Annotated in this window: 49 protein-coding genes and 2 tRNA genes (1 of these 51 running past the window's edge); 16 read left to right on the top strand and 35 right to left on the bottom strand. The window is 38.8% G+C overall.

Annotated elements, in window-relative coordinates:
* Window positions 1-225: 225 nt before the first annotated feature.
* From BM073_RS10000 to BM073_RS10010, 3 genes are all read right to left on the bottom strand, one after another.
* A complete protein-coding gene (locus BM073_RS10000) occupies window positions 226-3645 on the bottom strand; it encodes a HEAT repeat domain-containing protein (protein ID WP_091653771.1) in 3420 nt (1139 codons plus the stop codon).
* A 176-nt stretch (window positions 3646-3821) separates the two neighbouring features.
* Window positions 3822-3896: transfer RNA gene (locus BM073_RS10005), tRNA-Glu, on the bottom strand.
* 96 nt (window positions 3897-3992) lie between these two features.
* Window positions 3993-4064: transfer RNA gene (locus BM073_RS10010), tRNA-Glu, on the bottom strand.
* A 186-nt stretch (window positions 4065-4250) separates the two neighbouring features.
* Between BM073_RS10010 and gap the strand changes: the two genes are divergently transcribed.
* Window positions 4251-5267: a type I glyceraldehyde-3-phosphate dehydrogenase gene (gene gap / locus BM073_RS10015; RefSeq protein ID WP_091653773.1), complete on the top strand. Its 1017-nt coding sequence runs from the start codon at window positions 4251-4253 to the stop codon at window positions 5265-5267.
* Here the strand turns inward: gap and BM073_RS10020 are convergent.
* From BM073_RS10020 to BM073_RS10080, 13 genes are all read right to left on the bottom strand, one after another.
* Window positions 5264-6319, bottom strand: coding sequence for a VOC family protein (locus BM073_RS10020; RefSeq protein WP_091653775.1), 1056 nt, complete (start codon window positions 6317-6319; stop codon window positions 5264-5266). The genes gap and BM073_RS10020 overlap by 4 nt on opposite strands.
* Before the next feature lie 8 nt (window positions 6320-6327).
* Window positions 6328-7020 carry a TIGR04283 family arsenosugar biosynthesis glycosyltransferase gene (locus BM073_RS10025; protein WP_091653777.1) on the bottom strand — a complete coding sequence of 231 codons (693 nt, stop codon included), beginning with the start codon at window positions 7018-7020 and terminating at the stop codon, window positions 6328-6330.
* Window positions 7021-7037: 17 nt separating this feature from the next.
* Complete coding sequence (locus BM073_RS10030; RefSeq protein WP_139217476.1) at window positions 7038-7613, bottom strand: DUF6134 family protein; 576 nt, start codon at window positions 7611-7613, stop codon at window positions 7038-7040.
* A gap of 66 nt (window positions 7614-7679) precedes the next feature.
* Window positions 7680-8288 (bottom strand): TIGR04282 family arsenosugar biosynthesis glycosyltransferase, encoded by a 609-nt coding sequence (locus BM073_RS10035; protein ID WP_091653780.1) that lies wholly within the window; start codon window positions 8286-8288, stop codon window positions 7680-7682.
* Between the two features lie 257 nt (window positions 8289-8545).
* Entirely contained in the window at window positions 8546-9208 is a 663-nt protein-coding gene (locus BM073_RS10040) for a beta/alpha barrel domain-containing protein (protein ID WP_091653782.1), read from the bottom strand.
* A gap of 1 nt (window position 9209) precedes the next feature.
* Window positions 9210-10199: a sugar kinase gene (locus BM073_RS10045; protein WP_091653783.1), complete on the bottom strand. Its 990-nt coding sequence runs from the start codon at window positions 10197-10199 to the stop codon at window positions 9210-9212.
* Between the two features lie 144 nt (window positions 10200-10343).
* The gene (locus BM073_RS10050; protein ID WP_091653785.1) at window positions 10344-11060 is read right to left on the bottom strand and encodes a hypothetical protein; all 717 of its coding nucleotides are present in this window, start codon (window positions 11058-11060) and stop codon (window positions 10344-10346) included.
* Window positions 11061-11092: 32 nt separating this feature from the next.
* Complete coding sequence (locus tag BM073_RS10055) at window positions 11093-11380, bottom strand: DUF1330 domain-containing protein (protein ID WP_091653787.1); 288 nt, start codon at window positions 11378-11380, stop codon at window positions 11093-11095.
* A 12-nt stretch (window positions 11381-11392) separates the two neighbouring features.
* A complete protein-coding gene (locus tag BM073_RS10060) occupies window positions 11393-12778 on the bottom strand; it encodes a TolC family protein (RefSeq protein ID WP_091653789.1) in 1386 nt (461 codons plus the stop codon).
* Window positions 12775-14130 (bottom strand): HlyD family secretion protein, encoded by a 1356-nt coding sequence (locus tag BM073_RS10065; RefSeq protein ID WP_091653791.1) that lies wholly within the window; start codon window positions 14128-14130, stop codon window positions 12775-12777. The genes BM073_RS10060 and BM073_RS10065 overlap by 4 nt, the downstream gene beginning before the upstream one ends.
* 3 nt (window positions 14131-14133) lie before the next feature.
* Window positions 14134-15840 carry a peptidase domain-containing ABC transporter gene (locus BM073_RS10070; protein WP_091653792.1) on the bottom strand — a complete coding sequence of 569 codons (1707 nt, stop codon included), beginning with the start codon at window positions 15838-15840 and terminating at the stop codon, window positions 14134-14136.
* Window positions 15830-16510: a TetR/AcrR family transcriptional regulator gene (locus tag BM073_RS10075; protein WP_091653794.1), complete on the bottom strand. Its 681-nt coding sequence runs from the start codon at window positions 16508-16510 to the stop codon at window positions 15830-15832. Before BM073_RS10075 ends, BM073_RS10070 begins: the two co-directional genes overlap by 11 nt.
* An 87-nt stretch (window positions 16511-16597) precedes the next feature.
* Window positions 16598-16981 carry a DoxX family protein gene (locus BM073_RS10080; protein WP_091653795.1) on the bottom strand — a complete coding sequence of 128 codons (384 nt, stop codon included), beginning with the start codon at window positions 16979-16981 and terminating at the stop codon, window positions 16598-16600.
* A 242-nt stretch (window positions 16982-17223) separates the two neighbouring features.
* On the opposite strand from BM073_RS10080, the gene BM073_RS10085 reads away from it, so the two are divergent.
* Entirely contained in the window at window positions 17224-18741 is a 1518-nt protein-coding gene (locus tag BM073_RS10085; RefSeq protein ID WP_091653797.1) for a BCCT family transporter, read from the top strand.
* Here the strand turns inward: BM073_RS10085 and BM073_RS10090 are convergent.
* Entirely contained in the window at window positions 18738-19112 is a 375-nt protein-coding gene (locus BM073_RS10090) for a DUF983 domain-containing protein (RefSeq protein WP_091653799.1), read from the bottom strand. The two genes, BM073_RS10085 and BM073_RS10090, sit on opposite strands and share 4 nt — an antisense overlap.
* A 137-nt stretch (window positions 19113-19249) precedes the next feature.
* Here BM073_RS10090 and BM073_RS10095 point away from each other — a divergent pair, with 137 nt between their 5' ends.
* Together BM073_RS10095 and BM073_RS10100 are read left to right on the top strand one after the other, a co-directional pair.
* The gene (locus BM073_RS10095) at window positions 19250-19633 is read left to right on the top strand and encodes a hypothetical protein (RefSeq protein WP_139217477.1); all 384 of its coding nucleotides are present in this window, start codon (window positions 19250-19252) and stop codon (window positions 19631-19633) included.
* A gap of 43 nt (window positions 19634-19676) precedes the next feature.
* Complete coding sequence (locus BM073_RS10100) at window positions 19677-20564, top strand: HAEPLYID family protein (protein WP_091653802.1); 888 nt, start codon at window positions 19677-19679, stop codon at window positions 20562-20564.
* Window positions 20565-20715: 151 nt separating this feature from the next.
* Here the strand turns inward: BM073_RS10100 and BM073_RS10105 are convergent, their stop codons facing one another.
* Both BM073_RS10105 and BM073_RS10110 read right to left on the bottom strand, forming a co-directional pair.
* Complete coding sequence (locus tag BM073_RS10105) at window positions 20716-20919, bottom strand: hypothetical protein (protein WP_091653803.1); 204 nt, start codon at window positions 20917-20919, stop codon at window positions 20716-20718.
* Window positions 20920-21453 (bottom strand): DUF4920 domain-containing protein, encoded by a 534-nt coding sequence (locus BM073_RS10110; protein WP_091653805.1) that lies wholly within the window; start codon window positions 21451-21453, stop codon window positions 20920-20922. It lies immediately after the preceding gene.
* A 221-nt stretch (window positions 21454-21674) separates the two neighbouring features.
* Between BM073_RS10110 and serA the strand changes: the two genes are divergently transcribed.
* Entirely contained in the window at window positions 21675-23567 is a 1893-nt protein-coding gene (gene serA, locus BM073_RS10115; protein WP_091653807.1) for a phosphoglycerate dehydrogenase, read from the top strand.
* A gap of 90 nt (window positions 23568-23657) precedes the next feature.
* Here the strand turns inward: serA and BM073_RS10120 are convergent, their stop codons facing one another.
* Window positions 23658-24101: a DinB family protein gene (locus BM073_RS10120; protein WP_091653809.1), complete on the bottom strand. Its 444-nt coding sequence runs from the start codon at window positions 24099-24101 to the stop codon at window positions 23658-23660.
* 44 nt (window positions 24102-24145) lie between these two features.
* Window positions 24146-25507 (bottom strand): DEAD/DEAH box helicase, encoded by a 1362-nt coding sequence (locus BM073_RS10125; protein ID WP_091653810.1) that lies wholly within the window; start codon window positions 25505-25507, stop codon window positions 24146-24148.
* 233 nt (window positions 25508-25740) lie between these two features.
* On the opposite strand from BM073_RS10125, the gene BM073_RS10130 reads away from it, so the two are divergent.
* The 4 genes from BM073_RS10130 to BM073_RS10150 all read left to right on the top strand — a co-directional run bounded on the left by BM073_RS10130 (window position 25741) and on the right by BM073_RS10150 (window position 31561).
* Entirely contained in the window at window positions 25741-26766 is a 1026-nt protein-coding gene (locus BM073_RS10130; protein WP_245756396.1) for a carboxypeptidase-like regulatory domain-containing protein, read from the top strand.
* A gap of 141 nt (window positions 26767-26907) precedes the next feature.
* On the top strand, window positions 26908-28779 hold the full coding sequence (locus tag BM073_RS10135; protein ID WP_091653814.1) for a gamma-glutamyltransferase family protein: 1872 nt from the start codon (window positions 26908-26910) through the stop codon (window positions 28777-28779).
* Between the two features lie 774 nt (window positions 28780-29553).
* A complete protein-coding gene (locus tag BM073_RS10145; RefSeq protein WP_091653817.1) occupies window positions 29554-31011 on the top strand; it encodes an amidohydrolase in 1458 nt (485 codons plus the stop codon).
* 94 nt (window positions 31012-31105) lie between these two features.
* A complete protein-coding gene (locus BM073_RS10150) occupies window positions 31106-31561 on the top strand; it encodes a DUF4440 domain-containing protein (protein WP_091653819.1) in 456 nt (151 codons plus the stop codon).
* A gap of 155 nt (window positions 31562-31716) precedes the next feature.
* On the opposite strand, the gene BM073_RS10155 is transcribed toward BM073_RS10150, so the two are convergent.
* The 4 genes from BM073_RS10155 to BM073_RS10170 form a co-directional block, all read right to left on the bottom strand.
* Window positions 31717-33384: a DUF6909 family protein gene (locus tag BM073_RS10155; protein WP_091653820.1), complete on the bottom strand. Its 1668-nt coding sequence runs from the start codon at window positions 33382-33384 to the stop codon at window positions 31717-31719.
* An 89-nt stretch (window positions 33385-33473) separates the two neighbouring features.
* Window positions 33474-34052 (bottom strand): peptide-methionine (S)-S-oxide reductase MsrA, encoded by a 579-nt coding sequence (msrA, locus tag BM073_RS10160; RefSeq protein WP_091653822.1) that lies wholly within the window; start codon window positions 34050-34052, stop codon window positions 33474-33476.
* Between the two features lie 18 nt (window positions 34053-34070).
* Complete coding sequence (locus BM073_RS10165) at window positions 34071-34325, bottom strand: DUF3253 domain-containing protein (RefSeq protein WP_091653823.1); 255 nt, start codon at window positions 34323-34325, stop codon at window positions 34071-34073.
* Window positions 34326-34396: 71 nt separating this feature from the next.
* The gene (locus BM073_RS10170) at window positions 34397-34939 is read right to left on the bottom strand and encodes a class I SAM-dependent methyltransferase (protein WP_091653825.1); all 543 of its coding nucleotides are present in this window, start codon (window positions 34937-34939) and stop codon (window positions 34397-34399) included.
* Window positions 34940-35018: 79 nt separating this feature from the next.
* Between BM073_RS10170 and BM073_RS10175 the strand changes: the two genes are divergently transcribed.
* Window positions 35019-37037 carry an LTA synthase family protein gene (locus tag BM073_RS10175; protein WP_091653827.1) on the top strand — a complete coding sequence of 673 codons (2019 nt, stop codon included), beginning with the start codon at window positions 35019-35021 and terminating at the stop codon, window positions 37035-37037.
* Here the strand turns inward: BM073_RS10175 and BM073_RS10180 are convergent.
* Genes BM073_RS10180 through BM073_RS10200 form a run of 5 tightly spaced genes read right to left on the bottom strand, consistent with a single transcriptional unit; the run spans window position 37034 to window position 42835 of the window.
* Entirely contained in the window at window positions 37034-38215 is a 1182-nt protein-coding gene (locus BM073_RS10180; RefSeq protein ID WP_091653828.1) for a hypothetical protein, read from the bottom strand. The genes BM073_RS10175 and BM073_RS10180 overlap by 4 nt on opposite strands.
* A gap of 2 nt (window positions 38216-38217) precedes the next feature.
* A complete protein-coding gene (locus BM073_RS10185) occupies window positions 38218-39447 on the bottom strand; it encodes a YaiO family outer membrane beta-barrel protein (RefSeq protein ID WP_091653830.1) in 1230 nt (409 codons plus the stop codon).
* Window positions 39444-40910: a glycosyltransferase family 2 protein gene (locus BM073_RS10190; RefSeq protein WP_091653832.1), complete on the bottom strand. Its 1467-nt coding sequence runs from the start codon at window positions 40908-40910 to the stop codon at window positions 39444-39446. The genes BM073_RS10185 and BM073_RS10190 overlap by 4 nt, the downstream gene beginning before the upstream one ends.
* Window positions 40903-42471 carry a hypothetical protein gene (locus BM073_RS10195; RefSeq protein WP_091653834.1) on the bottom strand — a complete coding sequence of 523 codons (1569 nt, stop codon included), beginning with the start codon at window positions 42469-42471 and terminating at the stop codon, window positions 40903-40905. The genes BM073_RS10190 and BM073_RS10195 overlap by 8 nt, the downstream gene beginning before the upstream one ends.
* Window positions 42472-42475: 4 nt before the next feature.
* A complete protein-coding gene (locus BM073_RS10200) occupies window positions 42476-42835 on the bottom strand; it encodes a response regulator transcription factor (protein ID WP_091653836.1) in 360 nt (119 codons plus the stop codon).
* Window positions 42836-43063: 228 nt separating this feature from the next.
* On the opposite strand from BM073_RS10200, the gene BM073_RS10205 reads away from it, so the two are divergent.
* From BM073_RS10205 to BM073_RS10225, 5 genes are all read left to right on the top strand, one after another.
* Complete coding sequence (locus BM073_RS10205; RefSeq protein ID WP_245756397.1) at window positions 43064-44761, top strand: amidohydrolase family protein; 1698 nt, start codon at window positions 43064-43066, stop codon at window positions 44759-44761.
* Window positions 44762-44764: 3 nt separating this feature from the next.
* The gene (locus BM073_RS10210; RefSeq protein WP_091653838.1) at window positions 44765-46150 is read left to right on the top strand and encodes an amidohydrolase; all 1386 of its coding nucleotides are present in this window, start codon (window positions 44765-44767) and stop codon (window positions 46148-46150) included.
* 21 nt (window positions 46151-46171) lie between these two features.
* Window positions 46172-47473 carry an amidohydrolase family protein gene (locus tag BM073_RS10215; protein ID WP_091653839.1) on the top strand — a complete coding sequence of 434 codons (1302 nt, stop codon included), beginning with the start codon at window positions 46172-46174 and terminating at the stop codon, window positions 47471-47473.
* Between the two features lie 81 nt (window positions 47474-47554).
* Window positions 47555-48724, top strand: coding sequence for a C40 family peptidase (locus BM073_RS10220; protein WP_091653841.1), 1170 nt, complete (start codon window positions 47555-47557; stop codon window positions 48722-48724).
* Window position 48725: 1 nt separating this feature from the next.
* Window positions 48726-50822 (top strand): M28 family metallopeptidase, encoded by a 2097-nt coding sequence (locus tag BM073_RS10225; RefSeq protein WP_091653843.1) that lies wholly within the window; start codon window positions 48726-48728, stop codon window positions 50820-50822.
* A 175-nt stretch (window positions 50823-50997) separates the two neighbouring features.
* On the opposite strand, the gene BM073_RS10230 is transcribed toward BM073_RS10225, so the two are convergent.
* Together BM073_RS10230 and BM073_RS10235 are read right to left on the bottom strand one after the other, a co-directional pair.
* Window positions 50998-52563 (bottom strand): S8 family peptidase, encoded by a 1566-nt coding sequence (locus BM073_RS10230; RefSeq protein ID WP_091653845.1) that lies wholly within the window; start codon window positions 52561-52563, stop codon window positions 50998-51000.
* 201 nt (window positions 52564-52764) lie between these two features.
* Complete coding sequence (locus BM073_RS10235) at window positions 52765-53676, bottom strand: helix-turn-helix transcriptional regulator (protein ID WP_091653846.1); 912 nt, start codon at window positions 53674-53676, stop codon at window positions 52765-52767.
* 945 nt (window positions 53677-54621) lie between these two features.
* Between BM073_RS10235 and BM073_RS10245 the strand changes: the two genes are divergently transcribed.
* Window positions 54622-56193, top strand: coding sequence for a glycosyltransferase family protein (locus BM073_RS10245; protein ID WP_091653850.1), 1572 nt, complete (start codon window positions 54622-54624; stop codon window positions 56191-56193).
* Here the strand turns inward: BM073_RS10245 and BM073_RS10250 are convergent.
* The 3 genes in view from BM073_RS10250 to BM073_RS10260 are tightly spaced (each overlapping or abutting the next) and all read right to left on the bottom strand, a layout consistent with a single transcriptional unit that may run on beyond the window.
* Complete coding sequence (locus tag BM073_RS10250) at window positions 56190-57062, bottom strand: DUF5777 family beta-barrel protein (protein ID WP_091653852.1); 873 nt, start codon at window positions 57060-57062, stop codon at window positions 56190-56192. The two genes, BM073_RS10245 and BM073_RS10250, sit on opposite strands and share 4 nt — an antisense overlap.
* Window positions 57059-57601 (bottom strand): YceI family protein, encoded by a 543-nt coding sequence (locus BM073_RS10255; protein ID WP_091653854.1) that lies wholly within the window; start codon window positions 57599-57601, stop codon window positions 57059-57061. Before BM073_RS10255 ends, BM073_RS10250 begins: the two co-directional genes overlap by 4 nt.
* Window positions 57601-57671 carry the 3' portion of a QcrA and Rieske domain-containing protein gene (locus BM073_RS10260; protein ID WP_091653856.1) on the bottom strand. The gene runs 433 nt beyond the window's last position, so 71 of the gene's 504 nt are visible here — the last part of the coding sequence; its start codon lies off the right edge, out of view; the stop codon is at window positions 57601-57603. The genes BM073_RS10255 and BM073_RS10260 overlap by 1 nt, the downstream gene beginning before the upstream one ends.

Consider the following 57671-nt stretch of genomic DNA (forward strand, 5'->3'; position numbering starts at 1 on the left):
TCTGGCTCATATATGCCCGATGGAATTTATAAATGAATGTTGAACCAAACGGTCAACGTTATTTAGGGATATACACCTTAATTATTTCAGCTTTCATACTTCAGCTTTCACACTTTATACTTCAGCTTTCTGACTTTAGCTTTCTAACTTTCCAATTCAGCATTCAGACTTTCTACTTCAGACTTTCTTTTCAGCTTTCATACTTCAGCATTCAGACTTCTAGCCTTACTCTTCTTCCCTATTCAAAGTACTCAAGAAACTCACCAAATCCCTGATTTCTCTCTTGCTGAGAAGTTCTCCTTGATTTGGCATACTTGATGGTGCTAATTTTTTGCTTTGAATCTCTGCTTCCGAATAAGTTTTTTCAGGGTTGGATCCAACTTTAATAGTAACTCCAGCTTGACTTTCTCCCAAGTAAGTACCAGTTATGCTTTCCCCATTTTTTAATTCCAATGTTACAAAACCAAAACCAGGAGCTATTCTTTTACTAGGCTCTACTAGCGCAATCAATAATTCCTCTCGACTTAATTTATTGGCCACTCCATTTAATTTAGGACCAGCGTTTCCTCCCATGTCATCATAGGCATGGCAACGGATACATTGCGCAGTCTGGTTTTGAAAGAAAATTGATCTCCCCGCTCGTACATTTCCTTCTGCCAATGCTCCAGCATAGAGTTTCCATGACTCTCCTCCGGCCTTTTGCTCCAGCATTTTGGTAAACTGAGATTTCAATTCATTGGATGATGTAGCATCGATAGCTTCTTCTAATTCAATCCAAGTGCTACTTGGTAAATCACCTTTAGAGAAGGAAGCCAAAATGGAATTCCATTCCTTAAACGAAGCGCTGTTTTCCATGCTTCCTAGAGTTAATAAAGCTCTTTGCTTTTCCGGACTTGTTCTTTTCTCAATAATATCCATCAAGAGGCTAACCTTTTGATCAGCTGGAATTGCCGTTTGGGAAAGTAATCCTAAGCCTGCAACTCTTACCCCTTGATTACTATCTTTCATGGCCAAAGTAATAGCCTGAGCTAACTCAGTGGCCTTCATTCTTTCTAAGGCTGTGAGTGTTTCTATTTTCACTGATTCAGAAGGGTCAGTTTTTAATTTGGCTAAGAGGGCTTCTGATGCCTCTTGAATTTCTAACTTACCAATGGCTTTGGCAGCTTCCTTCCTAACTTCCGTCTGAGAACTTGATAAGCCAGCGATCAATACAGCCTTACTTTTTTCTCGGAATAAAGAACCTTCTCTTTTAACCTCTCCACGAAATCTTCCATCTACTCTATCCACAAGAGATGGTTTAACCCAAGTTCCAACTGCAGCTATAGCTTCCAATTTGAGTGGTTCTGGGACATTGCTCTTGGAAACATAGGCCAGTACATGATTTAATTGTTCTTCTCCGCCAATTCGCTGATTTGCACTGATGATTCTTCTGACCAAAGGCTCGTTTGTAAATGGAGTTTGATTCAAAAGTGCTGCTAAAGCTGGCATAGCTTCAGTTACTGAAAAATCATCATGAATCGCCCTCGCAGCTTCTGTTACGATTAACTCCTCCGAGTCCTGTAGGAAATTAGCCAAACCGGGGCTTTCCAATCTTCTTAAAGCCAAAACAGCTCCCATTCTAACAGCTGCCGAGGGATGATTGGATAAGGCAGTGATTTTAACTTCCTCACCTATTCTGGCTAAAGCTAAACTTGCAGCATGTCTGAGGTAGGCATCTTCATCATTATTTTGTTCCAAAAGTTGAATTAATGGTTCAGTAGCATTTTTTTCGGCGGCTCTTCCCAATGCCTCTGCCGCAAAAAACTGAGCTCTTGCATTGGAATCCTTTAAGTTGGCAATTAATTCCTTGCTTGCTTTTTTATAGCGAATATCTCCCAACCATTTAGCTGCCTGGGCTTTGATTTCAGGATCATTGTCTTTTAAATATGGAACAATCGCATCGGCATAATCCATGGATTGCATTCTAGCTAATTGACTCAAGCCTACTATCGCATGAATTCTGGCATATTGGTTTGATTGATCTTTCAAAACCGTCTCAAAAACTTTTGCACCCTTCTCTCCTCTTTTGGCCAATTCGAACTGAGACTTCCTTCGAACTCTCATATCTTGGTGATACAGCCTTGTTTGTAATTCAGATTCTTTTAATTTCTTGAAATCGGCCTTAAGCTCCTTTTCAGTATCTTTTTGTAGCTCCCAGTTTATAGCCTCTTCATCTTCCAATTTCCAAATTCGTCCATAGTTTTTGGTGCCCCATCCATCAACCCAATCAGCAAAATACAATGATCCTTCTGGACCAAAATCCATCCCTGTAGGTAAAACCCCGGACAATATTCTTTCCGTTGACTTCAGTTCAAAACTCGCTCCCTTAGGTTCCAAAGTGAACGCATGAATACCTGAGTTGGCAGCATTTCCTACGAATTCAACTACAAAGAAATGATCCTTCCATCTGGGACCTAAACCAGATCCTGGATTGAAAACCATACCTGTTGGCCCGGATACATAATTGGCAATGGGTGGAGTAATAAAGGCCGCCTGAGATTCCCAACGAGGAACAAAATAGCGCTCATCCATCCACACCTTATAAGCGTTGTTATCGGGATCACGATATTTTCCGAATTGCCAGTTGATTCTCCAGCCAGTATCGGAGCCGTTAGTCAGGTAGACCAATCTTTCTTTTTCTCCAGGATGATCTCCATCATTGTCAACGGAAATCAAATTATTATGCGCATCGAAAACAAACTCATGGGTATTTCTGACACCCATGGCAAAAATTTCAAAATCAGAGCCATCTGGATTAGCCCTAGCTATCACTCCTCTATTTGGATATTTCCATTCCTGGCCATCTGGTCCTTTTCCATTAAAACCAATATCTCCGATTCCCCAGTAAACACGGCCATCAGGACCCATTTCCAATCCTGACATCCCATGAGCTCCAAATCCAATATGAATCCCATAGCCATGTGAAATGGAGGTTTTATCGTCCATGATACCATCTCCATTTTTATCAACCAATCTCCACATGTCAGGCCCCACACCGACATAGAGCGCATCTTCGCCCATCATCACAGCTCCGGCTACATCAGTCACCTCATCGTTGAAATCCTCTAAGATCAATTGTGAAAAATCTGCAAGCCCATCTCCATCAGTATCTTTTAATTTATAGATATGCTCCTTTTCCACAGTCATGTCTCTCCAATCATGGGAACCGTCGCCATTTAAATCTTCTAGCCAAGTGTTGAACTCGCTTCTTTCAGGGGATAATTCGGCTCTTAGAAATGCTCTTTTGTCTTCAATATTCTGCAAGGCAATAGATCTGATTTCCCAATCCTGATGACCTCTAATATCAAATTCAGAATTTTTCTGTCGATTTGTTCTGGAATAAAATAATTCCCCCTGATCATTGATATGAATTGAAATTGGGTCATATACCAAAGAATCAACTCCCCAAATAGAGAGCTTGAGACCCTCTTTAAGAACTGGGTTGATTTGAGCTCTTGCCGCTTCAGCTTGGGGACTGAGTTGCTCCAGGGTAAAAGTTTTAATCCTTAAATCAACCGGCTCTTCTTTTTTACAGGAGGATAAGGTGACAGCTCCAATTAGAAGCAAAGCTGCCAAATTGGAATATAGGTTTTGGGTTTGATGCATATTGACAAATAATAGGTTTGACAAATGCAAAATAATCAAAATGATTAAGGGAGTATTTTCCGTTGATCAAAAATGCTGTAAAACAAAAATCCCGACCAGAAGTCGGGATTTTGTTCACTTTAACCACTAACAACCATAAAACAAAAATGCTTTTAAACTCAGTAAACGAGTTATTTTGGTAGTCCGTACGGGAATCGAACCCGTGTTTCATCCGTGAAAGGGATGCGTCCTAACCCCTAGACGAACGGACCATTTGGGGTTGAAAAATTATCAAGAAGTTTTACTGATTTTTATTGAAAATATTAAATTCTCAAATCAAGCTAGTCGCTTGATAATCAGTAATATAGTAGTCCGTACGGGAATCGAACCCGTGTTTCATCCGTGAAAGGGATGCGTCCTAACCCCTAGACGAACGGACCATTAAAAGATTCAGAAAACGTCCTTTCCTGAAATGTTGTGCAAATATAGAGGCTTGCTTTTAGAATAGCAAAGTGCCCACAAAAATTTCTTCTGTATTTCACCTAAAAACCTGAACCAAAGCAATTAAAATTTCATTTCAATCCCTGTAATCCTTTTTCTAATTTTACGATTCAATAAATAGACTCATGTCATATAAACCCAAGACGAGAATTGCCATCAATGGCTTTGGAAGAATAGGAAGGTATACTGCAAAACTTTTAATAGAAAATCCCGACTTTGAATTAATAGCGATCAATGACTTGGCAGATGATAAAGCCATCGCTCATTTGCTGAAATATGACTCCATACATGGAAAGTTGGATCGGGAGATATCGGTCAATCAATCCATCCTGAATGTTGGTGATCAAAAAATCAAATTACTCAGCCAATCATCTCCTGACAAACTTCCTTGGAAGGAATTGGATATTGATGTGGTTATAGAAAGCACAGGTAGATTTACCGACAGAGAAAATGCTGAAAAGCATCTTCATGCAGGTGCTAAGAAAGTCATTATTTCGGCACCTTCTCAGGATCCAAGTATTAAAATGGTGGTACTGGGTGTGAATGATACTATTCTGACTGGAGATGAAAAAATCATTTCCAATGCATCTTGTACCACAAATTGCCTTGCTCCTATGGTCCAAGTCTTGGAAGAGAACTTTGGAATAGTAAAAGGCTATGCATCCACTGTTCACTCCTATACCAATGATCAAAACCTCCATGATGCTCCTCATAGAGACCTCAGGAGAGCCCGTGCTGCTGCATATAGCATCATTCCTACCACTACCAATGCTGGAAAGGCATTGGATCGCGTCATGCCTGCTTTGGATGGAAAAATCGAAGCATCTGCCATGAGAGTTCCAGTTCCTGACGGTTCTCTGACGGATTTGATAATCACTTTGGAAAAAGAGGCATCCGTTGAAGAGATAAATACTGCATTTGAAAAAGCAGCCCAGGGTAAATTAAAAGGAATTATTCAGGTGGAGAAAGACCCCATCGTCTCCATGGATATTATTGGCAATCCATACTCCTGCATTTTGGATGCGGCGCTTACTTCTTCCAAAGGTAACTTGGTGAAGATAGTAGGCTGGTATGACAACGAAGCTGGTTATGCCAACAGGCTAGTTGAACTCGCCAAAAGAATTTCAGTGAATATTCACTAATCTTTTACCCTATTCAATCCTAAGGCCTTTACCATAATATTTGGTAAAGGCTTTTGATTTTCCTTGAGTTTGAAATAAAGTCCCAGTTTTTTAAAAATAGGTACACGGTAAGTTTCCACAAATTCAATCAAAGTACCGTCCGGGTCTTCCAAATACGAAAACCTTCCAGCTGCCTCTCCCATGTCAAAATTATTCTGGCTATCCACAGTAAAGGCCATATTCATATTCTGACTTTTGGATTTGAGTTCATCCATTTGGTTCACATCAAAGCAAACATGGATAAAGCCCAGGTCTCCCCAATCTCGATTTTCAAATACTGGAACTCCTTTATCTCCTTGATATTCTAGCAATTCAATCTGATTTTGACAGAGAAGTTTTCCAAATGCTCCAGTAGGACTTTGATTATTCTGAAGAAAAACCCGTCTGAATGAAGCGGAATCTAATTTTTGGGTTGGTAAATCTTCCCAAGAACCAGTTTGATCCAAGAGTTGATGAGGATGCTGTAAAAGGTTTTGGTACAAGGAAAGCGACTGATCAATAGAACTGGTGCCAATAGTTACGCCACAAACACCTCCAGTTAAGGCTTCTGACTGACTAAACCAGGATGAATTTTCTCTAAGCTCGAATGTGTTTCCGAAAGGATCTTTGATAAAAAAGTGTGATACCCCTAGCGGATCTTTACAAGGCTCAGTCAATATTTCAGATCCTATTTTCTTCAGATGATTAAAGCAGTCTTCAATTTGTCTACATCGAATTTTAACAGCCAATATTCCAAGATTTCGAAAATCAAGTTCAAAGTCTGCTTTTTGAGGTTTTTTGGATTCGTATTGCCAAATTTCGAATCCGCCTCCTCCCTGCATATTCATGGCTAAAATGGCATGTCTACTATGCACCTTCCCACTGGTATAGCGAGTCATCAGCTTAGCTTCTGCCCTATCCTCAAAGATAGGTACGTTCATGCCAAAAGCTTTTCTGTACCATTTCCAGGCCTCGGTTGCATTTTCTACGCCTATACCTACCTGCTGAATGCCATTGATTGAATAACCTGTCATAAGAGCTCCTATCGATGTTTTAATAATTGGAAATAAGCAGATTTAATTTTAGCCGGTGGATAATTCATCAGGAAGTATGCAAATGCAACCAAATTGGCTATTTGAACCCTTAGCCAGCTGTTTTCGTCGTATTTCCTAGCTGAAACCATTATTGATTTAGGAATGATATGAAAATCTGAAACTGCCTTGATTCTTTTGACTAAATCAAAATCCTCCATGATACAGTATTCTTCATCGAATCCTTCCAATTCTTCAAAAAAGCTTTTTTGGATGAATAAGGTCTGATCTCCACCACCAGCAAATAAACCATTGAATCGGGTAAACCAGCCATTGATTTTCAGCATCCAACTATCTGAATCAAACTTATAGCGATAACAACCCGCTTTTTTACCATTGGAAATGGCTAGAGAAATATCTTCAAAAAAGCTGTCTTTTGGTCTAGAATCCGCATGTACAAAATACAATACAGAACCCTTAGCTTCGGCAGCCCCTTTATTCATTTGAGTTGCTCTAGAGGCTTCTGAAGCCAGAATATAATTTACTCCCATTTGATGACATACCTCTTTACTTTGATCGGTACTTGCTGCATCTACTACCAGAATTTCTCTATCCGATTTGGGAGAATTTTGAATCAACAAAGGAAGCAGTTCCTTTAGGTTTTCTTCTTCGTTGTAAATTGGGATGATGATGGATAAAAACATACAAGAATTCTCTTCGCTCAATACACTCTCTGGATTACATAGTTTTTAATTGGGTTTTGGATAATTACTTTATCCAATTCATCACCCTTGTAATGAAATTGATTTCTGTTGCCATCAATTTCTATTTCGAACACATTAGGTTCAACTTCCTTTACCAAACTTACCAATCCATAAGTTTCAGATATCAATAATTGATTGTGCTTGGGTTTTTTGAAATAGAGTTTGCTGACAGAAAGGTCAATTGATTGCTTAACAGGATCTGTGTTTTCGAATTTATAAGTATTTGCATCTACTTCATAGAAATTCTTTTTCCAGATAATAGTAGATAAAAACTCACCCCTATTAGATTTAAGGTCTGCAATTGAATTCAACAATCTGTCTTCTCCATATTTTGCATTGATTAAAAAGTCCACGAATAACTTCCCGAAAAACCAAAAGCTCACATTACTCTTAAGGCTATAATTTGTGTTTAAATTTTCTTTGACTTGTTGAGCCTCCAAATCACCGATTTTGATTCCTGCCACTTTGATTTCAAACTGACGCTTTTCCTGGACAGTTTGACTGTAGGAATTGGTAATAAGAAATATTTGCAAGAATAAAAGGAAGAAAATAGACCTCATTATTAAATCTAGACGCTTGGTACACATGTTCCCGATCAATTACCCCTGAAAAACAAACTTCCCCTTGACACGATCCCAATCAGCTTCATTGTCCACATCAGATAGTGTAGGTAGCGTTGTAAAAGGGATAGAAAGTTCATTCAACCTTTTCATAGTTTCTGGAGCCACATCTTTGGTACTCCAAGGCATATCTTCAAAAAGTTCAGGAACAAATTTTGACATGCCTAATAAATAGTACCCACCATCTCTAGCTGGTCCAATTACGACCTCTTCATTTTTGAGATCTTTGAATGCTTTTTTCAAAATCGTAGCATCCAATTCGGCACAATCAGTACCTAAGATTAATATTTTTTCGTATCCAGCTTCAAATAACGCTTCAAAAGCATTTTTCATTCTTTCTCCGAGATCTTTTCCTTCTTGAACTCTCAGTTCGTAATGATCTCTGCTCTCTGAATCTGTTATAAAATCTGAAAAATATAGAAACTTTGGACAATCTAATTCAAGGCATACCTGATGGGTATATTCTGTAAGAAGACGGTATACTTTTAAAGCTTCTTCATCTCCAATGGTTGCTGCAAGTCGGGTTTTTACTCTTCCTTTTTGCGCATTTTTTTGAAATATGATAATTGCTGAATTGTAAAGACTCATTTCAATTTACTCGTTAGGGATAAAACACATTACCTTAAGTTTAGAAACCTTAAAAAGTTTTAAACTTAAGGGAGATTAAGGCTAAATAAAATTTTCTGAAGGTGATAAAGCCTAAGAAAATCCAAATTAGGAAATAAAATACGAAGTAATCCTAAGGGAAGGATTAATCTTCATTTCTGACCAGAGAATTGATGATTTGCAAGTCAAAGCTTAGAGACCTCTTACTCAAAAAAAATAAGATTAAAACCCTTGTCAATTTATGACTTGATCTGTTGGACCAAATTAACCGCCTGCTTAAAAGCTTTGCCTAGCTGCTCATAATTGCCGGATTGAACCCAGTCTTTTCGAATTAATTGAGAGCCCATTCCCACACAGAGTCCACCTGCATCAAACCAAGGCTTGATACTTTCCAATGTAGGCTCAATACCGCCGGTTGGGATAATATCAATTTTTGGTAAGACCGCATGCACAGAAGGGACAAATTCTGGAGTGAGCAAGTTTGCCGGATAGATTTTTACCAACTCTGCTCCCAGTTCTTGAGCTTGCCAAATCTCAGTAACTGTTCCACACCCAGGAACCCAAGGCACATCATTTCGGCTACAGTACTCCCCAAGTCGAGGATTCATAACCGGTGCGACAATAAATTCAGCACCCATTTCTAAAAACTCTTCAGCTTCGTAGGGATGATAAATTGTTCCAATCCCAAGGCTTAGTCCCGGTAATTGATCTGCTAATTTCCTAAGGCTGGGAAATATTTTTGTTGCTTCCGAACCCCTATTGACTAATTCAATGACCCTAATTCCTGAATCATATGCAACCTGCAAAATATTCAAGCAAACCTCCTCACTGGAATGGTAAAAAATAGGCATCAGTCCTGCCTGATTCATTTGTTTGATAAATGGGCTTTCAGTGTTTCTCATGTCATCTTTTGATTTTTCCTGATGTGCCGTCGGCAACCTCCTGAACTTCCTCTATGGAAGATAATAATAAGTCTCCATGCACCGCATGTTTCAGGACTCCTGCAGCCATTCCAAATTCTATTGCCCATTTGGGATCATTTTTTCTGAGGCCAAGAATTAATCCGGCAGCAAATGCATCTCCTGTACCTACTCGGTCTAATATGGGATTCACCTCATAATTTTTCGATTTCCAAACCTGCTCTTTACTGTGAAGTTCTGCATCTAAAGAATTATGGCTGGCTGAATGAGTTTTTCTATTGGTTTTGGCGATGAATTTCAACTGAGGGTATTTTTCAAAAGCATAGGCTTTAGCCTCACTAAAATCATTAAAGTCCTTATTTAGGCATTGATTAAAATCTCTGGTTCCTGCGATCAAAACTGAAGAAAGCTCAATTAATTTAGGCATCACTTCATGCGCCATTTTTCCATATTGCCAGAGATTACTTCTATAATTAATGTCGCCCGATACTTCAATATTTTTGCTTCTGGCTATTTTCAGAATTCTGTAAGTTAAATCCGCAGCTTCTTGTGAAATAGCAGGACTGATACCTGACCAATGAACCCAAGTAACTCCTTCTAATTCTTTCTCCCAGTTCTTATCGCTTCCATCATATTTCGAAAAACTTGAACCGAATCGATCATATATGATTTTTGAGCTTCTTTGTAAACTCCCATTTTCCAAATAATACAAGCCCAATCTTCCGGGCAAAAAGCTTATTAAACAGGTATCCAATCCACTTTTTCTTAATTCGGATACAGCCCTTTTACCCAATTCATCATCCGGAAAGGCTGTCACATGGGAAACATGTTCTCCCCAGTAAACTAAAGCTGCCCCGACATTTGCTTCGGAGCCTCCAAAATCAATTTGAAAAGAATTAGCCTGAGCAAATCTTCTATTATCTGCCGGAGATAACCGCAGCATCACTTCTCCCAGAGTGATTATTTTATTCATGAAAAAGAGAATTGGTTGGTATGTCTTCCAAATTAGAAAATAGCGACCGAAAGTCCCCCTTCTTGAATATAAAAAATAGCGGAATCCATTTCAGAGCATAAAAAAAGGCGACCGAGGCCGCCTTTTACATCATCGTGATGATATTTAATTCAATTTAATCAAAGCTGTTACAGTTGATTCACCCCGACCCGTAACGGGATTATAAAAACCGGTAACTTTTCCTTCACCAGTCGCATTTTTAAATTTCTTGGTTCCCCCTAATACTATTAATTTTGCTTCAAACTCAACTCTATCGGGTGCTATAGGAGTTGCTACATTAGTTTTACTTTCGAAGAAAAGAGCATGTCCTGCGTCATTTACTGTTACTGAGTGAACTTTTTCATCCAGATCAGTTACACCAAAAGCCGCCAAATCATCAGCAAAAAACTGTGAAACAGGAGCGCCTTCAGATGTTAGTTCGCCTGTTACAACTTGGTTGATAAATGAATACACGTTTCCCATGGATCTTGCCTTCCCTTCGCCATAACCGGGTAAGAAAAGGTTTGGAAAAGTTCCTGAAGGATTAATCTGATTTGTAAAAGAGTCTTTATACTCTACAAACCCTCCCTTTCTCAAATTCTCACCACCTTCTGAATTAGTAACTTCCAGAGCTTTCTCAGTTAGTAATGATTCTTTTAAAGGACCCTCTGTATCTGTCATACAGGACGTTACGATTAAGGACGATGCTGCTAGAATTAAAAAACTCTTAGCAAAGAAGTAATTCTTTTTCATTTGAATAATTTTTAAAGATGATTGAACTTTATGGTTATGTGAAACAAATATTTTCAATGGATTTAAGGCGATTAGATAACTTAAATCCATTTATTTGTATTACATACCAATAAAAATGCCAATTATTCAGATTCGATAAGAAAAAATTTGGCAGAGCCTGCTTTCGATCGAATTTCCTTTGCTTCTTGATATTCCTTTGAATTGTACCAAACTTTTGCACTTTTCCCATCCGGGAACTGCAACATCACCAATCTGTCGTGAGTCCAATCGCCTTCGAGCGCTTCCACCGGTTGTCCTCGAAGCACAAATTTTCCTCCGTATTTTTCAACTGTGGCAGGAGTTAATTTCTTGTACTCCTCATACTGAACCTGATCGGTAATATCAACTTCAACAATAATATAAGCTGGCATAATCTTTTTTAATTATTCAAACCCTATACCCGCAGCAAACCTTGCCTTGGCTACAGCAACTTTCCTTTTTGCAATTAATTGGTTCAAAGTCAGTCTCGAGTCAAAGACCGAAACCTCACGGGCGTTGACTAAAAACAAACTACTCTCTCCCATGTCAAACTTCCTGATTTCTGCATCCAATAACCTTTGTAGACTGAATACATTTTCTGAAAAGACCTGAACTTGTGTACTCAAAGCTGAAAAATTATTAATCTCTGCTTCTAGTTTGGTTCTAAGTTCCAATGCTTTGATGTCCCTGGAGTTTTGCTTGAAGTCAATTTTAGCTTTGGCTAAGCCTAAAGAACCACGCGCTTTTCTCCAAAGCAATGGAGTATAAACTGAAAGCCCAAATTTGTAATTGTTCTCAAAAAATGGTGCTTCCTGAAATCCATCAAAGGTTTCAACCAAGAAATTGTACTTAAGCTTAACCACTGGCAAAAGTGACTGCGCCTTGAGTTTTCTGTCTATTTCCAATCCCGCCAATTCGTAATCTACCAATTGAAGTTCTGGATGATTGGTAATCAGAGTTCTTAATTCCTCAGGGTTTAGGACTAATGACAAATCAACTTCGAGATTTTCAGGAATAGTCTGCTCATCCAAAACCATGGGAAATCCATCCTCACTCCAAAGAAATGCACTTAAAAATTGAGTAGCTGCGAAATACTCATTTCTGGCATTCTGTAATCTATATTGCCTATTAAGCAATTGAGAATAGGCCTCAACCGTATCGATAGCGGCTACGTCACCCTGCTTGTAGGAACTAACAATGCCTTCAAATCGGAATTGTGTAAGTCTCACAGCTTCCTCTAATGCTTCCTGATTAGCATAAGTTAATGCCCAGTTCCAATAAGCCTCGTATCCCCTTACATAGAGTTCATTGAGCATCCTTGCCCGTTCAACCTCCGTAGACTGCTGATAAATTTGAGCCTGTCTCAAACTTGCTCTTCTTTCATCCAAAATCAATCCTTGGCCCAAATTAACAGCAGCGCCTGCGGCAAATAGCCCTCCAGATGGAACAGTTCTCTCCTCATTTAGAAACTGTCCATTATTCTGCTCAAATGTACCGTTCAATTCAATTCCAGCCCAAGTAGGAATAATTACTCCTGCTTCCCGCTTATCATAATAATTGGTCTCTTTGTACTGTTTGCTGTCAAGATCTCCATAAACCAATGGATCAAAAGCTCCCCTAGCTGTTCTCAATTCCATATCCCCAAATTCCAGCTGGATTTCCGCCTGCCTAGCCATAGGATGATATGCCTGTAGCCAAGAAATGAAGGTTTCCGCTCTCAGGGTATCAGCTGATTGACCATAAGTCAAAGAGGATAGAAAAAGACCTAAAACGATGAAGAAATATCTCATTTCTTTTCCTTAGCTAATGCATCTTTTTGTTCCTGTGTGTAATAATCAGCTGGGAATCCATTCAACTGACGCCAGATTTCATACCATACCGGCACATCGTTAAGAAGAGCGATTCCGTCAGCTCCAGAACCGATTCTTAGCATCTCTGGCCAAGCTTCTTCTTCTGGATCTTCGATTACTAAAACACGATATTGATTATTATTTCCTGCAAATTGGTCTATTGCTACTACAACTCCACCGAATGTACCATTAGAAATCTGAGGCCAACCAGAGAATACAATTGCAGGCCATCCATCGAAAATGAATCGTACCTTATTTCCAACCTTAATCAATGGAAGATCAACAGGCTGCACATACATTTCAACTGCCAAAGCAGCCTCAGCCGGTACGATATTGAGAATTGGATCGCCTTCTTTGATGGTCTCACCTAAACCTACCTGGATAGCTCTCGCTAAGTATCCATCCTGTGGCGCCAGAATATATCTAAAGCCAGTCCTAGCTTCATAATTCGAATAGGTGTTTTCCAGTTTGGAAACTGTAGCCTCCGTATCAAACTGAGAGGACATGGCCGTATACATTTCAGACCTTGCCTTCGCTAATTTATCTTTGAATTCATTGTCAATGGCACCCAACTCAATTTGAGCGGAAAGAAGCTCATTTTGACTGGATAAATAATCGTTTTCAGCTGCAATTAATTTGGCATTTACATCCTGGAATTTCAACCTCCTTGATTCTAAGTCTGTCAAAGATGTCAATCCTTCTATATATAGAGTCTCATAACGGGCAAGTTGCTGCTTTCCAATGTCAAAGTTTACAGAAGCCTGATAGAATTTGATGCTATCCGATTCCACTTTCAATTCTGCCATTCTGAGTTTATTCTCAGCCTGTTGAATTTTCAAGATATTATTCCTTTCCAAAGCCTGAATCTGAGCCTTTAAAGCTTCCACTTTTTCCCCGTAGGATCTGGCTGCGAAAGTTTTAGCGTTAACCTGTTGCTGGGTTCTAGGCAATAACAAGGAATCAAAATACTCATCTTTGATTTCTGATATTCTTAAAATTGTATCTCCTTTAGCAACAAAAGCACCTTCACTCACATACCATTTTTCGATTCTACCAGCAATGACAGAATGAATGGTTTGTGGTCTTTGATCAGGCCTTAAAGCTGTCACATATCCTTTAGACCTTATATTTTGAGTCCAGGGAAGGAATAGCATCCCAAAGAAAACCAACATGATCACTGTCAAAATCCTGACTCTCTTCTGACTCTCTTTGACAGGCAAAGTCATCACCAAACTTTTGGCCCCACTGAAAGGAATAGATTCCTTGATTCTAATATTTGAAATATTCAGCATGACTTAATTAGAATTTGAAGTGAATGATAAATAGCCCTCATGATTTCCCTGGAAGACATTTTTACCTTGATCCATAACTATAATCTCATCTACCCGCTTTATAGCTTCTTCGTCCTTGGTCACCAAAATCAAGGTCCAATCCCCCTTAATCAAATAATCTAAGATTCGATTTTTCACATCCTCGTATAAGTGAAGAAGTGCGTTCTCCATGATGATGGCTTTTGGCTTGCCAATTAATGCTCTAGCTACCAAAATACTTTGAACTATACGCTTTGAAAGCCCTTTTCCTTCAGGTTGCAATTTGGTTTCCAAATCGTTCGGCAATTGGTACACGTACTCTTTCAAATCCACCAATTCTAATACAGATTCCAGTTGCTTATCATCATATTCTCTTCCAACGATGATATTTTCCCGAATAGTCCCGTGGAAAATCTGCTCCATTTCCAAAACATCCCCAACCATGGATCTGTATTTTTCCAATTGAATCATATCAATGGATAAATCATTGACCATGACTTTACCTTCGTATTCTTCATACAATCCAGAAAGTAAAGCCAAAAAGGCACTTTTTCCACTGCCACTCTTTCCAGTTACGGCAACTTTTTTTCCGGGTTCTATGGTCAAAGAAATTCCTTTAAGAATAGGATGGTCCGAATCCTGGGGATGAAAAACCACGTTTTCCATTCCAAACTTCAATCCTTTTGGATTAGATACGATCACTTTTTCTGTGCCTCTAGTATTCTCCAGTTCCAAATCCATTATATGGCCAAGCTTTTCTGTAGCCACCAATGTGTCATATACAGTTTCAAGAGAAAGAATCAACTTTTCTACAGAGTTAACTACCAATACAATGATTACCTCAGCAGCTACAAACTGACCGATACTGATTTGATCGTTAATTAAAAGTAAGCTTCCTGCAACCAATAAACTGGATACAATCAATACCTTAAAAGCAATCATGATCTTGTATTGGAAGATCAAAACGGCAAAGTGCTTGGATCTGAAATCCACATAAAACTGCAGGAGTTTATCAGCCCTTAAAATTGGCAAACGAGTATTCCCTACCAATTTGAAGGTATTCATGGTTCTTCCTATTTCTTCCAGCCAGTAAGCTGTTTCGTATTTATAGGAAGACTCTTTCATGGCAGTTTCCATGCCTCTTGGTCCTGTGATATAGAAAATCAATCCTAAAATCACGAACAGGGCAATACCAAAGAGAATGAAAGTTGGGTGGTAAACTGACAAAAGCAACAAACCGAATATTACCTGAAGCAAAGCAGTGGAGAAATCGATCAGAATTTTCGAAAGCCCTTTTTGCAAGTTAACTGTATCAAAAAATCTATTGACCAGTTCAGGACCATATTGTCCATGAAGAATTTCTGCCTTTACTCTTGGCATTCTATACGCTATACTCAATCCTGATTTGGTGAATATTCTCTGTTGCAATTTCTCCATAATTTGGAGCTGAGAAATCTGAAGAAATCCACCAAATGCTACCCCGGCAGCCACAATCAGAACCAATATAATCCAGGATGTTGATATTCTACCTCCAAGAATAAAATTCAAAATCGCCTGAATACCAAGAGGTAAGGTAAGTGTAATTAAACCATTTAATACGGCATAGAAATAAATCGAATATACCTGACTTTTTTCTTCTTTCAGTAATCTGAAAAAGCGCTTAATGGGTGTTATATCGCTATTAGTTGCCATTTTGAATCGTGTTTACGACCAGTTGATGAAAGAATTGAAAACGTGAAGCAGCTCCCAAACCATTTTCCGTCATTCCCGGGAGATGCTGGGAATTAAAAGATTGTAAAAGACTAGACTCCAAAACCGTGTAAACTAAGGTTTTTGGGTATTTATAGGAAGGGTTAATTTCCTGAATAATATTGGCTATTCTTTCACCAAACTTGTAAACCTGGGCAAAGATTCCAATTTCATTTTCTACGTCTACTTCTTTTGTTAAAAAACCCTTCAGAGACTCATTTACTACTATATCTCTTAGAATCGAGGGATTCAAATATTCATTTTTGGTAAAGACAGGACCTTCTGAAAGCAAACGAATAGCCATTGATAGTCTCTCTGCCGGATCCTTAAGGTTCGCCGTGCTATACACTAAATTATGCTCCATCCAACCCCAATACCAAGCTGTAAGGTAAAGCAGAAGTTTATGTTTATTGTCAAAATACCGATAAATCGCTGCTTCTGTACTTCCGATTTGTATGGATAGTTTTTTAAAAGTAAAATTTTCCATCCCCAATTCCTGTATCAGTTTGGAGCCTTCCTTAACAATGGATGTGCCCAAATCCGAGCTAAATGGCTCTTTTTGATACAAATTAGGATTGACTTCTACTTTGATTTTACTGAGAATAGCCTCCATAATTGGTCTGATTTAAACCCATGAAACGGACAGTTTTGAAAAAGGTTTAGTATCGCTTCGATTTTTGTTAGTAATAATAACAAAAAATTAGGATTGTTTCCAGTACCATAAAGGCCAAGCGATTAGAATAGGGTGAATGATCACCAGTCTTACCCACCCAATCCAATTGGAAACACAAAGCCCACCATCAATGCAAGATCCCTTTTGAATAAAATAAACATGGGATGGAATAAAGGCCAATAGCATTAAAACGATCCCAATAATAGCTAACCTCCTTACCTTTTTGATCAGAAGACCTATTCCAAGAATAATTTCAGCTAGGCCTGCCAAAACATTGATGAATTCAGCATTTGAAAAATAATCAGGAATTAATGGGAGGTAAAATTCAGGATTTAGGAAATGATTGATGCCCGCAAATATGTAAAAGCCCGATAGGACAAAAAGGGAATAACGCTTCAGGACTTGTATCATAGTAGTGCGATTGGGATTAAAAGTATATGGATATCCGCTTTCTTACAAGCAACAACAAAATACGGCTTATTGTCTGCTAAAAGGATCAGAATCCGGAAGCTTCGGTCTTCGGTCATCGGTCTTCCAACCAGCCAATCAAAGAAAATAAGGAAACTGGCATGAATGCGGATAATCAGTTAAATGTATATTCATAACTTACATTCCTGAAAATTGATTTGAAATCTTTTTAATTGATCATTTGAATGCAGTTTCCTCCCGAGCTTCCAGTAAGAAAATCGGTTTTTTGGCCACCCGTAATTCTGCTCATTTTTGCAGTAGTTCTCTCCATTTTATACCCCGGAGTTTTTGACCTTAAGATGAGGGAGATTCAAAACTGGATACTTATTAATTTTTCACTGGGATTTAGTTGGCTTTCTTTCTTAATGACTCTATTAATTGGATGGGTATTCTTTTCACCTTTGGGAAAATACCGAATAGGAGGCGAAAATGCTAAACCTCGATTACATACTGTTTCTTGGTTTGCAATTGTCCTTTGTACCACTATTGCAGTGGGAATTCTATTTTGGGGAAGTGCAGAACCACTTTCTCATTTTCTCTTCCCTCCTGAGTTCTTTCCAATCGAACATCAATCTGAGGCTGCCAAATCATTTGCTTTGGGTGCTCTCTTTTTTCACTGGGGCTTCACTCCTTATGCTACCTATGCTGTTCCTGCTTTGCTTTTTGGATTGATGTATCATCAAAAGAAGAATAAGTTTCGATTGGGGCTGATGCTTAAACCTACTTTGGGAACAAAAAAGTCAAAATTTTCAGAATCATTAGTAGATATGATCAGTCTCTTTGCTTTAGTGGCTGGGATGGCTGCGTCTCTGGGAGCAGGGATTTTGAGTCTTTCAGGCGGGATTCAAAATATTTTCCCTAATGTGAGTTTCTCTTTATCCTCCTCTTTAGTTACTGTGCTAATAGTCTTCACATTTGTAATTTCTGCTAAATCAGGCATAGAAAAAGGTATAAAAAACTTATCTCTCTTCAACTTGGGTTTTTTCCTGATTTTTATAAGCCTCTTTTTGATCTTAACTAATGGGGAATTTCTAAAGAATATTATGTTGGGCTTCCAGCAATATTTCTCAAATTTTCTGGATCTCAGCCTTCAAATCTCCGGGAAAAATAAGCAGTGGACTTATGATTGGTCTACCTTCAATTTTGCTATTTGGATGGCTTGGGCACCTATTACAGCATTATTCTTAGGGAAAATTGCTATTGGAAGAACAGTGCGGGAATTCCTCTTGGTTTCCTGGTTTTTCCCAGCACTATTTTGTTTGATTTGGATGGGGATATTTGGAGGAAGTACCCTCGATTTGGCTTTAATATCCCCTGATAAATTTCTAGATTCTTTTGTAGATAGGGGGCCTGAATCCATCATCTACTTAGTTTTTGAAGAAATAGGTTACTATCCCCTTTTTGCAGGAATATTTTTGATCGCCATGTTTATTTCCTATGTCACTGCTGCTGACTCCAGCACCGAAGGCTTGGCTAGTTTGAGCATGAGAGGCGGAGCAGAAGATGATTTTCATGTTCCCAGTTCGATAAAAATCTTTTGGGGAATTTTAATAGGTGCAACAGCCTGGATAATGATCAACTTTTCAGGAATTGACGGAGTCAGAATCCTTTCGGTGATCGGTGGCCTTCCGGCACTTTTCTTTTTAAGTTTGGTAAGTATAGGTTTAGCTTTGGTCAGTTTCTCCCCGAAAAAATATCTTTAATAGCCTTCCTTATATTTAAGTTTTCCGACTGCATATAAGTACAAAACTTTAGAATATCGGAGCATAGCCGGGAGCAAAACCAAGTTGATCACCACTATGGTTGTTAAATACATCCATAGCTTGGGAACGTCTACCAACACATTAATCGCCACAAAAACTGCTATCACCAATGCCACGGAAAAGGCATAACTGATGTACATTGCTCCGTCGTAAAATCTCGGTTCTGGCTGAAAACTAGCATTACATACTTCGCAGGAATGCTTGATATCAGTCAATTTATTGAAACTAAAGATTGAAACAGAAAAGATATTTCCTTTCCTGCAACGTGGACATTTGGCTTCTACAATTGCGCCAGCTAGACTTTTTGACATCTTCTTTTATGTTTACCACGAAGGTACTAATTATTCAAAAGTTGTCAGTGACTTCCAGCACATTCTTCTTTTTATGAAAATTAACAACCTAGGCTAAATAAGTTCGTTAATTTTGCAGCTGAAAAAAGAATATCAAATTGTCAGTTCGATCAACAAGTAAGTATGCAACTTGGATAAGGGTTTTTTCCTACATTCTCCTTATCAATTTTATTAACCTCTCCGCAAATTTTTATGAAGGAGGCGTTGAAGGTCGTGCTAAAATGTACTTAGATGATCCTATTGATAATATATCCGAAGTTATTTTCGAATACATATTAGATGGTGATGGAGATGTTATCCCTGATAATGGGACCAATCAAGAAGACAAATCACTGAAAAAATTAAAGGTTTATCAGTGTTTGATTCCAGAACTTACTCTGAAACCGGAATTATTTTTATTGGAGAAAAAAGATTGGTCTTTGGTTAAAAAGACACTTTCTCCTCTACTTTCCCTCACTCCTCCCCCTCCCGATAGATCCTGATTAATTAAGGCAGTTTTCAAACTCAAATTAAACAGGAACCATAATGAAAAAAATATTTACGGCGGCTTTTGCAGTCTGCCTGACATGGAATGCATACGGCCAAACAGAAACTGACAGTACCAAATTAGAAAGACAATACCTAGACTCAGTCTTTATCCGGGAGGTAGAACAGCCCGATATTTCATACAAAAAGCCAAAGGTTCTCCATGCTGAGCCACTTTACATTGACTTGATCCGTGACTTGGGTGCAAGAAAGGGGGAAAAGGAATGGAACATAGGCTTTGGAATGGATGACAGAAGAGATTTTGATGAATTCCATGCCTTAGTGGAGTACGAATGGGCCCCTATTGACCGCTTAGGTTTCGAGGTCGAACTCCCATTTTCCTTCTATTCCTTTAGAAATTTGGAAAACCCAAATAGTCAGCCCGAAAATAGACTGGAGTCGATCAAACTGGCAACGCAGTGGACTTTCTTAGTCAAGGAAAAACAAAATATCTCCATGGCCTTGGGTTACATCCATGAATTTGAAATGAGAGGATTCGATAGATGGGAAAATGAGGGCACTTTCAAAGGAAACATTTTCAATCCCTTTTTAATAGCGGCAAAAAGATGGGGCACTAATTATCATACCTTGGTTTATACGGGACCCCGCATCGAAAAAGAGTTTGGTGGCAGATCTCATGTTGAATATGAAATCAATTCCAATTTCCATTACATGATTTCTGGAACCAGAAACTTCATAGGGGTAGAAATCAACAAGGTTTTGAACGATGGGAATCTCCAGACCGTATTAAGGCCTCAAATGAGGGTGGGCTTGGCCGAGAACCTAATGGTTGGCATTGTCAGTGCCATTCCTATAGATAATCCCAATAGAGGATTGGGAAGTTTTGTGAGAATCATTTATGAACCCGGGTTCAGGTCCATGCATTAAAAATTAGCTTACTTCTCAAAGCTCTTTTTCATTCAAGCACAGAAAATTTGAATCGATCAAGACACTGATCGTAAAACTGAAAACGCCTCCTCACTTGATTGTGAAGGAGGCGTTTAATTTTTATAAATGGATTTGATCAGGGTTTTTACATTTACCTGATTTCGTCCAAATCATAATCTTTTCCTTTGCCCCATTGCAAAAGCTCTTCAATGGTATAATACTCCAAGGTTTCCAGATCTTTCACCTTAAAGTTATCTCCATGAAGCCTAGCCATAATCTCGAGTTTTCTAACCTCGCCTTGATTGACCAACACATACCTTCTTCCTACTCGAAGATTATCTAACGCTATTGCCATTTACGCTTTCTCCTGAATGATTGCCGAACTTGCCTCAAAGGTGATTTCTCTTTTCGGCTCTGTAATTTTTGCTATTTCTTCTTCTGATTTGCCTTGATCTTCAGCAAAATGTCTTAGGGTTTCTACATCAGTTTCAACCATATTGGCCACTCCTTTTATGATTATAGGATAGCCTTGACTGTTAGTAGGCAAAAAGAATCCATAATCCTTAAATGTAACTCTCATGCTTTCTCCATTAGGTAAATCCATGGAAAACCAGCAGCCTTTATTGGTACATACTTCTTTGATTTCGCCTTGAATAACTCCTTCGTAAGATCCAGTCTTTTCCACCTCTTCCATCATGGAGCTTAATTGAGCAAGCTGGAAGTTTCCGTCCATATTTTCTCCAAATTTCCCAGGTACCGACTCGACCTCGCCAATGACTTTTCCCATTTCATGCTGAGGAAGGTCAGCGTACGGATCTTTGGAATTAGAGCATGAAAGACTGATAAAACATAGTCCGATTAAAAGTGAGTAGATAGTTGACTTATGCATAGCTGAATATTTTACTGTAAAAATAGAATGAAAGAGCGCAGTATAAAAATTTAATACGCTTGTTTTGATTCAAAGAAATCAGCCTCTATTTTGTTTAAAACCACACAATCGATTGCGGAAAATCCTACTTTCAAAACTATTTGAAACAAAATCTCTAATAAAACTTCAATTTTTTTAACAATACGCTAATTTTACAGAGAATTCTCAATAAGACCCTGCACATGTCTCAAACCAAAAAATTCATCATCGATTTTGACAGTACCTTTACTCAGGTAGAAGCCTTGGATATTTTGGGCGAAATCTCCCTCAGTGGCGATCCAAAAGCGGAAGAAAAACTTCAGGCCATCAAAGATATTACAGATAAAGGGATGGAGGGCTCGGTGACTTTCCGCGAAAGTTTGGAGCTAAGATTGGATATTCTCAAAGCCAACAAAGCTCAGATTTCAGACTTGATTGATGCTTTGAAAAAGAAAGTATCCAAATCCTTCGAAAGGAATAAAGAGTTTTTACAGGAAAATGCAGATGATATATTCATAATTTCCAATGGATTCAAGGATTTCATAATTCCGATTGTAGCTGATTATGGTATCAAAAAGGAAAATGTATTTGCCAATGAATTCGTCTACGATGAGTCTGGAAAGATTGTAGACTTCAATAGAGATAATCCCCTATCCAAAAACAACGGCAAGGCAGAAACCATCAAAAAGATCAATTTGGAGGGTGATATCTATGTGATAGGTGATGGGTATACCGACTATGAAATCAAAGCTTCTGGTTTGGCGAATAAATTCTATGCTTTCACGGAAAATGTTCATCGCCCGAAAGTAGCTTCTCAAGCGGATCACGTAGCCCCTAGTTTGGATGAAATTTTATACATCAATAAGCTAAATACCAAGTTTTCTTATCCCAAAAGCAGAATCAAGGTACTGCTGCTTGAAAACGTTCATCCGATCGGAGTCGAGTTATTAAAAGAAGAAGGATACCAGGTTGAAGTCGTAAGCTCAGCAATGAGCGAAGAAGAGCTTTGTGAGAAAATTCAAAATGTATCTATTCTTGGAATCAGGTCTAAGACTAACGTGACCAAAAAGGTATTAGAAAATGCCAATCGCCTGATTGCTATTGGAGCCTTTTGTATAGGGACTAACCAAATTGACCTGGAAACCTGTCAGGAAAAGGGAATTGCAGTTTTCAATGCGCCTTTTAGTAATACCCGTTCTGTAGTAGAAATGGCTATCGCAGAAATCATTTTCTTGATGCGTGGATTTTTTGATAAATCAGTCAATATGCATCAGGGTAAGTGGGATAAGTCTGCTAGCGGAAGCTTTGAAATCAGGGGTAAAAAGTTAGGAATCGTAGGCTACGGAAATATTGGTGCCCAACTTTCAGTTTTGGCAGAAAACATGGGTATGAATGTCTTCTATTATGATGTAATAGAAAAACTAGCCCTTGGAAATGCAACAAAACTAGACTCATTAGACCAGCTACTGGAAACCTGTGATATTGTTTCTCTCCATGTGGACGGTCGAAAAGACAATAATTGCCTCTTGGACAAAAAGAGAATCCAAAAGATGAAAAAGGGTGCAATTTTGGTCAATTTGAGTAGAGGGCATGTAGTAGAAATTGAAGCATTGAAAGAGGCAATGGAAAGCGGCCATTTGGGAGGCTGTGCAGTTGACGTTTTCCCAGAGGAACCAAAGAACAATAGTGAACCCTTTGTTTCTGAATTGATTGGCCTACCAAATACTATTCTAACTCCACATATTGGAGGAAGCACCTTGGAAGCTCAGGAAAATATCGCTCGATTTGTTCCTGGTAAAATCATGGAGTATATCAATACGGGGAATACTTTCAACTCTGTAAACTTTCCAAATATCCAATTACCATTCCTGAAAGATGCTCATAGACTGATCCATATTCACCAAAATGAGCCGGGAGTATTGGCGAAAATCAATCAGATTTTGGCAAACTTTGAGATCAATATCGTTGGTCAATACTTGAAGACAAATGAAAAAATAGGCTACGTAATCACTGATATTGACAAGGCCTATTCTCCCGATGCGATTGAAGCACTTAAAACAATTCCGGGAACGATTCGCTTCAGGATGCTATACTAAAAATCTGAAAGTAGATTTTAATTTAATTAAAAACGCCTTGCTATTCAGCAGGGCGTTTTGATTTAATGACAAGCTTATTTTGGATTCAAATTATCCTTCCAAAATTCTCCTTAAATAGTTGATCTGACCCAAATGATAGTTAAAATGTCCATAAAGGTGCATCAAGAAAAAGTTGTATGTCATAGGGTACCCAAATTTTTCCTCGGGATAAGGTTGATTTAAGGTTTCTTCATTTAACCCTTCCAGACTTGCTACTAATTGCTTAGAAACCAATTCAATCTCAGCTCCCATTTTTTCTCTGGAAACACCTTTTCCTGCAAACTCAAAATCTCTGTCCCTCGTGTAATCGAATCCTCCTATTTCTTTACAAATGAAGGTTCGCAAATTTCCATTTAAATGGAGGATCAGATTTCCCGCGGTATTACTAATTCCTCCCTGAGTTTTCCAAAGATTTTCTTCCTTCTTAAAAGCCTCTAACTCTTTCCCTAATCTTTTTAAATCTCTTTCAAATAATTCAATTAATTCCTTGATCATATGAATAGCTGTTGACTGAAAATATTACTTAGCAAACCTAATTCTTAGCCTGCGTCATCAATCACGTTTCTCCTTGGCCCAAATTTTCCTGGCTTTTTAGATGTACTTTTCTTCTCTTGAGGGATTTCAGCTGATTTGGGTGCAGAGGAATCAAAATTCTCTCTCTTTTTATGAGGATTGGCCTTAAAACCTCCTTTATTCTTTGAGAATCCTGACTTCTTATTTTTTGATTTAAAAGTATCTCCAGACTTTTTCTTTGGCTCTCGACTATAATCTGGTCCTTTTTCAAATCCCTCTGGAAGCGGCACTTGAGTTACTTCCATGCCAATCAGGTTTTCGATCCTGACAAACTTGTATTGGTCCTTAGGATTTACAAAAGTGATGGCCTCTCCTTCCATATCCGCCCTAGCAGTTCTACCCACTCTGTGCACGTAATCTTCTGGATCACTTGGGGTATCATAATTGATCACCAACTCAATACCTACCACATCAATTCCTCTTGAAATAATATCCGTTCCGACTAAGATTTTTACAGCTCTGTTTTTAAAGGCAGACATGATCTTTTCCCTTTCAAGCTGCTCCAAATCAGAGTGAAAGGCTTCTACATCAAACTTTTTCTTTAAAGCTTTATAAAGAGCTTTCACCTTATCCTTTGTTGAGGCAAAGATGATTACTGCTTCATAGTTTTTTTGAGATAAAATATGGGATACCAAATCCTCTTTTTGGGTATCATATACAGAATACATGGACTGAGTAACTCCAGCAGCTGTTTTTCCAATAGCAATTGAAATCTCCTCTGGTTTATTCAAAATCTTCATGCTGAAGCTTCTGATTTTTGGAGGCATAGTTGCTGAAAACAGGATTGTTTGCCTGTTTTTAGGCAGATAATTCACGATTTTCAAAATATCATCTGAAAAACCCATATCCATCATCCTGTCAGCTTCATCCAAAATCAGGTGTTCCAAAGAGCTGAGATCAATTTTTCCTCCTGCCAATAGCGCGATGAGTCTTCCAGGGGTAGCAACCACAATTTCCGCTCCTGTTTCTAGAGCCTTTTTTTGCTGCTCCCAAACCAAGCCATCTCCACCACCATATACTGGGATAGAGCTTATTCCCAAGAAATAGGCAAAGCCTTGTATTTGCTGGTCTATTTGAATGGCTAGCTCCCGGGTAGGTGCTAAAATCAGGGTGTTTAAATTATTGGAGCCAGACTTACTTATTTTGTTCAGTACAGGCAGAATAAAAGCAGCTGTCTTACCAGTTCCTGTTTGAGCACAGGCGATTAAATCTTTACCTTCTATAATGACAGGAATTGCTTTTTCTTGTATAGGTGTGGGTTGATCAAAACCCATTGCATCCAATCCTTCTTGTAAAGAAGATTCGAAATTAAATGATGAGAAATCCAATTTGGGATTATTTAATGATTAAAAACTTCAGGCCGAGCCTTTTCAAATATAACTCTAATTCCCTAGGTATGCCAATTTGCAAAAGATTATAGCCTGTAGTCCTAAAATTCCAGCCATACTTTTTGAACTGTTGATCAGGACCTATGATTTACCTATATTTCATATTCCCACTATATGTAACTATTACAATGAAATTATTCCCAAAACTATTTATAACATCAATCTTATTTTTAGTGAGCATTTTTTGGGCAAGTGCTCAAAATTTTACGCTGTCCGGAAGAGTTTTGGATTCAGAATCCAATAATTATCTCGATGGAGTGAGTGTTACTCTTAGAGGAACTGCTTATGGCAGGGTAAGTGTAGCCGGTGGTAATTTTGAATTCAAAGATTTACCGGAAGATAAGTATACCCTATCTCTCAACCTTGAAGGATATAATCGCTTGGAGAGAGTAGTTAACCTTCAAAAAGATACAGATCTGGGTGATTTGTTTTTGGTGCGATTTGGAGCGGAAGGAAGCGGAGCCGCACTACAGAAAACGATCAGATCCGACAATATTCTGAGGCTTATCAATGAACGGCCTAATTTTATTGGTGGCAACATGGTGTATGGAATAGCACCTGAACCAAAAAAATTGGAAGGGAACAATTATTTAGATCCCAAATGGAATTCAGCCTCCATCCTACTCTACAGAGATCAGCAAATGCTGGAAGGGTTTCGGGTACGATATAATATTGTCTCGAATATGTTTGAATTGATGGAGCCGGAAAATAATCTCGTTTCCGTCATGCCGGGATTAAGAATTCAGAATATAGTTTGGGTGGACTCTACCCACAGAGTCCCAAGATACTTTGTCAATGGGATGGATTTCAGAGATGAAGGAAGTCCAATTTCAGGCTTTTTTGAAGTTTTGGTAGATGGAGAATTACCACTCATGCGAAGAACTATGGCAATTTTCAAAGAATCCAATTATAATACAGCCTTGATGGTAGGTCAGCGAAATGATCAGATCATCAAAAGAAACATTTACTATTATCTCGAGGGTAAAAATGTAATCGAAGTACCTAAGAACAGAAAGAAATTCTTCCTGATTTTCGGTGAGGATGCTGAGGAAATGGAAGAATTTGCCGGGGATAATAGCTTAAATATTAAAGACCCAAATGCTATCTTCAAACTATTCACCCAATACAATTCCCAATTTCCCGGATTCAGGCCCATCATGAGCCAGCTTCTGGACGATTTGGATGAAAAAAATCCTTAACCCAATGAGATCGAGCATGTCGGAGCTGACACACAGGGCCCCGATGTATCGAGGAAAATATGTGACTTGCATGCAGCAGGCAGGGATTCCATCCCGATTATCGGGACAGGTAATGGCCTTTAAAAAATAAATAGTAATCATATGAAAAAACTGATACTGATTGTCCTTGCTTTATTTCCATTAGCAGTTATAGGGCAAAGTCTTCCGGGTTTAGCTCCAGGCCAAACTCCAACCAATAAGCCTGTTTTACATGGTAAAAACTGGATGGCCATCACTGGTAAACCATTGGCAGCCACTGCAGGTGCTACTATCTTTCAGCAAGGTGGAAATGCAGTAGATGCTGCCTGTGCTATGCTTGCTGCTACAGCTACCATGTGGGATGTGCTTTCTTGGGGTGGAGAAACACAAGCTTTAATCTACCATCCGGGTTTGAAGAAAGTAATTGCTATCAATGCAATGGGAGTGGCTCCCACAGGCGCAATAGTAGATTTTTATAAGTCTAAAGGAATGGATTACCCACCTGCATATGGTCCATTAGCAGCAACTACTCCTGGCACTCCTGGAGGTTTGATGACCATGTTGGCTGAATATGGAAGCATGAGTTTGGAGCAGGTTTTAAAGCCTGCCATGCAACTCGCAAAAGGATATCCTATAGAGGCACAAACAGCCAATAGCATTGAAAGCGGAAAAGAGCGGATCAAGCAATGGCCTTATTCCAAAAAGATATTTTTACCTCACTTAGGAGAAGATAAAGAAGGACCTGAAGCGGGTGAAATATTTGTACAGGAAGATCTTTTCCAAACATTACAGAAATTGGTGAATGCCGAAAAAGAGGCTTTGGCAAATGGAAAATCAAGAAAAGAGGCCATCTATGCGGCTAATGATAGATTCTACAGGGGAGATATTGGAAAAGAAATTGTCAGAGGTACTCAAGAGCAAGGTGGCTTGTTCACAGAAGAAGATTTAGCTAATTGGAAAGTGAAAATTGAGGAGCCTTTGTCTGTGAATTACAAAGGTATAGAGGTCTATAAACTTCAGGAATGGACTCAGGGCCCAGCTTTGTTACAAAGTTTAAATATCCTCGAAAACTTTGACCTGAAATCAATGGGCTATAATTCATCCGAATATATCCATACGATTTACCAAGCGATGAATTTGGCTTTTGCTGATAGGGACTTTTATTACTCAGACCCAGCATTCGAGCCTAGAAGTCCAATAAAAGGCCTTCTTTCAAAAGAATATGCCAAAGAAAGAGCCAAGCTAATCAAAGATAAAAACGATCCAACCATCAAGGCTGGCGATCCTTACCCTTTTCAGGGAGGAAGTAATCCGTTTAAAAGCCTTTTGAATAATTCCGATAATTCAATGGCGATCAATAATCCAGGAATGCCAATTCAGGGTCCAAATGATCCTTTTTTACAGGAATTTCAAAGTGGCACCACTTCTATTCAAGCAGCAGATGCAGAAGGTTGGGTAGTTTCTGTAACTCCAAGTGGTGGATGGGTTCCGGCCGTGATTGCAGGGAATACAGGCGTTGGACTTTCTCAGCGTATGCAAAGCTTTGTATTAGACGAAAAATTAAATCCTTATAATTTACCTGAACCAGGAAAAAGACCAAGGGTAACTCTTACTCCAAGCCTAGCTTTAAAAGATGGAAAGCCATTTTTATCATTTGCTGTTCAAGGCGGAGACTCTCAAGACCAAAACCTGCTACAATACTTCCTAAACATTGTAGAATTTGACATGGATGTGCAGGAAGCTGCAGAGGCTGCGAATATCAATTCTTACCAAATGCAAAGCTCTTTTGGGGCTCATGAGATTAAACCAGGCGCCATGTCATTAAGAGATGATACACCTACCTGGATAAGAGCAGAATTAATGAAAAAAGGCTATATCATGGATTTCTGGCCAAGAACTTCAGGACCTATCAATGCCATTTGGTTTGACTGGAAACACGGCAGTTTCTGGGGAGGAAGCTCCAATTATGGAGATGACTATGGAATTGCTTGGTAGATTTTAAATATTACAATTAAGATATGCCTTCGGCGAAATATTTTAGAAGATACTCTTCAAGATAAAAAGATATGCCTGTGGCAAGGTAGATTAGAAATACAGTGGAAATAAATAGAAATACGCTTGTGGCGAAATATTCAGAAGATAATTTTTAAGATATTATCAAGATATGCCTTCGGCGAAATACGGATCAATTCCCCCTTTGGACCTTTATACAAATTTCGGAGAAGTGAGAAAAATTAAAAGGGGGCAAGGGGGATTTTAAAAGAAATACAATTGAAATAACTAGAAATATGCCTTCGGCAATAAAAGGAGTAATTGTGTAATTGGTTAATTGAGTAATAGAGCCCCAAGGCTCTTGGATATTATTGATGAATTTATTGGTTCAATAGTTTATGGTTCAATGTTCACTCTGCTCCGTTTTGCCTCCTTAATGAAAAGCCTGAAGGGCTTAAACCCCTCAATAGCCTCGGGTGCAACCCGAGGTAAGGTAGGTAAATTATCCTCTAACGCTGGCGCAGAATTTCCAATAAGAACCGGTATCACCGTGCCAGCAAGATATTCGATAAACATTGTGGGAATATCCAATCCCGTAGGGATTTTAGCTAGGTAGCAAAAATGAGCACAAACCCATCTCCATGCCGTAGGTATGGAACTATAGAAAATTCAGTAGAAATAATTAGAAATACTTCATTAAAAGATGCAAGGGCCTGTCCCTCCGAATGACGGGAAGGATTTTAGTAGAAACACAAAAAAAATTAAATAGATAAATAGATGAGATACAAATACCTAGCAATTACCACTGCTATATTCACTTTAAGTTTGAGCAATATTTCTTTTGCTCAAAAGAAGGTAAAAACCAACCCATTAAAGGAAGAAGTTAAAGCCTCTGTAGACAAAAGATTTGATGCACTGACCGACCTAAGCGATAGGATTTGGTCCTTTGAAGAAATCGCTTTTAGAGAAACTCAATCAGCTAAAGCCTTGGCTGATTATGCGGAGGAACTAGGGTTCAGAGTGACAAAAGGTGTTGCCGAAATACCTACTGCATTTGTGGCTGAATACGGTTCTGGATCTCCGGTGATCGGCATATTAGGTGAGTTTGATGCTTTACCCGGTTTATCTCAAAATAAGGTTCCTTATAAAAGCCCTTTGAATGAAGGAGCTCCCGGCCATGGTTGTGGGCACAATCTATTTGGAGTTGCTTCCTTAGGAGCAGCCGCTTCCATCAAGGACTTGATAGATCAGGGAAAAATTAAAGGAACAGTCCGATTTTATGGGACTCCTGCTGAAGAAAAGTTCTTTGGAAAATTATGGATGGTGAGAGCAGGACTTTTTAAAGATGTAGATGTAGTGATGGATTGGCATCCAGCTGCTGAAACAAAAGCTGCCGTTCAGAAAGGCCTGGCTCTAGTTGATTTTCAGGTGGAGTTTTTTGGTCAGGCGGCACACGCTTCTGCCGATCCTTGGAATGGAAGAAGTGCCAGTGATGCACTAGAGCTATATACTTCCGGAATTAATTATTATCGTGAGCATATCAAACCTACTGTTAGAATCCATTACCATATTCAAGATGCTGGCCAGGTTGTAAATGTTGTTCCTGATTATAGCAGAATTTGGGTAAGAGTAAGAGACAGCAGTAGAGAAGGATTAGTGCCTGTATGGAAGCGTGTGGAAGAAATGGCTGAAGGAGCTGCTATTCTGGCTAATGTAGATTATAAGGTCAATTTGATTTCAGGGGTGCATGAGGTTTTAGTTAATAGAACAGGCTCAGCAGCACTTCAGAAAAATCTTGAGAGCCTAGGCTCTATCAGCTATACCGAAGAGGAGCAAAACTTCGCGAAAAAGATCCAAGAGGCTACTGGAAAACCTCAAATTGGTTTGGTCTCCAAAATCGAACCCATGGAAGAAACAGCAGAACATAGCATGGGAGGAAGCACAGACGTGGGTGATGTCAGCTGGGTAGTTCCTACTATCCGTCTATCTGCCACGACCGCACCTAATGGTACTCCATGGCATTCATGGGCGGTTGTGGCTGCTGGAGGAATGTCCATTGGTCATAAGGGAATGGCTTATGCTGCAAAGGCACTATCGATGACAATGGTAGATTTATTCCAAAACCCTGAATTAGTAGAGTCCGTAAAAGCTGAATTTAAGGAGAAAAAAGGCGACTATGTCTACAAAGGCTTCGTTCCAGATGGCCCACCTCCTATTAATTCAAACTTGCAATAATATCTTTGTACTGTCTCAATTTGTGCTGAATTATTACGTAAAATATTAGTGCATTTTGAGACAGCTTCATTTTTCTACTAAACTCTCTTTGACTATGAAAAAATTAATTCTTTCTGTTCTTTTCATAAGTATGCTCTGCCTTTCTGCTTTTTCTCAAACTCAGAATGAAGAAAAACAGATTCAAGATTTAATTCAAAACTCTTTTGATGATCTTTTTTCCTCATTTCAATCTGAAAAATTAAAGGACTACTATACAGATGATTTTATACTGTTGGAACAGGGAGAAGTATGGGATATCCCAACCATTTTAAATTATTTCGACAGAGCCAAACAAAATCCTAACCCTCCTACCCGAGTCAACAGGTTTGAGTTCATTGAAACCAAAATTGAAGGAAATAGAGCTTGGATAGCTTATCATAATTTCGCAACAATTTCATTGAATGGGGAAATTGTCAGAGAAATAAGATGGCTGGAAAGTGCAACAGCTGTAAAAACCAAAGATGGTTGGAGACTGGATATGCTTCACTCCACAAGAGTTGAAAAAGATTAACAATTAAAATGAGGCTGTCTCAAAAGTGCAATTTGTCACATTGAGCGAAGTCGAAATGTAGGCCACAACGATAGGAATGGCCTTCGACTCCGCTCAGGCTGACATTAGAGCTATTGATGAGACAGCCTCTTTTATTGATTAATTATTTACGTCAATTAAGAAAACAGCTTTTCCAAAATCTTATAAGTAATCAAGTAAGTGGGCCTTACTCCTTCCATACCCAATGCACCAGAAGCTAAAGTGCTACCTGTTTCCAAAGGATTATCAGAAGCATAATAAGCATATAGTACCTTTACATTAGACTTGATACTTTTTCTGATTTTAGAAGCAGATTGAATAGCTTTCTGATAATGTGCTCCTTCCATTTCCAGACCAACAGCATTCCAGGAAGATTCCATAAAGTATTTCAGGATATCCTTGTTCTGCAAGGAAGTACCCAATACTGTTACCATACTTCCACTGTAAACACCAAGTCCAAATCCTTCAAAGTCTGACTTTTTCAACTCATTTTTGAAAGGATAATTATCGGCAGTTCCCTCGAAAACGTGTGCATCAGGAATCATCAGGTCACCTTTACCTCCATATAATATCCCTGCTTTACCCATGATGGAGGTTGAGACGATATTAAGTGGCAATTCCTTATCTCCCTTTTTATATGGCTTCAATAGCTCATCAAAACATTCGTAAGCTTGCTCACCAAAGGCATAATCCATTACCACAAATACAGGCCTCTTTTCCTTTTCTTTTGGCAAGGCTATTCCAGGAATTATTTCAGCCTTTTCAAGCAGAGCGGCATCAATAATCTGTGCCCCAATATTGGTTCCGGATTCATCCGGAATATCTACAAAACCATGCTTTGATGCATAATCATAAATAGCCTTGCCATGATTCCCTTTTGCATTCACAGAGATGTCCATGACCACCTTTTCTATGTCCTCATAGGTCTTTGAACCTAGTTTCTGCGGGGCATAAATGGTATTCAAAACTGAATGTAAATTGGCTGAAATGACATGGATTGGACGCTTAAGCAAGTCCAGTTCATCTAAGGTCATTTTGATTTTATTTGCCCAAAGCTCGCCATAAACGTGGTGACCAATTCGCTCTCTCAAAGTTGCTGAGAAAGATATCTCACGATCATGATTGTGCTTGGCTTCTTCTAAAGCCAATTTACCCATATGGTAAACGATAGAGAAAAGGCTATTCGAGTTTGAGCTTCTTTCAAATTTATCGATTGCGGCAACTGTTTCTTCGAAAGTTCTACCAATCAAATGACTCAAATAAGCTGCAGCTGCCTCTCTGTCAAAATCCTCTCCTGCTGATTCTTTTTTTACTACTTCTTCCAGCATGGTCCAGTTCAAGGAAATTTTCCCTTTTGGATCAGTGCTGTTATTATAAATCTTATTGGATTCTATATATAAAAATGTCAAGTGAGTTAGAATATCGTAGATATCAGAGCGACCTCTCGTCATCTCCACATACATCACTTGTTCATCCAGTCGGTAACAGTTTCTCTTTCTTTTGGGAGGCACTATTGGACTTAGATGAGATGTTTCTAAACCTTCTCTACTGATCAATCTAACAAGTCTACATTCTTCGATTCCCCTGGGAAGTCTCTCCATCACATAAAGGAGTCCGTCTAGTTCTACTTTTTCCGGATCTGTGATTGTTCCATAAATTTCTGGACTTAGCACCATTAGTGATTGTACCAAGCTTTCACCCGAAACTCCCATTGGCTTATAGCTGCCTCTGGTAAAAAGATGTCTCATGGTGATGTAAAGTCGCTCAATAGCTGCTCTGGATTCCTGTGCTCTGGTTCTCTTCATTCGTTTTATTTAGGTTAAATTCAGCAAAAATACGCTTTTCTGAGCTGAAATCTGAATAGTATTTAAAATCTGATCCTTTTAATGAGTGATTAGCTCTTTAAATGATCCGAAAAGAATTTTTTCAATTTGTCTACTTTAGGTTTTACAACGAACTGACAATAAGGCTGATAACCATTCTGGTTGTAGTAGTCCTGATGGTAATTTTCGGCCTTATAAAAATTTGTAAAAGCTGTTACTTCTGTCACAATAGGATTATCAAAAACTTGCTCTTGGTTGAGTTTAGCCTTCAAGTCTGACGCAATTCTTCCTTGCTCTTCATCGTGGAAGAATATGGCAGAACGATATTGAGGACCTACATCGGCTCCTTGTCTATTTAAAGTAGTTGGATCATGGGTTGCCCAAAAAACTTCTAAAATCAGCTCCAAACTGATTTTTTTAGGATCAAAATAAACCTGAATTACCTCTGCATGACCTGTCGTCGCGGAACAGATTTCTCTATAAGTTGGATTTTCCACGAATCCCCCTGAATACCCGGAAACCACTTGCTCTACTCCTTCCAGTCTTTGAAAGACTGCTTCAGTACACCAGAAACAACCTGCTCCTAGAGTAATCAAGGAAAGGCCATCTGGTATGGAAACTGTGGTTTTCGGAAGTTGAAGTTCGTTCATAATATCAAAGTTTACAGGTCAACAGCCTCCCTCCGAAATTGGTTTCGAAATTCTTAAAGGTCCTCTTGGTTTTTGATGCTTATCTAAACTTTTCCCTTTCTGACTTAGGTTTATTTCTCCTTCCAAATACATTTCCCAAGCCTTTTCTCTGACATCTGTGAGAAAATGCCTCCAAGATTCTGGATACATGGCACGTACCACTTCAGAAGGACAAAAACTTTTATCTGCCCGAATTCTACTCATTTCCAAAATGGCTACTTTTAAAATATCCATGAGAAAGATCGGTGAATTGGTAAAGTTGAATAACCCTACAACTTTAATATTGGATTAAAGGTAGGTCCATCTCATTGACAGACCATCACAAAAGCTGGAGGGAGATTTTTGATAGTAAAACTGGCTTGTACCTTTCCGAAATATTTCTGAAAGAGCTTCTTTAATAAATAGGAATAACAAATTTGAATAAAAGCACCGCCTTGGCTTAATGCATTTTTAGACTGGCTTAAAATTTCATCCGTCACTTCCTTAGAAAGAAAAGAAAATGGCAAGGATGAAAAGATAAAATCAACTTTTCTTCCATCTAAATACTTATCCAAGTTTCCGGCAGAATCGTTGATGATTCTGATATTTTCCTGCGGAAACTGCTTTTTCATAGCTTCGCAAAAAGAAGGGTTGATTTCGAAAACCAAAAGCTCCGCATCAGGACGCATGCGATTGAAGATACCCTGGGTAATACTTCCGTCTCCTCCTCCCATTTCTACAATTAATTTGGAATCGGTTAGATCTGCTTGGGAAATCATTTTATTGACCAAAGCTTTTGAGCTAAAAGTAAGCGCTCCAGTGGTGCTTAAATTAGAATATAACTCTATAAGAAGATTAGATTTACTCATAATAGTGATTTGAGACCTTGAAGATACCCGATTTTACCCTATATTTTCCCCGACATCCTGATTAATTATAGTTTTTATTATGTCCCAAAAGGCATCCATTAGATCCACATTACCTTATAGATTACGCCAAATCCTCAAGAATTTCTGGGGAATGGCACTGGTTTTCATTGTTTTAATGACAGTGCTGAGAGCCTTAGAACTGTATTTGGTGTTTCAAAATCACGTTTTAAACCTAACTCCAACCGATGTCATAGTCGGTAGTTTTTTATCGGATATAGCTTGGAGTCTTTATCTCTTGGGGATTTTTTTCACGCTTTATGTTTTGCTTTCATTGCTTTCAGGAAATCTGGCTAAAATTCTCCTGCAAATCGCCTTGACCATTGTCGTAATTGTTCAAGTAGCGCTAATATTTTACTTCATCAAGACATTGCTCCCCTTGGGCAAAGATCTTTTTGCCTACAACTGGAATGATTTAATTCTTACAGTACAGGCATCAGGACAGCTGAATTTTATTTCTGTGATTGGGGGAATCGTTATTTTTTTAGCCCTAATAGCACTTTTCCACTACGGAACTCGATTCTTTCATTTTTCACTTCAAACTTATGCCATATTCTCCGCTATCCTTGGAATTGGAGTCTTTTCCTTTATCACCTTTGATTTAGCTAAAGAAGCCTCATCCACTGAGGTAGAACAAAATATTAAACTGAATAAAAGTCAATTTCTGGCTGAGCAATCATTTGATTACTGGATGTATGGAGGAGAGTATTATTTTGACTTCTATTTAAGATCCGGAAAAGATGATTTGATTGTCAAAAAGGAATTTACCAGTGACTCCTATCCTTTTCTGCATAAAGCAGAATACCCTGACGTACTAAGCCCCTATTTTGATTCTCTGGAAAAAGCCCCTGATTTGGTCTTCATTTTTCTGGAAAGTTTTGGCAAAGCCTACTCGGGAAGAGATGCATATCTAGGCAGTTTTACTCCATTTTTAGATTCACTTGAGCAACATAGTTTGGTATGGTTAAATGCTCTCTCTTCTACAGGTAGAACATTTGGGCTACAACCCGGTGTATTTGGAGGCTTGCCTTTTGGAGCAAAAGGTTTTTTGGAATTGTATGATGAATTCCCCTATCATGAAACTCTTTTAAGCGTTTTAAGAGATAATGACTATGAGATAAGATACTTTATCGGTGCAGACAAAAACTTTGATCACGTTGGGGATTTTATCGACTATCAGAGGCCTGTTCAGTTTGTAGATGAAAAGTTATTTGATCCTAAATATTCCAGAGCTCCTTCTTCCGGGAATTTCTCTTGGGGATATGCTGACAAGGAACTTTTCAGAAATGGGTTGGAAAAATTACCCGAGACGGTGACCAAACCTCAAGTCAGAATATTTCAAACTCAAACTTCTCATGACCCCTATATCGTTCCGGAAAGGCCATTCTATAGAGAGAAGCTCAGAACCCATCTGAGAGATTATCTCAATCTGAATTCTTCGGAATTTGACTCTTATTTGGCTTATGAGGATATATACATGACAGTTTTGTATGCAGATGATGCCGTAAAAGAATTTATTAATGAATACAAAAAAAGACCTGAGTTTTCCAACACCATATTTATAATCACTGGAGATCACCGTCTACCAGAAATACCCATGTCTTCTCGACTAGATAGATTTCATGTTCCTTTAATTATTTATTCTCCACTATTGGAACGAACAGATTACTTCAAAGGGGTTACAAGTCACTATGAAATAACCCCAAGTGTTTTAGCCTTTTTGGAAGCTCAAGTTGGAATAGAATTGCCTGAACAAGTCACTTGGCAAGGTCAGGTTTTAGATACTGCAAGGAATTTTCAATCCCGTATTGCTATGCCATTGATGAGAAACAAAAATCAGTTGATGGAATATATCCACGGAGAGTTATTCCTTTCTGATGGTCAATTATTTAAGATCGCTGATCAGTTAAACATTGATCCGATTAATTCTCCGGATGATTTAACGCAAATGATTGGAGAGTTTGAGGATTTTAAAAACAAGAACAATTACATGATCCAGACCCGGAAACTCTTGCCACCGCCTAATTTGGCTAGCAATTAATTCTGTTTTTGGTGGGTTCGTTGTAAAATCTGCCTAGTCAAAGGGAGGTAGTAATTCCAGAAAAAACTCTGTCTATCTCTGTAATCAGAAGCTACATAAAGCCCTCTATAGAAAAATGGCAGCCCTTTAAATCTAGCAGCGCCTAAATCACCCTGCATATCTGAGAAATCACCGGACATATAATAGATCTCTCCTTTCCCATTAGGTTTAAATACAGCCGCAGGAAAAAATCTAGGAAGGCCCATTTCTCTCAATCGTTCAAGACCTTGATTGGTTGCCCCTATGTCGAAATAAGAAATTACCTGATAATCTCTTTCAATTAATACTACATCAAACCAATCAGGATATGGAACTACCTCGGGAAGACTGAATCCATGCTTATTTACTTTTTGAGTTCGAATCAATGGGGTTGTATTAGTGAAATCTTCATTTGCCACAAAGATTTCTATTTCTCCAAGTTCATTGACAAAAACCATCCCTGGGCCAGCAAAAGGCCATTGATTGTCATTTTGCTTTCTATAATTACCAATCAACCATTGAGGTAGATCTCCATTTTTATTGACATCCAGTTCATCAAAGTATCTCCCAATCCAACCCGTCCATTTCAAACCCATCAAACGTTCAAATTGGGATCGGATTGATCTCAGAGTTGGCGAAGCCATGGTATTATACTCGGCTACTATGGTTCTTTCATTTTCCTTTGCTAAAGTCAATAAATCTATATCTGCCTGACTAAGACCACCATAAATCTTATTACTTCTTTCATTACTTCTCCTTTGACTAGCAAAAAAATTACTTTCATACACCCCGTAAGTGTCTGCATAGTAAAACAACTCATGATCCTGAACCAGCTTTTCTAAATCAAGCTTGGTAGGCTGAATCAAGTCTTTTACTTCTCCTATATCCTCTTGAAATTCGGAAGGGAAAAAACCTAAATAGTCTTTCTTTTCATCGTAATAAAAGCCATCCTTTTTGATATACTTATCATATTCCAAGGCCCAGAACAGGCCTTTGTGCTCTCTGAAAGTCGAATTAGGGACTGTTTTGTCAATTACTAAGACAGAAAGATCTTTTTTTGATTCTATCCACCATACGCCAAAGCTTATTCCCGGAATCACAACCAAGATCAAAAAGAATGGCCAAAGGCGAAGAAAAAAGAGTTTTAATTCCTGTCCCATAATTAGAATCTATATTCAGTACCTATGGAAATGTTTATATTATTTCTAAATCGATCTGCGGCTAATTCATCCCTGCTATATCCGGTAAATCCAAAAATCATAAACCTAGGACTGACTAATTGCTGATAGCCAAGTCTTGCTCGGTAAGAGTTTAATAGCTGGGACTGATCTCTACTTTCTTCATCAGGAGAAACTCCGGTACTTAGCTGTAGTGAAAAGAAGTCTTCTGCGGTTTTGAAATAGTACCTGGCCTGAAAATTACCTGATGTACTGGTACCATTATTAGCAGATGGAACCACGTTGACCCTGAAATTCAACCACCAACTCCCCACATATTTCCCAAGTGAACCTGTCAAAATATGGGTGACTTCAGAAAAACCCAGATAACGGTATCCACCATCGATTTCCCAAGCTTTGGGCAAGTTGAAATAAATGGATGCACCCATTCTTAATTTAGGAAAGAAGGAGGCGCTTGATCCTCCAATGTTTAAATAAGCATAGGAACTTTTGCCAAGAGAAGGATATGCATCCAATTCATATAAGGTTCCAAATCCATCAAAGCGGGAACTTTGAGTAACTCTGGCAATTAGAGATCCAGTCAGCTTGGTCATGGTTCTTCCATAAACTGACCAAGTGTGCCAAGGGCTAATTTCACCTTGAAAAGTATCGTAATCGTAGGTCACACCTAAAGCTGAATTTCTTCTCAGTCTTTGCAAATTTTGAATATAACCTAACAGGCCTTCCTGCTTAAATCCCTGATCAAAAAGGTTTTGTGCAATTGTATAGGCCTCGTCATAATTTTCTTGGTAATACAATAATCTAGACTCTCGGTATCTAATTGGATCAGGAAGCTTTCCTTCGAAATTCTGTTTTGCTCTTTGCAAAATTTCATCTGCTTTTTGGTATTGCTCAGCCCAAGACAAATTATCCAAATAGGCTACATAAGCATCAGCATATTTTGGAGATGCAACGATCGCTCTTTCTAAATAAATACTAGCGGAATCATTTTTCCCTTCCCAGGCATAGCTTCTTCCGACAAGTATCAAAATATCCGCGTATTCGGGATATTTGTTCAAAGCCCTAAAAGCAATTGATCGCCCTTCCTGATATTTTCCGTCAAGGATTAAAGTTCTAGCTTCATAGAAAAGCTGGTCCGGATCAAAATTATCCTGGGCAAGGCTGAAACCATAAGATCCAATCAGAATTAGAAATATCAGTGTTAGATTTTTCATAGGCTTTTCTCAGCTTGGGCTTCTATTGTTTTTCTTTCCTCAGCAGTTTTAAATCCAGTCCGGATCATTTGTCCCCATCCACCTTTTCCGATGATAAAGTCAAGATGACCTTTCAGTCCCCACAAAAGCACCTTGGGATGAATGTATAATGGCTCTATCAAAATGATCCAAATCAACTTCTTTAGATCACTTTTATTCTTGTAATTATTGTATGAAATCTGTTCATAGAGGATACTAAATGAGGAAACCAAAAGAGATAATAGATATATCATGAACAACAATGCCACGAAATAAAGAGCTGAAAAGTCACCGATGATTAGAAGGATCAAAGTATATATCAACCCAAAAATCTCAATGATGGGTGCCATCTTTTCAAAAACAGACCAGAAAGGGTAAGATATGGTACCTAGAATACCAAACTTCGGATTCAAGCCGATCTTTCTATGAAGCTGGAGGGTCTCTATAGTTCCCCTCATCCAACGGTTTCTCTGCCTTCCCAATACATCAACATCTTCTGGAACTTCAGTCCAGCAAAGAGGATCTGGAATAAATGAAACTTTATAGGGAATCTTTTTTTCTTCCATATATCTTCTCATCCTCACCACCAGCTCCATATCTTCACCCACTGTTTTCGGAAAATATCCACCAACTTTCAATACCAAGTCACGTCTAAAAAACCCGAAAGCCCCTGATATCAACATCAGCCCATTGATTCTTGCCCAAGCCATTCTTCCCATTAAAAAGGCCCGGCAGTATTCTATGACCTGAAATTGACCCAAGGTGCTTTGTGGTACTCTATATTTGGTCACTGTTCCATCTTGTACATCACAATTATTCGCAATTCCGATTGCACCTCCTACTGCGATTACCTTGCGATTGGTTTCTTCCATAAATGGACGAACCATTCTAGTCAGAGAATCATTAGCCAGAATACAATCCACATCAATACAGGCCAATATTTCCATCTGAGAAATATTGATTCCTGCGTTAAGCGCATCTGCCTTGCCCCCGTTTTCCTTGTCTATTACAGTCAGCCTTCTGTATGATTTATTCTGAGATTTATAGACTCCCTTCACTTCTTGGGTAATAATCTCAGGATTGTAGGCGTAAGAAACTTTCTGCAACTCAAAAGCATCCAAAAGCTTGGTCAAGGTGTCATCTTTGGAGCCATCGTTGATGATAATTACCTCAAATTTTCCATAATGAAGGGAAAGAAGACTTTTAACATTTTGAACAATATTAGAGCCCTCATTGTAAGCTGGGGCAAGTATGCTTACCCCCGGAGCGATTGGAGAAGTGATGATGTCTTCGTAATCCGCAAATCTATTTTTTCGTCTGTAATCCCTCATCTCTAGAGCACTCAATATCATAATGATGAAATAAATCACGATCACAGAGAAACTGAGGATCAAGTAAAAGAGCCCTATAAGTTCAATCAGAAAATAGAACAGAAAATTATACATTGCTTAACAGAGGGTCTTGAATTTGGGCTTTAAGTGCTTTGTTTTCTGGTAAAGGCTGAGTTGCTACAAACTTTTCGAAGGTTTGAGTATTCAATTTATTCAAACTCGTAAGGCATGCTCTACGAAGTCTGAAATCAATATTTTGAAGAAGAATGTCCATCAGAATAACCTCTGAATAGGAATTCCCTAAATTCCCCGCAGCTTTCACCGCGATTTTCTTCAAATCTGGATTATTGGATAACATACAGTTATTGATAAACTCCACTTCCATATGGGCTCCTAATGCATCATAAGTTTTAATCAATTCAATTTTTTCCTCTTCCATAGAAGCCTCATTAATCATATGCAATTCAGCTATCAAATCTACCCTACCCAGCATTCTTACCATTTTGATGGCAAATTCTCTCACGGATGGATTTTTTGATTTAAAAAGGATTGGAATATTCAGAAATTTGGAGGACCCCACAAACTTGATGATGCGGAGGTAATTCATCTGTTGCCAATCAGAAAGAGGATAATCCTGATCTTTCAAAAAACTCAAATCGACTTTTTCAGAAAGGTTGAGGAGGGTTGCCCCCGCCAAAGAACGCACATGGAAATTTTTGGAATTGGTATAGCTTTTAACTTCATTAATCAACTCACTCAAATCCATTTCATTGACCTGGACTAAACCTGAAGCGATTTTATCCCAACGAGAATCTTTCAAATTGGCTTTAGTCAGTTCAACCAGGCCAAGCCGTTTATAAAGGGTCTTTAATTTATCTTTAAATTCACCCTTCATTTTTTTATTAAGACCTATTATCCTTTCTATCAGAACCTGCTTGAATAAGCGCTTTTTGAAAAGTGATCTTGGAAAAATTTCAGAAATCTCCTGATCACTCATTTGGCTGATTTCATCCAAATCTTTTTCAAAAAGAAGATTGGTTAGTGGGCCAATAATCTCATTTTCGTAATTCTTAATATTTTCTTCTCGCTGATTTCTTTGGCTTTTGAATATCAACATGAAAATGATCATGCTTGCCGCAGTAAATATGAAAAATAGGATAATCAGGGTTACAGCTAATAATTTAAAGTCCCCTAACAACCGGTTCTTATAAGCATCTAAAGGTTGATAATTATTGGATGAAGCCAATAACATGATGTCGTTTTCGGGTTGCTCTTTGTCTTCAGCCAATACAAAGTCTCCTGTAGCGTACATAGTTTCCAGATAACTCTGTAGCCCTTCTACGTTTGTTTTTTCCTCATATACAAAAAATAAAATACTGGCTGAATTCCCCTGTAATTGACCATAAAGCGAGTCTATCAAAGTGCCATTTTTGAATGATTTGGAGATAAAAGCAGTATCAGTTTCAACCCATAAAAAGGAGGAATCAGATGTGATTTTTGAGTTTTTATTGGCCTTTGGAATGAAAAATCTATAGGTAAAAGAAGGAATATCTTCCTGAAGCTTCAGTTCCTGAATTAAAGCTGCAGAATCCTGAAAAGGAAGTAATCCCTCTTGACCAAAGGAAAGAGAAAATGATGCTAAAAAAAAGATGAGTAGTAAAAGTTTTCTCTTCATAGATTTAGGTTAAAACTCTTCGGACTCGAATCGCTAATTCATTGGGGTTAAATGGCTTAGGTATAAAATCTACAACACCTAAATTAAATGCCTCAAGCACAACCTCTTCCTCTTCGCCCAAGGAGCTTAACACAATAATAGGAATCTCCGGTTTGGTCTTTTTTGCATGATGGATGATTTCTATTCCACTTCGAAATGGCATCATCACATCAGTAATAATCAAATCCGGATCTATCGTATCAATAGCATGAATACCTTCATTCCCATCCTTGACTAAAATGGTTTCATAACCATCTTTTTTTAGTCTGAACTGTACTAAACTCGATATTAATAAGTCATCCTCAATAATCAGGATTTTTTTCATAGTAGGGTAATCTATTATTTAAATATAACAGCTTATACGAAATAACACACAAGGAAAGACCATTCAAAGAAATTGGATTTTTTTGCTTTGCAGAATACAGGGTGAAATTCGCATTTTAAGCACCAAGGATTGCCACTGATCAAAAATAAATATCCTAAAAATAATTCTCGATGGATTCCCTATGAGCTTTTATTAGCTTGCTTATTAAAACTAATCAACCAAATCAATATGAGAAAAACACTTCTGAAGGCAAGTGTTATGAGTATAATGATGGGAGGATTCTTTGGTTTACAAACTACTTTTGGCCAAAGTGATCCAAGTGGTAAAAAACCAATCACCTCAACTTATGCCATTACCAATGCCACGGTCTTTGCTAATCCTTCCAGTGAAGGGAGCAAAGCGACAGTTTTGATCAAGGACGGAGTTATTAAAGGTGTCGGCAATAATTTGACCCTTCCCGCTGAAGCTAAAATCATTGCTGGCGATTCATTATTTATTTATCCAGGATTCATCGATGGAGCTAGTAATGCTGGCATTATAAAGCAAGAGCCTCCGAAAAGACCGGACAACTTTGTTTCTTCCAATCCACCTGATGAAATCGCAGGTATCACCCCTTGGAAATCAGCTATAGATCAATTTGATATCAGTTCAAGTCAAGTGGATGACTTGAGAAAAATGGGTTTCACTCTGACTCAAATTATTCCTGACGGCGGAATGCTTTCCGGCAAGACAGCACTAGTGGTTTTGGGAGAGAAAAATTCTACCAACTTGATTAAGGAAAATGTTGCATTAAATGCGAGCCTAAATGGAGCAAGAGGTATGTATCCTGGCACCACAGTAGGCGTGATGGCTAAGTTTAGAGATGTGTATAAAAACACCCAACTGACCAAAGAAAGACAAGCAACATTCGCTTCTAATACGGGTATTTCCCGTCCGGAATTGACTCCTACTTACATGGGAATGATGGACGTAATAGATGGAAAAATACCGGTGATCTTTAATGTTGAGAATGATCTGGAAGTAAGAAGAGCCCTAAGTCTCCAAAAAGAATTAGGCTTTCAGTTAATCCTATCAGGACTGAAGGAATATGACAATGTTATTGATCTGATCAAGTCCAGCGGCACCAGAGTTTTGATTCAATTGAGCGTTCCGGATGACAAAGCCATCAAAGCTCAAAAAGATGATACAGATGAAAGTGTAAAAGCCCAATATGCGCGAGTTAAGGAGGCCTATGACAAGGCAATTGCTCAAGCGGCTAAGTTGGAAAAAGCAGGGGTAGCCTTTGCTTTCACCACTTCTGGTGCTAAGACTAATGATTTGATGAAATCTCTAAGAACCATGATTGAAGCAGGTTTAAGTGAGAAAGCCGCATTAGCTGCTCTTACAACAAACCCAGCATCCATCTTGGGTGTATCACGATTTGCGGGTTCTATCGAAACAGGGAAAATGGCGAATCTAGTGATTAGCACCGGTCCAATTTTTCAGGAAGAAAGCCAAATCAAACACGTAGTGGTTGATGGAAATATCTTTGACTACGAAATCAAAGAGAAAAAGAAGAACGGAGCTAATGGCAACGGCAACGGCTCTGTTTCTATTGTAGGTACTTGGGATTACAATTCTCAAACTCCGGCTGGATCATCAGGTGGCAAATTTGTCATCAGTAAAGACGGAAGCTCTTATTCTGGAACAATCACTTATCAAGATCCTTCTGGTTCCGGTCAAGCTACTTCTCCATTAAAAGACATTTCATTGAGCGGCTCAACTCTTAGCTTTTCATTTGATGTGAATGCTGGAGGAATGAATCTTACTGTGAGTGTGTCTGGAGATGTTTCCGGTAATTCAATGGATGGATCTATGAATATTACAGATTTTGGTTCATTCCCAATTTCAGCTACTCTCAATCCAACCTTAATCGCTAACAAGTAAGCCATGAAAAAATTAAGCTATATTCTTGCTGCTTTGGTAGGGCTGAGTATGCAGTTCGCGATTGCTCAAACGCCCAAAGGCAGCATTCTAATTAAGAATGCTACGGTAATCACCGTGACAAAAGGAACTTTGGAAAATACAGACGTTTTGGTTCAGGATGGTATCATCCGAAGAATAGGCCAAAATATCAGTGCTCCAAGTGGAGTTCAGACCATTGATGCTAGTGGAAAATATGTGATGCCTGGCATCATCGATGCACACTCTCACGTGGCATTGGATGTGGTCAATGAGGCTACTGCACCTATCGTGGCGGAAGTCAGAATGAAAGATGTGGTCAATCCTTATGAAATTGGAATCTACAGAGCATTGGCTGGGGGTGTGACAGTTTCTCACGCCATGCACGGATCTGCCAACGTAGTAGGTGGACAAAATGCCACTTTAAAGCATAGATGGGGTTCTTCGAATCCTGCTGACATAATCATGCAAGATGCTCCTAGGACTATCAAATTTGCATTGGGAGAAAATCCCACCCGAGTTCATGGTAGAGGTAATGGCATACAGCCTAGAAGTAGAATGGGTGTAGAAGCTATCTTGAGAAATGGATTCAGTGAGGCCTTGCAATACAAAAAAAGATGGGCTGACTACAATGCAGCAAAATCTCAAAAAGGAAATACCATGGTTGCTCCTGAGTATGATGAGCGCCTTCAGACCTTGGTAGATATTTTGGATGGTAAAATTATCATCCACTGTCACTCTTACCGTGCGGATGAAATTTACATGCTCATCAACGTGGCAAGGGATTTTGGTATCAAAAAATTAGTATTCCAACATACCAACGAAGGCTTCAAGGTAGCTCCTGAAATTGCAGAATACACCATGGGTGCTTCAGTTTTTGCGGACTGGTGGGCTTACAAATTTGAGGTGTATTATTCTACAGCTTTCAATGCTGCAATTCTTCAGAAAAACGGAGCTATCACTTCAATCAATTCCGATTCTGCTGAATTGATCAGACACCTGTACCATGAGGCTGCAAAAACTCAAAGATACGGTGGCATGACAGATGATGAGGCCTTGGCTATGATCACTATCAACCCAGCCAAACAATTGGGAATAGATGATAAGGTAGGTTCATTGGAAGTAGGCAAGCAGGCTGATATTGTGATCTTTGAAGGTCACCCTCTCTCCTCTTATGCTATACCTCAAATGACCTTTGTAGATGGAGTGAAATACTTCGATATCAAAGAAGATAAGGATGATCAAAGACAGCAGGTTAGTGCAACTGAAATGGTTGAGCCAATCATGCTGACTGAGGAAAACCATAGATGTATGCAGGATACTGAGCATTTGTTCGAAACTGCCAATGCACTATTCTCCTTACACAATCATTAATCACCCCGAAAAGAAAGATTTATGCAAAGTATATATAAAACCTTTTTCGCCTTCCTGATTGCCTTGACGCCTTTTATGGCTCAGGCACAGATTGATGGGGAATTCGTTAAGCCTCGTTCAGGCAAATTCTTGTTGCAAAATGCAACGGTTCATACGATCACAAAGGGGGTTCTTTCCAATACCTCAGTATTGATAGAAAATGGAAAAATCGCCCAGATAGGTAGCTCTATTCAGGCTGCTGATGCAGAAATAATTGATTGCAGAGGAATGGTAATCTATCCTGGTATGATCGATAGCGGTACTACTCTGGGTTTGGTAGAAGTCAACTCAGTAGCTGAAACAGTAGACTATCAGGAAATAGGTAATTTCACTCCTAATATGCAAGCATTGACAGCAGTGAATCCAAACTCTGAGGCGGTACCTGTTACTCGGGTTTCTGGAGTGACTACCGTCATGTCAATTCCGCAAGGTGGCTTGTTTCCTGGTACTGCCGCTTTGATCAATTTGGTAGGTTATACTCCTGATCAAATGTATGCTGGTTTTAAGGCTGTGGTAATGAACTTCCCTAGTTCTGCAAGAAGAGGAAGATTTGATCGCAGATCAGACGAGGATATCAAAAAAGACAATGAGAAAGCTCAAAAAGAAGCAAATGAGTTGTGGGAAAAAGCTAAGAATTACCATGAACTGACTTCCAAGGGTGCTACTCTGGAGTACTATCCTGAAATTGCCCAATTGGCAAAAGTTGTTGCTGGTGAACTTCCTCTAATGATTGAAGTTAATGCCGCTGCAGATATTCAAAATGCCATCAAGTGGGTAGCTGATAAAAAAGCGAAGGTAATTTTCTCAGGTGTTGATGAAGGGTGGAGAGTTGCCGATGAAATTGCCAAAGCTGGGATCCCAGTTTTGACAGGGCCTGTTCAGGATCTACCTACCCGTCAGTCTGATCGATATGATGCAGCTTATGCCAATGCAGGCAAAATGGCTAAAGCAGGAGTAAAAGTTGCTTTGAGAACCAATGATTCTGAAAACGTAAGAAACCTGCCTTTCCACGCTGCTTTTGCCGCAGCTTATGGTTTGGGTAAGGAAGAAGCATGGAAAGCGGTGACTATCAATCCTGCTGAAATATTCGGCTTGGCTGATCAATTGGGTTCAGTGGAAGTTGGAAAAGTTGCCAACTTAATCGTATCCACTGAAGATCCATTTGAAACAAGAGCTCAGATCATGCACGTCTTTATCAACGGATATAGAATTCCTTTGAGCAATAGACATATCAGATTGTATCAAGAGTTTTTGGAAAGATCTCCTGCATTGAAGAAAAACTAATCAGGAACCTTTAATTTTAAACCACAAGTGAATCCTTTCCTCAAAGGATAGCTTGTGGTTTTCTTTTACTAATCAAACCCTATGAAGAAGGTAAATATTTTAGTCTCTTTTTTACTAATTATTGGCTTCCAGGCCTGTAATACCTCCAATCAAAAATACCAAGTTCTCAATCAAATTGAAGAAATGCGTAAAGAAGTCGCTCCTGATAAAAGAGTGGCAATCTGGGATCTTCAGTATGAAAATGGAACCCTTAGCGGTGAAACAGATCAGATTGAAGCCCTAAATCAAATTTTAGCATCCTTGGAATCAGAAGGGATAGAAGTGAGAGATGAAGTAATGCGTCTACCTTCGGCAGAACTTGGAGATAAGACCCGGGCCTTGGTTACTATCTCGGTTGCCAACATCCGAAGTCAGCCCAAGCACTCTGCAGAATTGGCTACTCAAGCACTTTTGGGCACACCTTTACGAGTTTTGAAAAAGGATGACTCTTGGTATTTGGTGCAAACTCCCGATGGTTATTTATCCTGGGTAGATCAGGCTGGAATCCAGTTAATGACTGAAGATGAATTGGCAAATTGGTTTATTCAATCCAAGGTAGTTTTCACCCCTTTATCCGGCCATATTTGGCAAGATCCGTCTCAATCAATGATGGTTTCTGATTTGGTAGCCGGGAATATTTTGGCAGTCGAAGAAGTGCAATCAGAATGGCTGGAAGTTCAACTCCCGGATGGACGAAAGGGTTGGGTTCAAGCTTCAGAAGTAATGCCATGGGAACAATGGATAGCGTCGAGAGAAGCCAGCCCAACCAACTTGGTTAGCACTGCCAAGTCTATGATGGGAATTCCCTATTTGTGGGGAGGAACTTCCATTAAAGGAGTGGATTGTAGTGGCTTTACCAAAACCATTTTTTACCTCAATGGAAAGGTAATCCCAAGAGATGCCTCACAGCAGGTAAACGAAGGTTTAGAAGTGGATACTGATAAGAATTGGGATAATTTGGAAGTAGGTGACCTTTTATTTTTTGGTGAAAAAGCTACTGAAGAAAAGAAAGAACGAGTAGTACATGTAGGAATGTGGATTGGAAACAATGAGTTTATTCATTCTAGAGGAAGAGTGAGAATCTCCAGTTTTGATCCAAATAGCCCAAATTATGATGAATACGAACTTAACCGATACTTAAGAACAAAAAGAATTATTAATCAACAATCAGACGGGGTAATCTCTGTTTCTGAATTATTGACCAGCAAGTAATATGAACTTAAATAAAACAACCTTACTCCTCTTTGGAGCTTTGAGCGTCAGCATCTCGCTTCAGGCTCAAGATGGCTTCTTTTCAAAAAGTCAAGCCAAGCAAAAATCTGTTGAAGCTGCATATCTGAAATCGGTCAACTATGATCGTTTCAAAGTTCATCTTCAGGAATTAACCAAAAACCCACATATCGCAGGTACTCCTGAAAACGAACTCGTGCAGCAATACATGGCTAAAATTATGGAGGATGCGGGCATGAGTGTGAAGCTTTACCCCTATGATGTATATCTTCCTAATGACCCGGGGGAATCTCATTTAGAGATAGTATCTCCTGTTCTGATGAAGCTTTCGCAGCAGGAAGCTGTTCTCGAAGAAGACCCTTTTTCTTCAGACCCAAGACTACATTTAGGCTTCAATGCCTTTTCTGGAAGCGGTGATGTGACTGCGGAGGTGGTTTATGTCAATTATGGCACCCGTGAAGATTTTCAGAAATTGAAAGAAATGGGGATTGAACTGACTGGAAAAGTCGCCATAGCTAGGTATGGAGGGAATTTTAGAGGATACAAAGCCAAGTTTGCAGAGCAAGCTGGAGCTATTGGTTTGGTGGTTTATACTGACCCTAAGGACAATGGATTTACCAAAGGCGATGTGTATCCTGATGGGCCGTATTACAATGAAACCACTATTCAAAGAGGCTCTATGCTAACATTGGATTGGACAGGAGATCCTTTGACTCCTTATGAACCCGCATTGCCTTTGGATGGACCAGTAAAAGTAGATCGCCTGGACCCTAAAGATGTCGCATTGCATAAAATTCCTGTCACTCCTATTGGATATGGTGCAGCAAAGGAAATTCTTTCTAGAATGACTGGTCAGGCAGTTCCTAAAGAATGGCAAGGTGGTTTGCCTTTTGACTATAAAATTGAGGGTGGTTCTGACTTAAAGGTCCGTGTGATGGTAGATCAGCCCACCAATTTTATTCGGGCAAATAATGTGATTGGAACTTTTGAAGGAGCCAGATATCCAGACGAATGGATTATTCTAGGCTCCCATTTTGATGCTTGGAGCTTCGGTGCCACAGATCCTAATTCAGGAACAGCCATGCTGCTTACATTAGCGGAAGCTCTGGGAGAGTTGGTGAAAAACGGCGAAAGACCTGCCCGCTCAATCATGATCGGCCATTGGGATGCAGAGGAACAAGGTGTAATTGGATCTACAGAATGGGTAGAACACTTTAGAGATGAATTAGGAGCAAAGGCGGTAACTTATATGAATTTCGATGGAGGAGTTTCAGGAAGAAACTTTGGAGCTTCAGCTGCCCCAACCCTCAAAAAACTAATTATCGATGCATCTAAAGAAGTGATGTATCCGGATTCTGCAAAAACGGTATTTCAAGTTTGGGCTGGTGATAAAAAGGAACCTGGAATTGGAAATTTAGGAGGAGGTTCCGACCATATCGCATTTTACATGCATGTGGGTGTACCTAGCTTAAGTGGCGGTGCAGGAGGTATAAGTGCCTATCATTCCAACTATGACAATTTTCACTACTACAGCAAGTTTGTAGATCCTTCCTTCAAAATGGGTGGAGCTGTTGCTCAACTATTTGGCTTAGTAGCATTGAGGATGGCTAATGGTGAAGTAATTCCTTACGATGTCCCTCGTTATGCCCAGGATTTAAAAGGACATTTTGCGCAGGCTGTGAAAAACGTTCAGGGAATAGCTCCAGATTTCAAGGAATTTGATCTAGTCAATGCTGCACTGAATAAGTTGGAAAGTAGCTCTACCGCATATCAGGCCAAATTAAACGCTGCGCTGAATAAAGGGAATTTGTCTGCATCAAAAATTAAAAGCATCAATCAGCAATTAATTGGCTTGGAAAAAAGCTGGATAGATCCACAGGGTATGTATTATGGGGATTGGTATAAGTCTCTATATGTTTGCAATGATCCTTTCTCAGGCTATGCTTCTTGGATTCTTCCGGGAATTCAATATGAAGTAGCAATTGAGCGAACAGAAAAATTAGAAGAATGGGATGAAAGATATGCTGCTGCCATTTTAAACTTAGCAGAAAAAATCGATCGAATCTCAGCAAGCCTGTAAAGACAAAATGGACTGAAGGCTTTTTAAGTTATTTCTTATGAAGCGATGTTTGTTTACCTGTAGTCTCAAAAAGAAAACCCGAACAGTGAATATTGTTCGGGTTTTGCTATAAGAGAGCTTTTTTAATTGAATTCTAATTTTTCCTATTCAAGTAAAATCACCCTATAAAATTGACTTAATAAACTCCCAAGGCTGCGGCTGCATTGATATTTCCAAAACCGTATTGAGAATTGCGATTTGGAAATAAATCAGAGCTTTCCCTCATTCTTTGCAAAACCTGATTTCGGTTCCAGTTTGGATTTTGAGACCAAATTAAAGCCGCTATTCCAGAGGTTGTTGCAGTTGCCACAGATGAACCTCCAACAGTTGCAGGATTATTACTGTAATTAGCTGTAGTAAGTGGTTTGGTATTAGTACCTGACCTTTCCATTACCACGGTAAACTCCACTTGAGCTCCTGAATGACAGGTATCACATCGCTGATAGCCTGTTCCTTCTTTAACTCCAGTTACTGCTATAGTTTCAGACATAGTAGCAGGAAAAATTACTCCATACCAATTGGTAAATGAGGTAGAAGTCCCCGCGGCTGCAAAAATCAATTTGCCTCGATTGAAGGCATATCTAACGGCATCAGCTACTTTGGAATTATAGAAGACGTCTCCTATAGACATTGAAATAATTTTCACATCGGATCTATTGCCTAATAACACCAATGCCTCAGCTACGCCATCCTTTTCATTCCCACTATTAATGATCACATCACTAGTGCCTCTTACCGTTACTAAATTTGCATTATAAGCTACTCCAACAGCATTACCGACGGTATTTCTTGGGGAAGCAATGACTCCAGCCATAGCAGTTCCATGACCACATTGATCGTCAGGTCCATCGTATCGTTTCCACCACCAGTAACCAGTCTGATGTGTTCCAAATCTTTGAATATATCTACCAGAGGATTGTCCCGAATTAAATAACGAATTAAACATCGGTTGATCTGGAGAAATTCCTGTATCAATCACACCCACTGTAATGCCTTCTCCTGTACTTTGGGCCCAAGCCGCAGAAATCCCCATTGCTTCATAATTCCAGGAGGATTTAGCTGAAGGAGTAATTACTGTAAAATCATTGGAGGAAAGATTTTGAGGATCATTTCCACAACCAGAATCACTCATATATCTGTTTTCAGGATTATTTGAGTTGAGCAAAGTATAATTGAACTCATAAGATTTAGGCTCTAGATAACGTACCTCCCCCATTTTTCTCAAATTAGAAATCACTTCCAAATCAATCAGCTTCACCTCCAAATATGGCAAGTCTGAATGAATCACAGCCTGTAGATTATTAATTCTAAATTTTGGGCTTCGATTTACTGTAAGAGTTTCATCTACCTGTTTAATGATTTTTTGAGCAGCAGCTTCCCAGTTTGGGTCAGAAACCTTTTCCAAACCAATTCTTGAATTTGCTTGAGTTTCAGAAGCCGGTTTATAACCAATAGTTAAAGTAGAGTCTGAATGCATCAAAGCTGACCAAATCAAAAGATCACTTTGTTCAGCCCAAATAAAATCACCTGTTTCTTGAAGTGATTTCAAAATCAACTGGTCAATTTGCGATTGAGGGATAAGATTTTCCTGCTCTTTTTCTTGCTCCAAATTGGAGACCAATGGCTCTTCATCTTGTGTACAAGATTGAATAATCAGCACTAGAAAAAATAGTACTGACAGAATTCGAGTAAACTTTTTCATGATAAAAATTGGGTTTATGTAAATTGATATTCAGGAATTTACAGTTTACCGAATTTATAAACAAGCATTTATAGTCTACGGAATGCTTAATTCAATCAATTTTTATAATCTTAAAAAATAAATGATTGTTAAATCAATCTAGATTTCAGATTAGACTCCGTCCACAAATTCTTTAACTTCAAATCAGAACCTGAATTTTAATTAAAAATTAGCCTTAGCTAGTTGTTCCTGAAGATAAACTTTCAGCTCCTCTCCTACTTCGACTTTGATCTCACCTGGCAGCCCAAGAATAAATCTTGCAATACCTGGGAGTTGAGGAACTTCTCCCTCAAAATAGTATTGATTTCTATTCCTGATACTCATAAAAGGCCTTGCATTAGGGTGCTCCTCCATCATGAGTTGATAAGCCTTCTTACTCATTTTTAGTCTGACTTTGAATTGCTTTTTACCGGTAAATCCAAATAAGGATTCCTCAGGCAATTCATGTTTAGCACTCAACTTCCATGAATCGTTTGTGATGAGCACTTCTCCTATTCGCTCAATTTTAAAAATTTTCATGGCTTTGCTTTCCACTTCCAGCGCATGGATAGATTCATAATTACTGGAAAAAGCCACTGGCTCGACTAATCTATCGCTCGTGGTATCGGAACTCAAGGAATAGTATTCTCTCAGCCAAATCTGCTTTCTGTCTTGAATTGCCTTTCCAATTTCATCTACCAAACGACCTAAATTGGCTTTGAACAGTTCTGCCGTTCCCTGTTTCAACTCGGACTTTAACTGAAGCTTTTGAAGCACAGAGTCTTTCAAGAGGTTTTTCTTCCCCTGCGACTCTATAAGGCTTTTAAGCCATTGGCTCTCTTCAGGGGAAAAACTTCCGTAATGTAGAGTTGCATCCTGCCCTGCTGGTTCTTTGAGTTTGTATTTGCTAAACTCTTTAATGACCTCAAAACCCAAAGCCTCCAATAATTTGAAATAGCGGTAAATGGTTCTCTCGTCCGTTTCCAGAAGTTCAGCCAATCTGTGCACAGGTTTTCCAATATTCCCCTGCAAGAGGTTGATTAACTTAAATACACGAAGAATTTTTTGCTGTTCTACTTTTCCTGCTTGAGCCATTGATTCCAAAATTAGGTTATCAAAATTAGAGTATTCCTTGGATAATTTTGGATTTATGACACAATTTGTCAAAGAATGAATTAGGGGTATTTAATGTGGGTAGAGAGAAAGTTCCATACCTCAGGCATGGAGGAATGTATATTATAACTTTTGCTACCGAGCTTAAATCCCTACGGGATAAATATCTCGCCGCAGGCATTTCTGTTAAATGTTATTCCGCTGCAGGCGTGTTATTATTTATTCAATTGTATTTCATAAATCTCCTTACAAAAAATCGTTTCCATCTTGCTGGCATTAGGTTTTTATGTCACAATTGAAATTGTGCGCCAGCGCTGGAAACATATTGTCCAAATTTAATCCGTGGGTTGAAACCCACGGCTATTCATGAGTTTAAGCCCTTCAGGCTTCTGATTTAGAGGACACATCTGAGCAGAGTGAACATTGAACCATGAACATTTGAACTAATAAAACCGATCAATAATAACCAAAAGCTTTGGGCTTCGATTACTCACTTAACCAATTACACAATTACTCCTTTTCTCGCCGAAGGCATATTTCCATTTATTTCTATTTCTTCCATACCTACGGCATGGAGAGGGTTCATTAAATCTTTATTCTACCGAGCTTAAATCCCTACGGGATAAATATCTCGCCGCAGGCATTTCTAGCTAGACGGAGGAGGGTCTTTCTTGCGAAGCATATCTGTTGAATATTATTTCGCCGCAGGCATATTTCTATTTATTTCTACTGTATTTCTATCCAATCCTACTGCAGCAATATCTAGCAGAATATCTTTTTCAGAATACCGAGAGTTAAGTAATATTTCGCCGTAGGCGTATTTCTATTTATTTCAATTGTATTTCCACTAATTTTTTCTTCTAATCCAAAATCAAAAAATAATAGCCTACCTTTCAAGTACATATTTTTCCTAATTTTGATTCTATCATGAAATCTTTTTTAGCCAATGTATATCCTTCCAAATGGCAAATCAGTTCTATTGGAAGTCTTATGCTTTTTCTATTCTGGCTATTTGGCTACGATGGAATCACTTTCAGTGATGATGTCTATTATATCCTTGCAGGAAAAGAGTTTTGGAATGGAACCATGGAAGTGGGCTCCTATCACTTTTCCAGTCGCTGGGGAGCTTATGTACCTGCCGGGTTTTTCAGCCTTTTATTTGACTGGGATATACATTGGATCTCTTTGGTATCTTTCTTAAGCTACTGGGCTACCTATTACTTGCTCCTGCAATTTTTTACCTCAAAAAATGAAAGACTCATCCTCACACTCTGGTTTTTAACCCATGTCTATTTCTTGCATTTTCTAACCAAAATCTACCCGGACAGCCTTTTGGTTCTTTGGTGCACTTTATTTGTAGCAGCTGCAAGCTTGCGCTTCGAAAAACCCTTTATCTCTGGTATTTCCATGGTGTTCGCTTTGTTCATGGGCTTCATCACGAAAGAAACCATCGTTTTTCTAGCTCCTTTTCCTATCCTTTTATTCTTTTTTGATTTTAATTCAAAGCCTTTTCCAAAGTCATTTTACATTACCTTGGTAGCATGCGGGATTACAGCTGGCCTGCTCTATCTGGGGTATTTCTGGGCTAAATTTGGAGATCCTTTCTACAGAGTTACCTCTATCAATGCAGGACATTATGTATCCGAATTCACCTATGCAGACAAGGGTATTTCAAGTATTATCAAAAGAATTACTTATTCGCCTTTTCTAACATTCATTGAACGGGCTTATTGGCCTTGGATAGTTTTTGCTATTCCTGGATTTTGGAAATTATGGAAAGAAAGATCTCATCCTGAGTTCACCCTTGCTTTCATTTGCCTGATCCTTGGATTTTGGTTTATGAGCTCTACGCTAGAGTTTTATAACCCTATTTACCTCAATCCTAGACATCTGATTATTCTGATACCCTTTCTTTCCTTTTTTATCGCAAAAGGTTGGGATACTTGGATCAACTCCTTCAAATGGAAGCAGTTGCTGGCTAATTTACTCCTATTGGGATTGACCTATTCCGCAATAACTACAGATTGGAAAATGGCATTTTTCCAATTGGCTTTGGGTATTTGTCTGTGGATTCAATATAAAAATTTCCGCCTGATTGGAATAGCTATTTTATTGCTGTTCCCTGCCATATATTCCTTTTACTATCAGCATCAAATTAAGCAATATCAGAGTCTTCTAAATCAACTATATTCAGAAGTAGAGGAAACAGCAGAATCACCTATTCTGATAAATAACTTTCTGGATTTCAGTAAAAAAATACTTTTAGAAGGAGATTCTGAAGAAATGGAAAAGTTGATTCCGATTGAAAAAGCTGACTCTATCATCGCTTTAAAGCCCGAAAAAATCAGACTTTTTCTCTATCAATATTACCAACATGCCTATCCAAAAGAGGAGGTGGATGTGAGTAATTTTGAAAATGCCATACCCATCAACTATTCCTTGGAATCAAGCAAAACAGAGGGACTTATTGAAACTAGAACTTATACAAGAAAGGATTAATACTTTCTTTTCTTTTGGCCGATCGCAAAAATTCGATTCACATTAAATCCTAATCGAAACTCCTCTCCTGGTACGCCATTGCCACCAGCCAATAAATATTGCTCGTTTAAAGCCTGAGAGGTCACGAAATACATTTGAAACACGTGTCCGCCTGCTTCCACATCCCAGCCTATACCAACATTACTTCTTAAATCTGAATTAAGATTTGGGATGTACTGCAGAGTCAAAGAAGATCTGTCTGTCACCTTGAATTTTCCGCTCAAGCCAAGGGCAAGATAAAAATTTTGATCACCTTCAATCTGGTAAACTGATCTTGGATCAACAAAATATGCCATCATTGGAGTTAGCTGCAAAGAGATTTTCTCTGAAAACTTTCTAGCCAACATTACCTGTCCAAAATAACTGCTACGCTCAGAGAAATTCGGCGCAGGCTCAGGAAGGAAATCATAACGGGAAGTATTGACACCTGCTCCACCAGCCAAACTTAAACTGAAAGGCATTTTGTCATTTTGAGTTTGCTCAAGGAGCAAATAACGTCCATACAAATTATAGACCTTGTCTCTACTGCTACGGGAAATACCTGCTGATAATTTATCGTTCAAGGCAAACTCAAAGCTAAATTGAATATTTGCTCCATTATCCAAACCAAAAAGGTTCTCAATTCCCCCGTTCAATGTGCCAAAGGTGTGCATAATCGCAAAGTGCATGGACTTTTTATCCAATGGCTCCACAGTCAATATATTGATGTGGCGAGGTGCATGAAAAATTAGATCAACCGGTTGATTTTCATTTTCCAGTTTTCTTTCCAGTTGAGCGAAAGAAGAAAAGGAAATCATCAAAAAGGCAAATACAGCTAGTTTTTTCATCATTTTACGGGTTTGAGAGTGGCATTGATACTGACTTCTTGCTTTTCAGCCAGTTCATAAAAAACTAATTTGGGAAGTGGAATCTCATAATCTCCCAGAAGGATATCGAATTTGGCCTTCAACTCTATATTCCCACTAGAGGTCTTTTGGAGATTTCCGGTAATTTCCACATTTCTTTCTATTCCATGGATTTTAAACTTACCAACCACAACCACTGGATATGTTGTACCAGCATTCAAAGCAGGAATAGATTTCATTTTTCCGGTAAACTCTGCAAAGGGAAATTTATCCGTTTCCAGATAGTTTTCCCTCATATGCCTATCTCTTAAGCCTATTCCGGTTTTTAAAGTATTTAAATCCAAATAAAAGTCCACCAAATTTTTCTCCAGATCAATCAGCCCTTTCAGCTTTTCAGATTCTCCGGTAAACTCATTTAATGGAGCTTTAGAAAGGAATATAGCCTCTCCACTTTCAGTTTTAAAACTCTGACTGAAAGCTAGAGAAGGTAAAAAAAATAAAAATGCAATTATCAGATTTCTCATTACTTAGTAATGGTTAATATATTGTTGTTGATACTTGTTGAAAACGATCTCAAAGCCTGATTGGCAGGTC

It is taken from the genome of Algoriphagus ornithinivorans, assembly GCF_900115305.1.
Classification (GTDB): domain Bacteria; phylum Bacteroidota; class Bacteroidia; order Cytophagales; family Cyclobacteriaceae; genus Algoriphagus; species Algoriphagus ornithinivorans.

Coding starts and splice junctions, on each gene's coding strand:
- BM073_RS10100 (WP_091653802.1), top strand. CDS start 19,677: ATGAAAAAAATATTTACGGCGGCTTTTGCAGTCTGCCTGACATGGAAT.
- BM073_RS10000 (WP_091653771.1), bottom strand. CDS start 3,645: ATGCATCAAACCCAAAACCTATATTCCAATTTGGCAGCTTTGCTTCTA.
- BM073_RS10165 (WP_091653823.1), bottom strand. CDS start 34,325: ATGGATATTTTAAAAGTAGCCATTTTGGAAATGAGTAGAATTCGGGCA.
- gap (WP_091653773.1), top strand. CDS start 4,251: ATGTCATATAAACCCAAGACGAGAATTGCCATCAATGGCTTTGGAAGA.
- BM073_RS10055 (WP_091653787.1), bottom strand. CDS start 11,380: ATGCCAGCTTATATTATTGTTGAAGTTGATATTACCGATCAGGTTCAG.
- BM073_RS10190 (WP_091653832.1), bottom strand. CDS start 40,910: ATGTATAATTTTCTGTTCTATTTTCTGATTGAACTTATAGGGCTCTTT.
- BM073_RS10050 (WP_091653785.1), bottom strand. CDS start 11,060: ATGGATTTAAGTTATCTAATCGCCTTAAATCCATTGAAAATATTTGTT.
- BM073_RS10250 (WP_091653852.1), bottom strand. CDS start 57,062: ATGATGAAAAAACTAGCTGTATTTGCCTTTTTGATGATTTCCTTTTCT.
- BM073_RS10245 (WP_091653850.1), top strand. CDS start 54,622: ATGAAATCTTTTTTAGCCAATGTATATCCTTCCAAATGGCAAATCAGT.
- BM073_RS10105 (WP_091653803.1), bottom strand. CDS start 20,919: ATGGCAATAGCGTTAGATAATCTTCGAGTAGGAAGAAGGTATGTGTTG.
- BM073_RS10185 (WP_091653830.1), bottom strand. CDS start 39,447: ATGAAAAATCTAACACTGATATTTCTAATTCTGATTGGATCTTATGGT.
- BM073_RS10065 (WP_091653791.1), bottom strand. CDS start 14,130: ATGCTGAATATTTCAAATATTAGAATCAAGGAATCTATTCCTTTCAGT.
- BM073_RS10155 (WP_091653820.1), bottom strand. CDS start 33,384: ATGAAGAGAACCAGAGCACAGGAATCCAGAGCAGCTATTGAGCGACTT.
- BM073_RS10215 (WP_091653839.1), top strand. CDS start 46,172: ATGCAAAGTATATATAAAACCTTTTTCGCCTTCCTGATTGCCTTGACG.
- BM073_RS10210 (WP_091653838.1), top strand. CDS start 44,765: ATGAAAAAATTAAGCTATATTCTTGCTGCTTTGGTAGGGCTGAGTATG.
- msrA (WP_091653822.1), bottom strand. CDS start 34,052: ATGAACGAACTTCAACTTCCGAAAACCACAGTTTCCATACCAGATGGC.
- BM073_RS10080 (WP_091653795.1), bottom strand. CDS start 16,981: ATGATACAAGTCCTGAAGCGTTATTCCCTTTTTGTCCTATCGGGCTTT.
- BM073_RS10090 (WP_091653799.1), bottom strand. CDS start 19,112: ATGTCAAAAAGTCTAGCTGGCGCAATTGTAGAAGCCAAATGTCCACGT.
- BM073_RS10085 (WP_091653797.1), top strand. CDS start 17,224: ATGCAGTTTCCTCCCGAGCTTCCAGTAAGAAAATCGGTTTTTTGGCCA.
- BM073_RS10150 (WP_091653819.1), top strand. CDS start 31,106: ATGAAAAAATTAATTCTTTCTGTTCTTTTCATAAGTATGCTCTGCCTT.
- BM073_RS10070 (WP_091653792.1), bottom strand. CDS start 15,840: ATGGCAACTAATAGCGATATAACACCCATTAAGCGCTTTTTCAGATTA.
- BM073_RS10225 (WP_091653843.1), top strand. CDS start 48,726: ATGAACTTAAATAAAACAACCTTACTCCTCTTTGGAGCTTTGAGCGTC.
- BM073_RS10170 (WP_091653825.1), bottom strand. CDS start 34,939: ATGAGTAAATCTAATCTTCTTATAGAGTTATATTCTAATTTAAGCACC.
- serA (WP_091653807.1), top strand. CDS start 21,675: ATGTCTCAAACCAAAAAATTCATCATCGATTTTGACAGTACCTTTACT.
- BM073_RS10220 (WP_091653841.1), top strand. CDS start 47,555: ATGAAGAAGGTAAATATTTTAGTCTCTTTTTTACTAATTATTGGCTTC.
- BM073_RS10060 (WP_091653789.1), bottom strand. CDS start 12,778: ATGAGATATTTCTTCATCGTTTTAGGTCTTTTTCTATCCTCTTTGACT.
- BM073_RS10075 (WP_091653794.1), bottom strand. CDS start 16,510: ATGGAGGCTATTCTCAGTAAAATCAAAGTAGAAGTCAATCCTAATTTG.
- BM073_RS10135 (WP_091653814.1), top strand. CDS start 26,908: ATGAAAAAACTGATACTGATTGTCCTTGCTTTATTTCCATTAGCAGTT.
- BM073_RS10045 (WP_091653783.1), bottom strand. CDS start 10,199: ATGAATAAAATAATCACTCTGGGAGAAGTGATGCTGCGGTTATCTCCG.
- BM073_RS10020 (WP_091653775.1), bottom strand. CDS start 6,319: ATGACAGGTTATTCAATCAATGGCATTCAGCAGGTAGGTATAGGCGTA.
- BM073_RS10205 (WP_245756397.1), top strand. CDS start 43,064: ATGAGAAAAACACTTCTGAAGGCAAGTGTTATGAGTATAATGATGGGA.
- BM073_RS10235 (WP_091653846.1), bottom strand. CDS start 53,676: ATGGCTCAAGCAGGAAAAGTAGAACAGCAAAAAATTCTTCGTGTATTT.
- BM073_RS10230 (WP_091653845.1), bottom strand. CDS start 52,563: ATGAAAAAGTTTACTCGAATTCTGTCAGTACTATTTTTTCTAGTGCTG.
- BM073_RS10195 (WP_091653834.1), bottom strand. CDS start 42,471: ATGAAGAGAAAACTTTTACTACTCATCTTTTTTTTAGCATCATTTTCT.
- BM073_RS10110 (WP_091653805.1), bottom strand. CDS start 21,453: ATGCATAAGTCAACTATCTACTCACTTTTAATCGGACTATGTTTTATC.
- BM073_RS10175 (WP_091653827.1), top strand. CDS start 35,019: ATGTCCCAAAAGGCATCCATTAGATCCACATTACCTTATAGATTACGC.
- BM073_RS10025 (WP_091653777.1), bottom strand. CDS start 7,020: ATGTTTTTATCCATCATCATCCCAATTTACAACGAAGAAGAAAACCTA.
- BM073_RS10120 (WP_091653809.1), bottom strand. CDS start 24,101: ATGATCAAGGAATTAATTGAATTATTTGAAAGAGATTTAAAAAGATTA.
- BM073_RS10200 (WP_091653836.1), bottom strand. CDS start 42,835: ATGAAAAAAATCCTGATTATTGAGGATGACTTATTAATATCGAGTTTA.
- BM073_RS10145 (WP_091653817.1), top strand. CDS start 29,554: ATGAGATACAAATACCTAGCAATTACCACTGCTATATTCACTTTAAGT.
- BM073_RS10255 (WP_091653854.1), bottom strand. CDS start 57,601: ATGAGAAATCTGATAATTGCATTTTTATTTTTTTTACCTTCTCTAGCT.
- BM073_RS10180 (WP_091653828.1), bottom strand. CDS start 38,215: ATGGGACAGGAATTAAAACTCTTTTTTCTTCGCCTTTGGCCATTCTTT.
- BM073_RS10035 (WP_091653780.1), bottom strand. CDS start 8,288: ATGAGTCTTTACAATTCAGCAATTATCATATTTCAAAAAAATGCGCAA.
- BM073_RS10040 (WP_091653782.1), bottom strand. CDS start 9,208: ATGAGAAACACTGAAAGCCCATTTATCAAACAAATGAATCAGGCAGGA.